This window comes from Mesorhizobium kowhaii (assembly GCF_042431665.1).
Classification (GTDB): domain Bacteria; phylum Pseudomonadota; class Alphaproteobacteria; order Rhizobiales; family Rhizobiaceae; genus Mesorhizobium; species Mesorhizobium kowhaii.
Genome location: NZ_JBHLYT010000005.1, coordinates 399,312 through 456,982 on the forward strand (window position 1 = coordinate 399,312; position 57,671 = coordinate 456,982).

Below are 57,671 nucleotides of genomic sequence, written 5' to 3' on the forward strand. Positions count from 1 at the left end.
GAGCAACTGGCCGGCGATGTGAGTGGATACGTGGGCGCCGGTCCATTCGAGCATGGCGAGCTTGATCGGCTCGTCCTTGGCGCCGAGTTCGGCGGTTCTCCCTTGCGTGTTGGCTGCAAGCAGAAGCGCCAGCCCGATGCCGGCGCCTTTCAAGACATTGGTCCTTTTCATATCAGTTCCCCTGTCGGTTGGACTTTTTCCTTACCTTATGCCGGCCTCCTCCCATGAAGGCCGCAACCATCCCGCAAGAACGCTACCACAGCGCTCCGCCGGTGATTTGTATGTTTTCCATGGTGATGCCCTTGGCCAGATCCGAGCACAGGAAAACGGCCAGTGCGGCGATCTCCTGCGGCTGCAGCATGCGCTGCTGCGGGTTGCCGCTGGCGATTTCGGCCATCGCTTCCTCTGCCGTGCGCCCCTTGCCTTCGCGCTCGACGACCTGCGCCACATTGCGGCGCATCAGTTCGGTCTCGACCCAGGTCGGGCTGATCATGACGCAGGTGACGCCATGCGCCGCGCCTTCCAGCGCCACGCAGCGGGTCAGGCCGAGAAGGCCAGCCTTGGACGCGCAGTAGGCCGGGTTGTCCTTCCAGCCGACGGAAGCCGCGGTCGAGCCGATGTTGACGATGCGGCCCCAGCCACGCCCGATCATGCCTGGCAGCACGGCGCGGGTGACGCGGAAGGCGCCGGTGAGATTGGTGTCGACGATCTTGTCCCACAGCGCGTCGGAGTGGCCGCAGACCGGCTGTTCGGCGGTGGTGCCGGCGGCGTTGACCAATATGTCGGCAGGGCCGATAGCCGCTTCGGCGTCCGCCGCGAAACGGTTGGTGACCTCGCTGTCGCGGACGTCGAGATGGGCGGCGTGGACCCGGGTGCCGTACGAGCCGAGGGCTGCGCGCACGCGCTCGATTTCGTCGGCACCGGGATAGTAGGCGGCATCGGATTTGTCAGCGCCAGCGGGCGCGATGTAGGAGCCGACAGCGACGTTGGCGCCGGCCTCGGCCAGCGCCGTGGCAATGGCAAAGCCCATACCGGAAAACCCGCCGGTGATGATCGCGCTGCGGCCGGAAAGGTTTGTCATCAGGCATTGTCTCCAGACAGTTCGGCGCGGGCGAACAGGCCCGAGACGATTTGAGATTCACACGGCAAGATAGCCTCCATCGACGACCATTTCGGAGCCGGTGACGAATTTGGATTCATCGGAAGCGAGGTAGAGGACCATGTAGGCGATGTCGTTGGGTTCGCCGAGGAAGCCTATGGGGTGACGGGCGAGCGCCTTGGCCTTTTCCTGGTCGAGCGTGCCGAGATCGCGCAGATAGTTTTCGGTCTGCGGCGTCCAGATGTAGCCAGGATGGATGGAGTTGCAGCGGATGCTGTAGCGCTTCTCGGCGCAGTGCACGGCAACCGCCTTGGTCAGCGTGCGCACGCCGCCCTTGGAGGCACAATAGGCGGCGAGATCGGCCTCGCCGATGATGCCGTCTATGGACGACAGGTTGATGATCGAGCCGCCGCCCGATTGCTTCATCAGGGCGATGGCTTGCTGGCAGCCGAAGAAGACGCCGTCGAGATTGACGGCCATGGTGCGCCGCCATTCCTGCAGCGAGGTGTCCTCGATGTTTTTCGCGATGGCGATGCCGGCATTGTTGACCAGCACGTCGAGCCGCCCAAATTTTTGCTCAATGGCCGCCATCACCGGCGGCCAGTCGTCGGGGTTCGAAACGTCGTGACGAAGCGAGAGGCTTTCGCCGCCGTTCTGGGCGATCAGATCGGCCGTCTCGGCGGCGGCTGCCTCATCGATGTCGGTGACGACGAGCCTGGCACCCTCCGCCGCAAGCAGCAACGCAGCCGCCCGCCCAAGGCCCATTCCGGCTCCGGTGACGAGTGCTACCTTGCCTGCGACGCGGTTCACAACATCAGCTTCCTTCGAGTGGTTTCCCCAGCCATTCGCGATAAAAACCTTCGAGGTCGGGTTCGAAATCATGCACGATCGGATAGCCGGGTGCCGCCGCCTCGACCTCGTGCAACGTGCCGCATTGCGGGCAGATGAATTCGCGGATTTCCATCCATTCGGGATCGGGGAGATCGCTGTTCGGATAGATCTCGCGCAGGGATTCCTCGGTGTTGCGGACGTTGATCACGGCCTTGAGCTTCCAGTTCTTGCGGTAGTCGCCGAAGCAGTGGCCGCATTCGCAGCGCGTGATCCGCTCGTCGCCGCTCTGGCAGATGAACAGGTGGTCGCTGACCGGCAGCAGGATCGGATCTTTCCAGGCGACGCGGTCCTGATAGACGGCGACCATCTTGAAGAAACGATCATCGTCCTTGTAGGCGCTCATGATGCGCCGGGTCTGCGGCCAGGGCAGCTGGCCGGCAGCCAGATCGCGAATGACTTCCTTGCTGTACGAGGTCATGGCTTTGCTCCCGGCGTGAAGATCGATCTGGCGTCGACGTTCCAGAAATCACTGAAATCCTTGGTGAAGCGCGACGACAGCTTGATCGCGCTGGCATACATTTTCTTCACCTCCGGCGCGAAGTCGGCCTTTTCGACCCTGCCGCGCTCGGCGGCGATCCAGTCCGACACCGGGATTGCTTTCGCCAAACGTTGCTTGCGCATGGCGGCGCGGCGTTCCACCGTGGCGTCGATATCGGCTAGGGGATAACCGTCTTCATCGTCCTTCAGCACGATGCCGAAAACCTGGTCGGCCGCTTCGCGGGTGAGAAAACCGTTCTCGACATCCCAGGCCGTCTTGATCGGATCGCGCTCCAGCACGTCGCCATAGCCGCCGCCGCCATTGTAGGAATGGCTGAAGATATCGCCGGACTTGTGCGGCGAGGTGATGTACGGGCCCTCGACCACGACATGGTCGCCATCGATGTTCTTCTCGTAGTCGGAGACGTGCGGGTCGATGCCCGGCGCATGCGCCAGCGGTTCGCCCCTGGCCGCCAGTTCGTGAATGTTGGAGTTGCGCACCGCGCGGTGCTTCTGGCAGGTCGGCGCCGGATAGCCACCGCACATGCCGCCATTGTCGAACACACGCGAGGAGTGCTCCGAGGTGTGGAGCCTGAGATGCGGGGTCTTGTTGATCAGCCAGGTCGAGACGAAGGAACAGCCGCCGCGATATTTGCCGGCGCCGCCGGAGTTGGGGACGATCGAGCGGCCGATATAGACCATCGGCATCGACTGTTCCCAGACCTCGATGTTGCCCATGTCGGATTCCGGATTCCAGCCGACATAGGCGGTGTCGAGGCCGTCCTTGATGGCGAGCGCGCCGGAACCGGCCGCGGCGCATTCGAAATGCGCCATGCCGAACGGCGTGCCGTACTGGCTTTCGCCGCCCATCTCGATCATCGGGCTGTTGACCTGGCCGACGAAGGCCTCCTCGACGAAACCACGCGCCACGAAGCTGCGCGACAGCAGCCGCTGGAACACGCCATAGGCCGGCAGCAGCAGCGCCCATGATGTGGCGGTGGCCACCATCTCATTGTCGGGGTTGGTCCAGGTGCCATGCGGCAATTTCAGCTCGGTCGCCATCCAGGCGCCGTCATTGACGAGGCCTTCGAAATTCATGTGCTGGGTCAGCGTGACGAACATGCCGCCATCCATGCCGGCCGGCGTGCAGTTCATCGAATGGTAGCCCCAGGGCTGGGTGCCCTCGAAGTCCATGGTGATCTTGCCGTCGGTGGTGATCTCCATCTCGATCGGGATGTTGTAGAGCCAGTCAGGATCGCCGAGCAGCTGGAAGCCGGGCTTGCCTGATGTGACGTGGCCATAGAAGGTATGACCGCGATAAATACCGGGCACGGTGAGCTGGCGGGTACGAGCAAGCTGGGCGCGGCGGCCTTCCTCGATGAACTCCTTCGACACCTTCATCCAGTAGTCGAGGCCGATCTCGGAGATCAGCTGCTTGACGCTTTCGCGCATGTCGATGCAGGAAGCGACCTTGGCCTTCTCGTCGAGCACCCAGTAGATCGGCATGCGCAGATTGCGCTCGCAGCGAATGACATAGTCGCGGCGGATCTCGTCGTTCTCGCCGATCTTTTCGGCGCAGACGAACAGGCCTTCGGTGAAGCGTTCCTGGGCAAGACACACGTCGCCGCCTGGGGTGATGCCGCCGGCTTCGAGCTCGTGACAGACCGCCCCGGCCCAGCCGACCAGCGTGCCGTCATGGAAGATCGGCACCACGTCCATTACGTCTGGCACCTGCACGGTGCCGATGAAGGCGTCGTTGTTGGCGAAGATATCGCCTTCGCGAATGCGCGGGTTTTCCTCGTAGTTGTTCTTGATCATCCATTTGATGAAGCGGCTCATCGTATGGACATGCACCATGATGCCGTTGGAAAGCGCGATGGCGTCGCCCTCGGGTGTGTAGATGGCGACCACCATTTCGCCGACTTCGCGCACGCCGGGCGAGGCCGAGATGCGGCGGGCCATTTCGCGCGCCGAGACGCAATAGGCGCGCAGCTTGGTGTGCAGCGTCTCGAATTTCAGCGGATCCTGGTTGCGGAGCGTGAGTTCCGTGATGCCGTCATAGCAGCCGGTCTCTTCCATCAGCCGCTCGGAATCGAGCAGTCTTTCGCGAAGGCGCAGGGCTGAGGCAGGTTTGTCCAACATGGCGGTCGCCCTCTCAAGCGTGGGTGTAGTGCAGCAGCGTCCATTCATCGACAAAGACACGGTCTTGCGGATGGACGACGAGCGTGGTGGCGGGATGTTCGATGATGGCCGGGCCGATCACTTCGTGGCCGGGCTGTAAGAGATCCATCTCGTAGAGGTTGGCCTTGTGCCAGCGTCCACCGATATAGGCCTCGCGCACACCCTTGTGGGCGGCAGCCGGATTGGAGGCGCCGAGCGGCCGCTTGAGCAGCACCGGCTTGACCTTGTCGGCGGTGGCGATCAGCCCGAGCTCGGTGATGGTGAAGCCGGCTTCACCATAGCGCGACACGCGGTGGTTGACCTTGGCATAGACCGCCTCGAACTCGTCGAGCACCTTGCGCATGTCGTCGGCCGAGTTGACCTCGGCAAGCGGCGCCATGACCTCGACGTCCTCGAGTTGGCCGGTGTAGCGCATCATCAGGAACGGCACAGTCCTGATCTTCTCGCGTGCATGGCCGTCGGTGATCATCTCGTCGACCGCCGCCTTGGTCAGATCGTTCCAGACCGTGGTGACCTTGGCGCCGAAAGCGGCCAGCGTCGCCTCGTCGGCCCGCGAGGCGATGTCGTGCTGCGTCGACACCGAATGGCGGCGCATGAAATCGGCCGTGGTGCAGCCGAAGGCGGAGAAGGCGGCGGCGAACTGGAAGGTGATGATGTCCTTGAAGCCGATGCCTCTGGAGCAGCCGGCCAGGTGCAGCGGACCAGAGCCGCCGTAGGACAGCAGCGTGAACTCCGACGGATGGATGCCCTGACCGGAGATGACGCGGCGCAGGGCGTTATTGGCGTCGGATTCCAGCATGTCGATCATGCCCTCGGCGGCTTCCTCCAGCCCGACGCCCAATATGTCGGAGCATTTCTCCTGGAAGGCGCGGCGGGCCTTTTCGACCTGCAGCACGACCTTGCCGCCAAGGAAGTAATACGGGTTGAGGCGACCAAGAACGGCATCGCAGTCGGCGATGGTCGGTTCGGTGCCGCCGCGATCGAAGCAGATCGGGCCAGGATCGGAGCCGGCGCTTTCCGGTCCGAGCGAGACCTTCTTGGTCAGTGGATCGACCTTGAGGATCATGCCGGCGCCGGCACCGATGGTGTCGAGATGCAGCGTCGGCACGTTGAGCTTGAAGCGGTCCATCAGCGGCTCGTTCTCGATCCGCGTCTGGCCGCGCGTGATGACCCCCATGTCGAAGGAGGTGCCGCCCATGTCCGAGCAGATCAGCGAGTCATTGCCGATCAGCTTGCCGACATACGCAGCACCGAGGATGCCGCCGATCGGCCCGGAGATCATGGTTTCATGCAGGCGCGGATGGTTGATCGAGGTCAGGCCGCCGAAGGAGAGCAGCGTCTGCACGCCATATTTGAAGCCGTATTTCTTCGAGACGTCCTCGATGCCCTTGAGCTGCTTACGCCCGCGCGACGTGGCGTAGGCCTCGATCAGCACCGAGTTCAGCCGCGACTGCTCGCGGATGACCGGACGGACCTCGTGGCTGGTGTAGACGGTGATTTCGGCGTCGGCCTTTTCGATTTCCGCGCGGCAGATTTCGGCGATGCGCTTCTCGTGTACCGGATTGACGTGCGAGAAGATGGTCATGATGCAGATCGCTTCGACCTTGTCGGCGATCAGTTTTTTCGCGGCAGCGGAAACCTCGTGCTCGTAGAGCGGCAGCACGATGTCGCCGAACTGGTCGATGCGTTCGGTGACGCCATGGGTGCGACGGCGCGGCACCAGCGGATCGGGATGATGATGGGTCACCGCATGCAGCCGGTCGGCATAGGAATAGTCGGCCCAGGCCTGCAGGCCACGGCCCATCAGGATCATATCCTCAAGACCCTTGGTGGTGATCAGGCCGAGCCGGCGCCCGGTGCGCGACAGCAGCGTGTTGAGCATGCCGGTGCCGGAATAGAGCACGACGTTGACGCCGGAAAACAGCGATTCCAGCGAAATGCCCCAGGCGTCCGCCGCGTCCTCGGCCGAAGCCAGAAAGCCCTCGGCCTCGTTCTTCGGTGTCGTCGCCGACTTGCCGATCTTGAAGTGGCCGTCCTGATCGACAAGGATCGTGTCGGTCATGGTGCCGCCGGCGTCGATGCCGATGACGATTGGATTGCCAATGATAGGGGCGGTGAGGTTGGGTTGGGTCACGGTCGCCTCGGGATCTGGTCTAGGTTGTCGCTAGGCTAGATTCGGCAGGTGGCCTCGCGCCATATGCCTAAAGACACAATGACGGGCTGACTGACATCGCCGAGAAAAGGGGCATGCGCATGGGGACCATCTGGGCGCCGCTCGCCAAAGCGATCGCCGCCACCGGCACGGACAGGCATGTCGACTGCCTGATCGATCTGATCGGCGCGGACATCGAGCACGACCTTGTCACCGTGACGCGCTATTCGACGACGCAGACGCCGGAATTCGTCAAGCATCGGCGCTTTTCGGACGAGATGGTGCAGCGCTATCTCGCCAGCTACTATGTCTTCGATCCGTTCTATGCCTCGTGGCGGCGCGAGCGAAGGCTCGGCATCATGCCGCTGAAGCGGCTTGCCGACGACGAAGCCAAGCGCGGCCAGTACATTGCCGGCTTCCTGGCACAGTCGGAAATCTGCGACGAGGTCGGCATCATGCTGGCCGATGGCGGCGACTGGTGCCTCGGCATCTTCCTCGACCGCTCGACCACCGCATTCAAGGACAGCGAGATCGCGCTTCTGGATGAACGGCTGCCGGTGTTCGAGGCGTTGCATGCGCTCGACATCAAGGCGCGCGGAACCGAGTTCTCCCGCACCTCGGCGCCGACCGGTCCCGGCGCCTCGCCCCGGCAGGAACCGATCATCCCGGCAAGCCTGTGGCCGGAGCTGTCGCTGCGCGAGCGGGAACTGGTCCAGCTGATCCTCGCCGGCCATCCGACGGCGAACATCGCCGAGCGTCTCGGCATCACCGTCGGCACGGTCAAGAACCATCGTCGGCGCATCTACGAGAAGCTCGACATCACCACCGAGCGGGAACTGTTTTTGCAGTTCTTCCAGCACCAGGCGGACCGATAGAAGCTGGACCTCTTGCCGATTTGGCGCGCCTCATCGGGCAAGACAGCCTTCGCCCAGACGCAGATACGCGTTCCAATTCCAGGGTTGGAATGGCCCTGCCGATCGTCTCAAGATTCCCTCTTGCGGAACGATGGTGACGATGCCGAGCACCAGAAACGGCATCGCGATAAGCCGGCGCAAAATATAGCGGGACACGTGGCTACCTTCATAGGGACGGGCTTCGTAGGATGGCACAAGGCGCTGGGACATGCCACCGATGCGAGCATATTGACAGTCTGGGAAAGCGCTTGTCAATATAAATGGAATTTAATTTCATTTTTCGACCACCGGGCCGGCGGCACCGGCCTGACAGGCGGACACCGTCGCCAGAAAGACCCGCAGCGTGCGCAAGCGAGCGACCAAGGACGAGACGGAGCTTGAAGGCGAAGGCGCGCAGCTTTCGTCGTCGCTGGTGCGCGGGCTCGGCATCTTGCGCGCCTTCCGGCCGGGCGATGCCTCGCTCGGCAACCAGGACATCATCGCCCGCACCGGCCTGCCGAAGGCGACGGTGTCGCGCATCACCTACACGCTGAGCGCGCTCGGCTATCTCTTGTACGACAAGGATCTCGGCCGCTACAGCCTGGGGCCGGCCACGGTGGCGCTGGGCTATTCGGCGCTCAGTTCCAGCGCCGTCGTCCACCTCGCCCGGCCGCTGATGCAGCCGCTGGCCGACCTGACCGGAGCGGCGGTGGCACTCGGCACGCGCGACAGCCTCAACATGGTCTATCTGGCCAATTGCCGGTCGGAGAGCCTTGTCACGCTGCGGCTCAATCCAGGCTCCTACCTGCCGATCTGGAAGACATCGATGGGGCTGGCCTATGTAGCGGCCCTTCCGCCCGAGCAGCGTGCCAGTCTTCTGAGTGCGCTGCAGGAAGCGGAGCCGGAGAGCGCCAAGAAGATCGAAGCCGCCTTCACCGACGCGATCGCCCAGTACGCACGGCTGGGCTATGTGACGTCGTTCGGTGCCTGGCACAGCTACATCCATGCGGTCGGCGTGCCTTTCCAGCCGCGCGACGGCTCGCCGCTGGTCGCCATCACCTGTGGCGGCATCGGCGAGATCATCACCGAGGACCGCGCGCATGGCGAAATCGGACCGGCGCTGGTGGCGATGGTGGAAGCATTGGGCAGAGAGCTCGAGGGAAATACTGCGTAGTCTCGGCCGGGGTGGTGAGGCGGCAGCGTCACCTGCAGAGCCAAGCCGGGACGTCCCTTGTGTCGGCGGCGGCAACTACAATTCTGCGTGACGGGGGCAACGAACGGAGCCCGACACGCGTATAGTTGCCAACGCTCGAATCGACGACGGGAAGAGTATGCGAAAAGCCATGACACGGAGTGACAGTTCGGCATGCGCGACAAGCCGCCGGCGGCTCGCCATCGCTGTACGACCGACGAAGGCTGCGGCCATCAGGCTGGAGTTTGCATCGTTTGCTTAGAGCCGAACCCGCCGCGCTGTCCGATGACGAGCTTCTGGACCGCTATCAGCGTGCGGCCTTCGACTATTTCCTGGAGAACGTAAACCCGGAAAACGGGCTGGTCGCCGATACGTCGAGGCCGAATTCGCCGGCCAGCATCGCCGTCGTCGGTTTCGCCCTGTCCTGCTATCCAATCGGCGTCGAGCGCGGCTGGATGACGCGCGAGGCGGCTGTGAAGCTGACGCTCGCGGCGCTGCGTTTCTTCTGGGCCAGCCCGCAAGGCAATGGCGACGACGTCACCGGCCACAAAGGCTTCTACTACCACTTCCTCGACATGCGAACCGGCCTTCGCGTCTGGCGCTGCGAGCTGTCGATGGTGGACACGGCACTGCTGATCGCCGGCATGCTGGTGGCGGGCGCCTATTTCTCCGGCGACGATGACGAGGAAGCCGAAATCCGCCAGCTGGCCGAGGCGCTCTACCGGCGCGTCGACTGGCGATGGGCGCAAGGCAGCAGTCCAACCTTGCGGCAGGGCTGGAAGCCGAAGAGCGGTTTTCTCCACTATGGCTGGGAAGGCTACAACGAAGCGACGATCCTCTATGTGCTGTCGATGGCCTCGCCCGACAGTCCGACCTCGGATGACAGCTACGAAGGTTGGACGGCGACCTACCAGTGGGAAAACATCTACGGCTACGACGTGCTCTATGGCGGACCGCTGTTCATGCACCAGTTCTCGCATGCCTGGATCGATTTCGCCGGCATCCGCGACGCTTTCATGCGCGAGAAGAATTCGGACTATTTCGAAAACAGCCGCCGCGCGACCTACCTTCACCGCGACTATGCGCGCCACAACCCTTACGGCTACTACGGCTATGACGAGAACCTGTGGGGACTTTCGGCAGGCGACGGGCCGGGCGGCTTTCGCACCAGCGTGGAGCGGCAGCGTCGCCGGTTTTCCGGTTATGCCGCGCGCGGCGCTCCGTTCGGGCCGGATGACGGGACGATCGCCCCATGGTCCTATCCGGCCTCGCTGCCTTTCGCGCCGGATATCTGCCTGGCGGCGTTGCGCCATCTCGGGGACCGCTATCCCGAAGTGATCGACAATTTCCGGCTGCCGAGCGGCTTCAATCCGACACTCGCGAACCGGCGAAAATTCGGCCGGCACGGCTGGGTGTCGGAAGGCCACTACGGCCTGGACCAGGGCATCGTGGTGATGATGATCGAGAACCACCGCTCGCGCCTGGTCTGGGAGCTGATGCGGTCCAACCAGCACATTCGTCGCGGCCTGGACAGAGCGGGCTTCACGGGTGGATGGCTGTCTAGGGATGACGGCGATGGCGCATGACCGGACCAGGGCTACCGCCTTCCCTGTCGACCGCAATGACATCGAGCTGATCAAGCACGCCCATCCATCGCACTGGCAGAACCCGGAGCCGGACGGTCCCTACAACCTCGTCGTCATCGGCGCCGGGCCGGCCGGGCTGACCGCAGCCCGCGACGCGGCCGGCCTCGGCGCAAAGGTCGCGCTCATCGAGCGCAACCTGATCGGCGGCGCTTGCGTCAATGTCGGCTGCATCCCGTCGAAGTCGATCATCCGCACGGCCAGGCTCTATGCCGATATGCGCGATGCCGAGAGTTTTGGCGGCGACACGCCGGACCGTCTTCACGTCGACTTTCAGCGGGCCATGACGCGGATGCGGCAAATCCGGCAGCGGATCAGCCGCGCCGATTCGGCCGCGACCATCGCGTCGGAAGGCATCGACCTCTATTTCGGCGAAGCGCGGTTTGCCGGACCGGACGCGGTCATGGTCGCCGGCAAGACGCTGCGTTTCAGGAAGGCGCTGGTCGCGACTGGTGCCCGTCCAAGCCTGCCGACGATTCCGGGGCTGGCCGAAGCCGGGTATCTCAACAACGAAACCGTGTTCAACCTCACAGCCTGCCCGCCACGGCTTCTGGTCATCGGCGGCGGACCGCTCGGTTGCGAGGCGGCGCAGGCCTTCTGCCTGCTGGGTGCGAAAGTCATCCTGGCGCAGCGGGACCCGATGTTCCTGCCCGGCGAGGAACGCGACGCCGCCCAGGTCCTTTCGGACGCGCTGGCGCGCGAAGGGGTCGAGGTTCGCCTCAACACCGAGGTTGTGGCGGTACGGACGGCGGGCGGGAAGAAGCTCGCCGACCTGCTGCGGGACGACGACACGACGACGATTTCCGTCGACGAGATCATCACCGGCGTCGGCCGTTCGCCCAATGTCGACGGTCTCGACCTGGAAAACGCCGGGGTGGCATACGATGCCGACGGTATCAAGGTGGACGATTATCTCCGAACCACAAATCCGCGCGTCTATGCGGCGGGCGATGTCTGTCTCGACTACAAATTCACCCATACTGCGGAGGCGACAGCCCGCATCGTCGTGCAGAACGCCCTGTTTCTCGGACGCAAAAAGCTGAGTGAGCTGGTCGTGCCGTGGTGCACCTATACCGATCCGGAAATCGCCCATGTCGGTCTCTACCCGGCGCAGGCGCGTCAGAATGATATCCCGGTCAAGACCTACACGGTGCTGATGCACGATGTCGCGCGCGCGGTCATGGACGGCGAGGAAGAGGGTTTTGTCAAAATCCACGTCAGGGAAGGGTCCGACCGCATCCTGGGTGCCACGGTCGTCGCCAGCCATGCCGGCGAGATGATCAATGCGGTATCGCTCGCCATCAAATCCGGTATGGGATTGCACGCACTGGCCGACGTCATCCATCCCTTCCCGACGCAGGCACAAGGCATAAAGATGGCCGGCGACGCCTACCGGCGAACCCGGTTCACCTCATTTTGGAGGCAGCTGTCGGCGCGCTGGCTGGCGTGGTCCAGGCGGTGACCTTGCGGCCCACCGGCATGCATGCTGCACCGGACATCCGAAGAGGATCCGGCGCTTGACGAAAGCGCCGTTCAGCTAAACAAGTCGAAACTGTTTTGTGATCGCGGAGCCGTCTGGAATGCCTTTTGGAGACGAGCCGCGGAGCGCAGAACGGCGTGTGCTGGTCGTGTCCCACGATCCGGCCTTTCCGCCGGCGTCCGGCGCGGATCTGCGGAACCATCGCAACGCCGTGTCGGCAGCGGCATTCGGACCGGTCTGCCTGGCGTCGGTGCGGCCGCAGGCCGTGGAAGCAGTCGATCCGCCGATCCGCATCGAGGCCCTGTCGATCGAAGGAGAAGCCCGTACCGGTTCGATCGGGTGGTGGCGCTTAAGGGCAGAGCATCGCGTTTCGCGCTCCGCCTTGATGCGGCTGGAGACTCTGGTTCGCGACTTCCGCCCGGACACAATTGTGGTCGAGGGCATTGGCCTGTTCAAGCTGCTGCAGCCTTTGAGACCGCTGACGAAACAGCTCATCCTCGACATGCACAATGTCGAGTCCGACCTGGCGGGGCAATTGCATCGCGCCGATAGAGCGCGATCTGCCGCGGCCAGGCTCGCCACGGCCCTTGCCATCAGGCGCCTCGAAAGAAAGGCGCTTGCCCTCGTCGACAGGGTCTGGGTCTGCTCGAACGAGGATCGCGAAAGGCTGATGACCCTTTTCCCGCTCAAGGTGCCGGTCGATGTCGTTCCGAACGGAATTCCCCACGCCGGCGATATCCCCGAAACACTGCCCGCCGAGGCTGCGGCCGACAAGACCTTTCCGGTGATCCTGTTCGTCGGCCATCTCGACTATCCGCCAAACGTCGATGCCGTCGAGCGGTTAGCCGGCACCATATTGCCCCGCATCCGGCAGGCTTTGCCGGCGGCGACATTGGCTATTGCCGGCCGCAGGCCGAAGCCTGCCGTGCGGGCGATGGCGCGATTGCCTGGTGTGGAGCTCGTCGAAGACCCCGAAACCATGGCGCCGCTCTTGTCCAGGGCGCATCTCACCATCATCCCGCTTGCGGCAGGCGGCGGAACGCGCATCAAGATCCTGGAGGCGATGGCCTGGGGCGTGCCGGTGATCGCCACGCCGCTGGCCGCCGAGGGGTTGGGCCTGGTCGAGACCGAAGAATTGCTGTTGTCAGATAGCGATGAGGAGCTTGCCGAGATGGCGGTCGGGCTTTGCCTGGACGCTGAACGCAGAGCAAAGCAGCGCATCCACGCGCATCAAGCGGTATGGGCCAGGTTCGGCCCGCGAGCCATCCGCGACGCCGTTCGCAACGGGCTGGGACTGGACAAGGCTGGTGCATGATTGAGGCGCAGAAGAGCCGACTTCAATCGTGCAGTTCCCGCGATATCGGCGGACCTACCGAAAAACCGGAGAATGTGACTTCAAAACCCTCGCGTTGCGGCGAACAGCACATCATGCCGACATCGACCACCTTCGAGATCGGAAAATAGGCGAGCCGCACAGGCTTCCAGTGGCCATCGGAAGCATCGAGATATTGGATGCGGATCGTCTCGGCATGACGGGTCAAGCGGATCCGCACACCGTGCGGGCTGGCCGCAATGGTGGCCAGCGACCAGTCCGAAGCATCGTTGGTGACGACGACGGAAAAGTACATCACGCCGTCGGTATATTCGATACCTGCCTTGATCCAATGGGTTTCGCTCAGCCGGACCATCAATCCGGCCTGGTCGTAGAGCACCTCGTAGCGCCCTTCGACCGTGACTTCGGCGGTGAAATCGCCTTCGACCGGCCGGTACAGGAAGTGGCCATTGTCGCGCCAGAAACCATAGAAGGTCTCACGCCAGAAATCGGTCTCCTTGCCGGTGCGCACACGAACGGTATCGCCGTCGATGGCATGGTGCGGCGGCGGATTGAGCCAGGTCAGGTCTTGCAATGGCATCGTTTCGCGCCGGTCCGGTATTGTCGATGTTGGCGTGTCGCAGGCATGATCGGCCGGCGGCCGATCAGCCCGGCATGATCGGCGGTGGCCGATCAGCCTGAGAACGTATAGGCGGTCTTCACCGTGGTGTAGAATTCCGCGGCATAGCGGCCCTGTTCGCGCGGGCCATAGCTCGATCCCTTGCGGCCGCCGAAGGGAACATGGAAGTCGACACCCGCCGTCGGCAGATTGACCATCACCATGCCGGCCTCCGAATTGCGCTTGAAGTGCGTGGCATGCTTGAGGCTCGAGGTGCAGATGCCCGAGGTCAATCCGAACGGCGTATCGTTGGCGACGACCAGCGCCTCGTCGTAGTCCTTGACGCGGATGACGCTGGCGACAGGCCCGAAGATCTCCTCGCGCGAACTGCGCATGGCGTTGGTGGCCTGCGTCAGCAGCGCCGGCTGCAGGTAGAAGCCCGGCGCCTTGCGGTCGAGCCGCTCGCCGCCGAAGGCAAGCTCGGCGCCTTCGGCGCGGCCGATGGCGATGTAGTCCTCGTCCTGCTTCAGCTGGGTCGCGTCGACGACCGGACCGATCTGGGTTTGCGCATCGAGCGCGTCGCCGATGACCAGTTTGCCCATGCGATCCTTGAGCGCGTCGACAAAACGGTCATGGATGGCGTCGGTCACGATCAACCTGGACGAGGCCGTGCAGCGCTGGCCGGTCGAGAAGAAGGCGCCGTTGAGCGCGCAATCGACAGCGACGGCAAGGTCGGCATCGTCAAGCACGACCAGCGGGTTCTTGCCGCCCATTTCAAGCTGGAACTTGCGCATGTGCTCGATGCTTGCGACAGCGACGCGCTTGCCGGTGCCGACCGAGCCGGTGAAGCTGATGGCGTTGACGTCGGGACTGTCGAGCATCGCCTGACCAACGACCGAGCCCTTGCCCATGACGAGATTGAGCACGCCCTTCGGAAGCCCGGCGCGATGCAGGATGTCGACGATGGACCAGGCGCTCTCGGGAACCAGCTCCGCCGGCTTGAAGACGACGGTGTTGCCATGCGCCAGCGCCGGAGCGATCTTCCAGGCCGGAATGGCGATCGGGAAATTCCACGGCGTGATGATGCCGACCACGCCGACCGCTTCCCGGGTGATCTCGACGCCGACGCCCGGCCGCACGCTTGGCACGACCTCGCCCGACAGGCGCAATGTTTCGCCGGCAAAGAAGTCGAATATCTGGGCGGCGCGAATGGTCTCGCCGATGCCTTCGGCCAGTGTCTTGCCTTCCTCACGCGCCAGGTTGCGGCCGATCTCGTCCTTGCGCGCCATAATCTCGTCCGAGGCTTTTTTCAGCACAGCGTGGCGCGCCAGCGGGCCGGACCGGGACCATGCCGGAAACGCCGCCTTGGCCGCGGCGATTGCCTGCCCCGCCTGCGCGGCTCCCGCCGAGGCATAGTCGCCAACGACATCGCCGGTATCCGAAGGGTTGATGTTGCGGGAACCGGCGTCGCCGACCCATTCGCCATCGATGAGGTTCTGTCTAAACGGGATCATGTCTTGTCTTCCTGCTGGTTGGCCGCGCGGCGGCATCTGTCTGAATTGGTATTTGCCAGACAATTGCCTTGCGGGAAAGCATGCAGTGGGCCAGCCGCCCGCGACAAAAATCCCTGGCCTGGCATCATGCCGATGGCGCGGCGGCGATAGCGCCATACGATCCCCACTCCGGCTAACATCCGTGAGGCATCATCCGAGCCCGGTCGAAATGACCTGGACAGCAGTGTCCATAGCCTTGATTTGCCTGATGCAGCGTGTCATGCGTCGTGCCGATGGAAGCCACCGATACGACGATCCAACGCGCCGGCGCCACCGGAAACATCAAGGCCACTCGCGAAGACTGGCTCAAGCTTGCGCTTGAAACGTTGATCTCGGATGGTGTCGAACGCGTCCGCGTACTGACGCTTGGCCAGAAGCTCGACGTGTCGCGCTCCAGCTTCTACTGGTATTTCAAGAGCCGTCAGGACCTGCTCGACCAGTTGCTGGACTACTGGCGGCAGACCAACACAAGGTTCATCGTCGAACGCGCCATGCGGCCCTCCGCGACCGTCATCCGCGGGGTGATGAGCATTTTCGAATGCTGGGTGGACGAAAGGCTGTTCGATCCGCAGCTCGATTTCGCGATCAGGGCCTGGGCCCGTCGCTCGCCTGCTATCCGGCGCGCGCTCGACGAGGCCGACGAGGAGCGCGTCGATGCCATTCGCGACATGTTCATGCGTCATGGCTATGAGGAAGAAGACGCGTTCGTGCGCGCCCGCGTGCTCTATTTCATGCAGATCGGCTATTACTCGCTCGAACTCAACGAGCCTATGAGCAGCCGCCTGGCTCAGGTCGCCTTGTATCTGCGCAGCTTCACCGGCCAGGAGCCTCCGGCGGAGGATGTCGAGGAGTTCTCGCGCTATGTCGAGGAGACGATTTCGCGCAAACGCTAGCACCATCCGCTGCGCGCAGGATCGACAGGCGTACTAGACATATATGTACAATACTACTAGGCTTTGCCGTGAGAAATCAGCCTTGCCCGGCACGCCATGACCAGAATTTATTCCGCTTTGTCGCTCTTCAAGGAGGGGCTGGCCGGCCAGACTGGCTGGCAGCCGGCCTGGCGCTCGCCCGAGCCGAAGCCATCCTACGACGCGATCGTCATCGGCGGCGGCGGCCATGGGCTGGCGACGGCCTATTACCTGGCCAAGAACCACAACATCGCTGGGGTGGCGGTGCTGGAAAAGGGCTGGATCGGCGGCGGCAACACCGGCCGCAACACCACCGTGGTGCGCTCCAACTACTACTATCCGGAAAGCGTCGAGCTCTATGGCCTGGCGCACCGGCTCTACGAAGGACTGTCCAGGGACCTGAACTACAATGTCATGCTGTCGCAGCGCGGCATGGTCAATCTTTGTCACAGCACCGCCGAAATGGAGGTCGGCGCGCGCACCGTCAACGCCATGCAGATCAACGGCATCGATGCGGAGCTTTTTTCTCCCGAGGATGTGCGCCGCGTGGCGCCGATCTACAATTTCTCAGCCGATGCGCGCTTCCCTGTGTTCGGTGGCATCTGGCAAGGCCGGGCCGGCACGGCGCGCCATGATGCGGTTGCCTGGGGTTACGCGCGGGCGGCGAGCCGGCTCGGCGTCGACATCATTCAGAACTGCGAGATCACCGATTTCATCATCGAGGGCGGCCGCTGCCGCGGTGTCCAGACCTCGCGTGGCGCGATCCGTGCCGACCGCATCGGCATGGCGGTGGCAGGGCATTCCTCGGTGCTGGCGGCCAAGGCCGGTTTTCGCTTGCCGATCAATTCCTACGCGCTGCAGGCCTGCGTTTCCGAGCCGGTCAAGCCGATCCTCGATACGGTGGTGCTGTCGCCAGGCACCGGCGTCTATGTCAGCCAGTCGGACAAGGGCGAAATCGTCATCGGCGGCGGGCTCGACCGCACCCCCTCCTATGCGCAGCGCGGCAATCTGCCGACCTTGGAGACGGTGATTGCCGGGCTGCTGGAGATGTTCCCGATCTTCGGCCAGCTGAAGCTGATGCGGCAATGGGCCGGCATCGTCGATGTCGTGCCGGACTCCTCGCCGATCATCGGCGAATCGCCGTTGCCCGGCCTGTTCCTCAATTGCGGCTGGGGCACGGGCGGCTTCAAGGCCATCCCCGCCGGCGGCACGCTGCTGGCGCAGCTGCTGGCCACCGGCAAGCACAATGACATCAGCCGTCCGTTCGACCTGGATCGCTTCGCCAGCGGGCGGCTGATCGACGAAGCGGCCGGCTCGGGCATCGCGCACTGATGCATGTCGCCCAAAAGTGTGCAGCGGTTTTGGGATAACGACATGCATGAAGACAAAGAGTCGAGGTTCTGATGCAGCTTTTCCCTTGCCCGTTCTGCGGCCCGCGCGACGAGACCGAATTCCACTATGGCGGCGATGCCGGCAATTTCAGGCCGGATGGCGGCGACGTACCGCTCGATCGCTGGGCTGATTACCTCTATCTGCGTGGCAATCCGAAGGGCACGGCGCGCGAAATCTGGGTGCACATGAACTGCGGCGAGTTCTTCGTCATGGAACGTGACACCGTCACCCACACAGTGCTGTCCTCAACCGCTCTCGGTGGGGAGCACGCGGCGTGACCGCCTCGCGTCTTGCCACCGGCGGCAGTGCCATCGACCGGTCGCGGCCGATCCGCTTCAGCTTCGACGGCGCCACCGTGCACGGCTTTGCCGGCGACACCATCGCCTCGGCGCTGCTGGCCGGCGATGTCGCGGTGGTCGGCCGCAGCTTCAAATATCACCGGCCGCGCGGCATCTGGGGCGCCGGCGTCGAGGAGCCTAACGCGCTGGTCGATATCGGCGGCAACGTGCCGGCGACGCCGAACACGCGGGCCACGACCGAGCCGGCGCGCGACGGGCTGGTGGCGAAAAGCGTCAACGCCACGCCCAGTGCGCTGGCCGATCGCAACGCCTTCCTCGATCGCTTCTCGCGCTTCATTCCAGCGGCGTTCTACTACAAGACCTTCATGTGGCCGGACTGGCACATGTTCGAGCCACGCATCCGCGCCATGGCGGGACTGGGCAAGGTCGATACGGACTGGACATCGCCCGGTACAGCGGACCAGATCAACCATCATTGCGACTTGCTGGTGGTGGGTGCGGGACCGGCTGGGCTGGCCGCCGCAAAGCTGGCGTCTGGTGCCGGTCTGTCCGTCACGCTGGTCGACGACCAACTAAGGCCAGGCGGATCGCTCGGCCACCGGACTAGTGAGATCGACGGCAGGCCGGCAGCCGTCTGGAGCGAGGAGACCGTTGCGGAGCTTGCCGCGGCCAGTCACCTGATCCTGCCTTCGACCACCGCCTTCGGCATTTACGACCACAATCTGGTCGGGCTGAACCAGCGCCATCGCGACGGCCGGCCGGACACGCTGTGGCGGGTCAGGCCACGCCAGATCGTGCTGGCGACCGGCGCCATCGAACGGCCGCTGCCTTTCGCCAACAATGACCTGCCGGGCATCATGTCGGCGGATGCGGCGCTCGCCTATCTCAGGCGGCATGCGGTGCTGGTTGGCCGCCGCATCGTCGTCGCCACGAACAATGACAGCGCCTATGAAGTGGCGGAGGCGCTCGCCGAGGCCGGTGCCGAAGTCACGCTTGTCGACCTGCGGCGGGACGGCACGCCCGCCACGCCGGCCATTGTCCGGCTGGTCAAAGGGCGCGCCCTGGCTTCCGCCAACGGCAAGCTGCGCGTCGAGGGCGTGACGCTCGATGACGGCACAAGGGTCGATGCCGATTGCGTGCTGGTTTCGGGTGGCTGGACGCCGACCATCCATCTCTTCGGCCAAGCCAAGGGCAAGCTTGCCTGGAGCGACGCGCGCGCCGCCTTTCTGCCGGGCGATCCGGTCGATGGTATCGCCGTGGCAGGCGCCGCAGCCGGTGCGGTTTCCTTGTCGGAGGTGTTTGCAGGCGCCGGCAAGGCGATTGCATCGCTTGGCCAAACGACAACAGCAGTGCCGCGCAGCACCGGAGCGGAGGCGACGGGCGGCATTCTCGCGGCATGGCCGATGCCCGGCTCGAAGGGGCGCATCTGGATCGACTACCAGAACGACGTGACGGTGAAGGATGTCGAACTGGCGGCACGCGAGAACTTCGTCTCGGTCGAACATTTGAAGCGTTACACCACGCTCGGCATGGCGACCGACCAGGGCAAGACCTCCAACCTGCCGGGTCTCGCGCTGATGGCCGGGATCACCGGCCGCACGGTGCCGGAGGTCGGCACCACCACCTATCGCCCGCCGTTCACGCCGGTGCCGCTGGCGAGCTTTGCCGGCGCGCGCGTCGGCGAACTGATGGCGCCGGTGCGCCGGCTTCCGCTCGAAAGTGTGCATCGTGCCAGCGGCGCCGTCTTCCAGGAATATGGCGGCTGGCTGCGCCCGGCCCATTATGGCGGCGGCGGCGGCGGCGACGCTGAGCGTTCGATCGAGGACGAGGCGCGGCGCGCGCGCCAGTCGGTCGCGCTGTTCGACGGTTCGACTCTCGGCAAGATCGAGGTGATCGGACCAAAGGCGGCCGAATTCGTCGATTTCATCTACTACAACACCATGTCGACGCTGAAGCCCGGCCGCTGCCGCTATGGTTTCATGCTGTCGGAAAATGGCGTGGTCTTCGACGACGGCGTGCTGGTGCGCCTGGACGAGCATCGCTTCGTCGTGTCGTGCTCGTCCTCGCATGTCACTGCCGTGCATGCGCGGCTGGAGGAATGGCGCCAGGACCGCTTCGGGCGTGGCGCCGTCTACATCCACAACGCCACCGCCGAAATGGCGACGCTGACCGTTTCGGGGCCGAACGCCCGGAAACTGCTCGAAACGCTGGATCTCGGCCTCTCGCTGGCCGATGCCGACTTGCCGCATATGGCGGTCGGCCATGGCACCTATGCCGGCGACGAGGTCCGCATCGCCCGCGTCAGCTTCACTGGCGACAGGAGCTACGAGATCTCGATCCGGGCTGATCGCGCCGAGCCGCTATGGGCGCATCTGCGCCAGGCCGGCCAGGCGTTCGACACCGTTGTCATTGGCCTCGAGGCGCTGATGATCCTGCGGGCCGAGAAGGGTTTTATCGTCATCGGCAAGGACACTGACGGCACCACGCTGCCGCATGATCTCGGTGTCGAGGGTCCGCGCGCCAAACGCCAGAGCGAATTTGTCGGCCGCCGCTCGCTATTTACGGAAGAGGCTTCGCGCGGCGACCGCATACAGCTTGTCGGACTGATCGTGCCGTTTGGCGAGGCGCCGCTGCCAACCGGCGCGCATGGCATCAGACGGAGCGGGGGCAGATTGCGCAGCCAGGGCTTTGTCACCTCGAGCTACCAGAGCCCAGCACTCGGTCGTCCGGTCGCGCTTGGCCTGATCGAACGCGGCGCGGCGCGCCACGGCGAGACGATCGAAATCCAGCATCTCGGCAAGGTCAGGACGGCGACGATTGCCGCCCCTTGCGCCTTCGACCCGGCAGGAGACCGGCTGCATGCGTGATCTCGCGGAAAAATGGTCCGTCGCGCCGGATTGGCAGTCGGCGGTCATCACGACGCCGGGCCTTGCGCTACGAATAGTCCTCGATCTCAACCAATTGATGGTCAGCGGCGACCTCGATGCGTGGGCGCGTGCTTCCGGTGTCGACGGGAATGGTGTGGGTGCCTTTGGCACCGCGCAGGGTGACCGCTATGCGGCGCGGCTGGCGCGCGACCGGCTGCTCGTCGTGTCGGATGCCCCTCTCGCCATCGCCACGGGCTGGCACACAGAAGGCTTCGCGGTGACAGCGATCAGTGCCGGGTTGCAGGTGTTCGAGGTCGAAGGCTCGGCGCTCGACGCTTTCATCGCGCGCGGGACGACACTCGATCCCAGGCAAGCGAGTGCCAGCGCAGCACTTTCCTTCGCCGGCATCAGCGCCGTCGTCTATCGCCATCAGGGCAGGCTGCGCATTCATGTCGATCGCGGTCTTGCCGCCTATCTCTGGACATGGATGGAAACGGCAGCCAGCAACATCATATAATTAGCCGGATATGATCTGGTCAGAGAGTGAACGACCAGAACAGGCAGGCCAGCGTCGCGGCGGCGAAAACCACGAAGAACAGGCTGCGCAGCAGCACATTGCGGCGCAGCTCGTTCATGACGAAGTGGCAACCGACGATCGCCGCGGCAAACAGGAACCGCCAGTTCAGCAGCGCCCACACAGCGCTACCCTGACCGAAGGCCCATCTGGCGGCGAGACAGCCGACGATGGCGGCAAACAGCGCGATCACCGTCCAGAAGATCGCATCGGCGGCATTGGTCAGGACAATGCTGGCCGCCCTGATCGGCAAGATCATCATCAACAACGCGCTGAAGAAATAGACTGCGGCAAGCGGAATGAACGTTCCGGCATCGGCAATGCCGTCAAGGCGTCTGACACCAATCGCGCCGTAGGGATAGCCGTGCCTGGCCACGGCCAGGCTCAACGCCATGAGCAAGGCGGTCAGCACGGCGACCAGTGCGAAGGATGTGAGGGCTTTGCTCATGATGTTCCCGTCCCAGACGAATCAGACAGGAACAGATGTAGCGGGCGGTCGTAAATTGCGCGTAAGCGAGATTACTCGCCACGCGGATTTCGATCGCGGCGCAATCCGCTGAAGCAGGCTACTCGGCGGCGATCCTGCCTGCCGAGCGGTTGGCCAGCACGAAGCCGACCTCGTCCACCGCCTGAGCCGCGCGCTTCAGGATCGCATCGGAGCGGAGCACGCCATCAATAAAATCCTTGTCGGTGGCGTAGACAGCGGTGGGCAGCGTGAAGGCCTCGAAGAAGCCGAACAGCGGCCGCAGCTGATGCTCGACGACCAAGGCGTGGCGCTCGCCGCCACCGGTCGCGGTCAACAGGATGGGCTTTCCCCGCAAGGCGGCCGGATCGATCAGGTCGAAGAAGTGCTTGAACAGGCCGGTGTAGCTGCCCTTGTAGGTCGGCGACCCGACGACGAGCACGTCGGCGGCGAGGACTTCCTCCAGGATTGCGCGCCCCTGGCCGTCGAGATCGCGGGCCCATCTTGTCGTGCCGAGCGACGGACCGAGATCCTCTACGTCATAGGTGCTCGCCGACAGTCCGTGGCGGGCGGCGATATCCCTGGTGACCAGATCGACGAAGGCGCGCGTCTTTGACGGCCGGGTGATGTTGCCGGAAAAGCCGACGACTGTTGGGTTTGACATGGCAGTGGGCCTCTTGGATGGTCGAAGTTTGATGTGGCGAGCCGCCCGCCCGCCGGTGGGAAATCAGCTCCAGGCGTGCAGCGGCGGGTTTTCGCCGTTGAGGAAATACTTGCCCAGGATGGAATATTTCCAGCGCACCGGATCGTGCAGCGTGTGCGTGCGGGCATTGCGCCAGTGTCGGTCGAGATTGTGCTCTGCCAGCGTCGAGCGGGTTCCCGCCAGTTCGAACAGCTTGTTGGTGGCGGCGATGGCGATCTCGGTCGACAGGATCTTCGCCTCGGCGGTAACGATCTGCGCATGCGCCACCGTCTCCGCGGTCGGCCCGACCACCGCCCGGTCTATTGCCAGGCCGGCCTTTTCCAGCAGCGCCTGCGCCGCATGCAGGCGCAGCGTCAGGTCGCCGACGGCCTGGATTGTGTAGGGATCGTCCCAGGCATTGTCGACGCCGCTGTCGATCCAGGCGCGGCTCTTGGTCCTGACGAAACTGAGTGTCTCGTCGATCGCCGCCTGGGCGATGCCGGTGTCCACCGCCACCTGGATGATCTGGAAGATGGCGCCGTCGGCGGTCGGCCTGTCATAGCCCTTGTAGCCGGGCACCAGATGCGTCTTCGGCACCTTGACGTTGTCGATGATGACGGTGCCGGACAGTGTCGTGCGCTGGCCGAAGCTTGACCAGTCGTCGATGACGGTCAGGCCAGGCGTGCCACGGTCGGCGATGGCATACCAGGCGCGACCCTCGTCATCGAGCGCCACGATCGGCACCAGATGAGCGAGCAGCGCGCCGGACGAATAGAATTTCCGGCCGTTGACGACCACATGATCGCCGGCATCGGTGAAGCGGGTCTCGAAATCGGCGGCACGCTTGGAGCCGAACTCGGAAAAGGCATTGCCGAACCGCGTGCCTTTCAACACTTCGGCGAACAGCAGCTTCTGCTGATCCGCATCCGACACGGTGCGGATGGCGGCGACGACGCCAAGATGGTTCTGCGCAATCTGGCCGATCGAGGAATCCGCCGCCGAAATGATCTCGATCACCCTGGCGAGCGTGGCGTAGGACAGTTCGGGACCACCAAATGCCTTCGGCACGTTGATCGACCACAGGCCGCTTTGCGAAAACGCATCGAGTTCGGCAACCGGCCAGATCCGCTCGCGGTCGCGCCGGGAGGAACCCTTGACGAATTCGACGGCGAGCGCGTGGGCGATGGCAATCGCCTCGGCGTCGTCCCTGATGATGTGCGCTGGTGCGGTTGGCCTTGCGACTGGCGGCACGGCAGCGGAGGCGTGGTCGGTCTTGACGGTAGAGACGGTCATTTCACTGCTCCTTCGGATTTTCGTTTCATGCAACGGCATGGAGATGAGCTGATTTGGCAGTCGGCGATGCCTGTTGCCCGAGATAGAAGGCCCGCACATCCTCGCGCCGGCGAAGATCGGAAGCCGCGCCAGAGAGAACGGAGACGCCGTTTTCGAGCACCGTGGCGTGGTCGGCATAGCCAAGGGCGACCGCCGAGTTCTGCTCGGCGACCAGGATCGACAGGCCGGTCTCGCGGTTCAGCTTTCTGAGCGTCTGGAAAATGTCCTGGACGATGAGCGGCGCGAGCCCCATCGACGGTTCGTCGAGAACCAGCAGACGCGGACGCGACATCAGCGCCCGGCCGATGGCGGTCATCTGCTGCTCGCCGCCGGAGGTGAGACCGGACAAGGTTCGGCGCTTCTCCTTGAGACGGGGAAAATAACCGTAGATCCGCTCGAGATCCCCGTTGATCTCGGCGCGGCGGCCGCTGCGGCCGATGCCGCCGGCGACCAGATTTTCCTCGACGCTCAGGCTCTTGAAGCAGTGCCGGCCTTCCAGCACCTGCACCAGCCCGGCGCGCACCAGATCGCCCGGCTGGCGGCGTGACACATCGCTGCCTTCGTAGCGGATGGTGCCGGCGTTGACCTGGCCGCGCTCGGCCGGCAGCAGGTTGGAGACGGCCTTCAGCGTGGTGGTCTTGCCGGCGCCATTGGCACCGAGCAGCGCCAGGATCGCGCCGCGCCTGATCTCGAAGCTGACGCCGTGAAGTGCGGTGATGGCGTGATTGTAGGTGGCATGGACGGCGTCCACGGCAAGAATAACGTCATCGTTCGGCATGGGCTCTTCTTCTGTGGTTCGATGAACCGAAAAAGGCCGGGCGCCGCGGAAACTGGTCCGTAGCGCCCGGCGTTGATTGATCAGTTGGTGGTCACGGCATCGGCATCGTCGGCGGTGCGCAGCTTGATGCCCTTCTCGGCGGCATAGGCCTCGGCCGACTTCTCGATGATCGGCCGCAGCAGCGCCCAGTCCGGCGCGATCCAGTCGGAGACCACGTTCCACTTCTTGCCGTCCCACTGCTGGAAGGTCACGTAGCCTTCGCCCTCGTGATTGTCCCAGCTGACGTTGATCGAGTGGAACAGGTCCTTGGCGCCGAGCGCCTCGACCTTGGCCGGATCGAGCTTGAGGTGTTCGAAGCCCCAGCGGACCTCGTCGCCGGTCAGCGTGCGATGGCCGAACTTTTCCTGCGCGACGCGGATAGCCTCGACATTGAGGATGCCGTTGACGATGCCGAGGTTATGGTAGACCGAGCCGATGCGCGACTTGTCTTCCAGATTGCCCTTGCCGGCGCCGTAGACCGTCTTCACGATCTCCTGCACCACCGGGTAGCTATTGCCGGAGGCCTGGGTGGTGATGGCGGTGTAGCCCTTGGCGGCATCGCCGGCCGGGATCACGTCCTCTTCGGAATTCGACCAAACATTGCCGACGATGTGGTCGACGGGAAAGCCGACCTTGACGGCCGTCTTCAGTGCCACCGGGTTCATCACGCCCCAGCCACGCAGGACGACGAAGTCCGGCTTGGCGCGGCGGATCGTCAGCCACTGCGACTGCTGCTCGTTGCCGGGATGCGGCACCTCGATCTGCTGCACGGTGAAGCCGTATTTTTGCGCCAGCAGCTCATAGATCGGGATGGTCTCCTTGCCGTAGGGCGAGCCGTGATAGAGCACGACGATCTTCTTGCCCTTGAGCTTGTCGATGCCCCCTTCCTTGGAAGCGATGTAGTTCACGATGCCGGACGTCTCGCTGTAGGGATTGAGCAGCAGCGGGAAGACGTAAGGGAAGACGCGTCCGTCGGTGGAATCGGTGCGGCCATGGTTGACGGTGATCAGCGGCACCTTGTCGGCGGTGATGCGGTCGATCATGGCATAGGCGATGCCGACCGAGAGCGGGTTCCAGGCGGCGGCACCAGCATGGCTCTTCTGCCGCTCGTAGCATTCGACACCGCGCTCGACCTCATACTGGGTCTCGCATTCGTCCCAGGTCAGCTTGACGCCGTTGACGCCGCCGTCGCGGATATTGATGAGGTTGAGATAGTCGATGAAGCCGCCGAAGAAGCCGGTGCCGCCGGCCGCATAAGGCCCGACGCGATAGCTTTGCAGCGGGAAATATTGTTCGTCGGCGTGGGCGGCGGGCAAGGCCACCGACACGATCATCGCCGCGGACAGCGCCGCCGCCTTGATGGTGCTCAGGAAGGTCATGGTTAGGGTACTCCCGGTATGGGCCGTCTTGGGTTCGGCCTCTGGTTCATTTTCGGATGCATTGGCTCAAGTCGACTGCCAGGCGAACAGGAGCCGTCTTCGGATCCTGTCCCACAGCGCCACCAGCCCGTCGGGTTCGAGGATCAGAAACAGGATGATGAGCGCGCCGAGCACAATGCGCTGGCTCATGTCGAGCACGCCCGAGTCGAAGAGATCGCCAAGCAGAAAGCCGCCGAGGCGAGACAAAGCGAGCGGAAAGACCACGATGAGGGCGGCGCCGAAAAAGGCGCCGCGGATCGAGGCCAGACCGCCGATGATGATGATGAACAGGATCTGGAACGACCGATCGAGATCGAAGCCGTCCGGCTCGACGGTCCGCAGATACGCGAAGGCCCAGATGACGCCGGCAACGCCGATGATGAAGGACGAGATGGCGAAGGCCAAAAGCTTGGTCTTGAGGACCGGGATGCCAATGATGCGGGCGGCGGTTTCATTGTCGCGGATGGCGATGAAGTTGCGCCCGGTCTGCGATGACACCAGCCGATAGGCAAGGAAGGTGAGGATGGCGACGATGGTCAGCGCAAAGAGATAACGGCCGATGGCGCTGTCGAGAGCAACGCCGGCTATCGACAGCCTCGGCGCATCGATGACGCCGGAAGCCGAGTCATTGGAGAACCAGCTGAATTTGGTCAGCGCCCATTGGACGAAGAATTGCGCCGCAAGCGTCGAGACCGCAAGGTAGAACCCCTTCAGCCGCAGGCTCGGCAGGCCGAAGACGATGCCGATCGCGGCGGCGACGATGCCGGCCAGAAAGATGCTGCCGATCAGCGGCAGGCCCTCGACACGCAGGTTGAAATTATACGCAGCGAAGGCGCCTGCCGCCATGAAGGCGGCACTGCCCAGCGAAACCTGGCCGGCATAGCCGGTCAGGATGTTCAAGCCCACGCCGGCGAGGCTGAGCGCCAGGAACGGCAGCAGGATGGCCTCGAACAGATAGCTCGAGCCGATCAGCGGCACGACGCCATAGGCGAAAGCGAGCAGCAGCACAGGCACGACCCATTTCGGCAGCACTGGCATGAAGGAGAAATCGCTGGTGATTGCAGCCATGGCTCAGATCCTCTCGACCAGCTTCTGGCCGAACAGGCCGGAAGGACGGATCAACAGGAAGACGAGCGCGACGACATAGGCGAACCAGCTCTCGATGCCGCCACCGAAATAGTCGCCGATATAGACCTCGGCGAGCTTCTCGCTGGCGCCGATCAGCAGTCCGCCGACGATGGCGCCGAGGATGGAATCGAAGCCGCCGAGCACCAGCACCGGCAGTGCTTTGAGCACCACCAGGGACAGCGAGAACTGTACGCCGAGACGCGCACCCCAGAGTAGGCCCGCCACCAGTGCGACGAGGCCGGCCGCCGCCCAGACGGTGGCCCAGATCAAGGGCAGGCGCAGGCCAACCGCAAGCGCTGCGAACTGGTCGTCGGCGACGGCGCGGAAGCTGAGGCCGATGCGCGTGTAGCGGAAGAACAGCGACAAAATTAGAACCATGCCGGCGGCAACCACCGCCGCGAAGATGTCGAACTGGCTGATCAGCACGCCGCCGATTTCCAGCGGCACGTCCTCAATGCCGAGATCGAGGCCGTGGACCTGCGTGCCCCAGATCAGCTGGGCAGCGCCCTCGATAATGTAGGAGAGGCCGAGCGTCGCCATGAACAGCGTGATCGGCGGCTTGTTGGTGAGAGGCCGCAGCACGGTGCGCTCGATGGCGATGCCGATCGCCACCATGATGGCGAAGGTGACCACCAATGCCAGCGCGAACGGAACGCCGCGTTCGACAAGGCTGACGAAGGTAAGCGCGGCGAACAGCAGCATCGCGCCTTGTGCGAAGTTGAGCACGCCTGATGTCTTGTAAATCAGCACGAAGCCGATCGCGACCAGCGAGTACATGACGCCGGAGAGCAGGCCGCCGACGAGCACCTCGATGAAGAATTGGTAGTCGAAGTCGGCGATCATATGCCCGCCCCGTCCTCATTGTCCGAGGCGACGCCGAGATAGGCATCGATGACGCGCTGATCGTTCCTGACTTCGTCGGGTGTGGCGTCGGCGACCTTGCGGCCGTAGTCGAGAACGGCGATGCGGTCGGACAGGCCCATGACGACGCCGACGTCATGCTCGATCAGCACGACGGTGGTGGCGAAGCGGTCGCGCGCGGCACGGACGAAGCCCGCCATCTCGTTCTTTTCGCTTGCGGTCATTCCGGCCATCGGTTCGTCGAGCAAAAGCAGGCGCGGTTCGGCGACCAGTGCACGGGCCAGTTCGACCCGCTTCTGCAGTCCGTAAGGCAAGGTGCCGACAAGGCGATCGCGAACGGCGCTGAGGTCGAGGAATTCGAGGATCTGGCCGGCGCGGCTCAGAGTGTCACGCTGCTCGCCGCGCGAGCGGCCTATGCCAAGCACCTGGCCGGCAAAGTTGGAGCGGACCTTGTAGGCGAGGCCGGAAGCGACATTGTCGAGGACGCTGAGGCCCTTGAACAAAGCAAGGTTCTGGAAGGTCCTGGCGACGCCGAGATGCGCCAACCGCTGCGTCGGCACCTGGGCATAGCCGACACCATCGAGCAGGACATGGCCGCGATCTGGCTGGTAGACGCCGCTGATGACGTTGATCAGCGAGCTCTTGCCGGCACCGTTGGGACCGATGATCGCGCGGATCTCGCCGGGGTGAACCGACAGGTCGATATCGGCCAGTGCGACGACGCCGCCAAATGACAGGCCGATGCCCTGAAGCGAAAGCAGCGGAGAGGCGGCGGCGGCAACCGATCCCGTCGGCTCGCCACGGGCTTCGGACTGCTGCTGCGGCCGCAGGCTTGACGGCAGGCCGCGCGCCAAGACCTCCGGCGCATAGGCCGAAGCCTCCATCACTCCTAAGGCAGAACTGGGCAACGGCATTCCAATCGTCCTCGATTGCATCGGCAGGCGCGCAAATCCGCATTGCTGCTCGAGGGATCGAGCGCGCCGGGGAACGTTCATTCGTGTGCTGGCCGGAAACCTGCCCGGCCAGCCAGTGGGTGACTACTCGGCTGCCAGCGACGCAGCCGCCTCGGCGCCTTCCAGTTCGCGAACGAGCGGAATGACATGCTTGCCGAAATACTCGACCTCTTCCTGGAAGTGCAGGAAGCCGAGCAGGATGAGATCGGCGCCGGCACGCTTCAGGCCGACGATGCGCTCGGCGACCTGCCTCGGCGTGCCGATCAGGTTCGAGCGGAAGCCGTCATTGTACTGGACCAGATCGTCGAAGGACGATTTCGCCCAATTGCCCTCGCCTTCCGGCGAGGCCTTGCCGGCGTTCTTGACCTCATGGCCAAAGGCATTGACCGCTTCGGGATTGGCTTTGGCGATGATTTCGGCGAGCACCGCCTTGGCCTCGTCCTCGGTCTCGCGGACGATGGCGAAGGCATTGACGCCGACCTTGACGGAATGGCTGTTGGCCTTTGCCTTGGCCTGGATGTCGTCGACCTGTTTGGCGATCTCGGCCGGCGTGTTGCCGTTGGTGAAGTACCAGTCCGAGACGCGCGATGCCATGTCGCGCGCGGCGCGCGACGACCCGCCCTGGAAGATCTCGGGCAGCGGATGCGGCGGCTTCGGCTTCAGGGAATATTCGTTGAAGCGGTAAAAATCGCCACGGAAGGTGAAGCTGTCCTGCGTCCATATTCCGCGCAGCGAACGGATGAATTCCTCCGAACGGCGATAGCGCTCATCATGGTCGAGCCAATGCTCGCCGATGGCGTGGAACTCGCCACGGAACCAGCCGGAAACGAGGTTGATCGCGACGCGGCCGTTGGTCAGGTAGCTGATGGTGGCGATCTGCTTGGCCGCCAGCGCCGGGTTCCACGGTCCGGGCAGGATCGCCGCAATGACCTTGAGCGTGGTGGTCGCGGCCAGCAGATCATGGCTGAACGCAACCGATTCATGCTGCTCGTCGGCGCCGTAGCCGGCGGTGAAGCGGATCTGGCTCAGCGCATAGTCGAAACCGGCCTTCTCGGCGATCTGCGCCAGCTTGCGATTGTACTCAGCCGAATGGTTGGTGCGCTGCTCGATGTTGGAGATCACCAGGCCGCCCGAAACATTGGGCACCCAGTAGGCGAATTTGATCGCGTCGGTCTCTGCGTATGCCATGAACTGTCTCCCATTCAGGCCGTGTCGTTGATCGGTCCGACCGCAGCCGGCTTTCGCCAATATTTATTATGTTTATAGAATATATATACAAAGAAGGATTTTCCGTTTTTGAGGCCCTGTCGGGACGGAAATACCAATTTTTGCCCGGCCGACCCGGCTTCCGGTTGTCAGCCCGCGACCGGAGCGTGCCCGGTATTGGCGCCGACGCCCTCGGCTGGCGTATCGAGCAGCTTTGCAATCTCGGCCGCGACCGCCTGGGCATGGCGGGCAACCTCCGGCAGGCCCATGAGTTCGCCGAAAGTCCCTCGCGCCAGCGGACCGGCGACAAAGAGTGTCGTGACCGCCCTGCCGTCCCGGCCGACGGCGCGGCTGTCGCGACTTGTCTCGATACCCAGCCCGTAGGGGTCCGCTCCGATCAGCCCGGCCTCGGTCAGCGAACGCAATGCCGGGTTGAGCTGTAGCGCCTGCCCATGCGCCGGGCCCGTGGTGTTGATGACAGCATCGAAGCGGGCCGTCTCGATCCGCGTTTGCCCGCGCCGTTGAAAGCTGACCGCCAGGCTGTCATGCTCATGGTTCGATGCGACAAGCCTGGCGGCAATGTTGTCGAATGTGCCGGCTGCATGGCGGCGGTCGAGCACGGCCGCGACCTGCGGTGCGATCCTGAAGCGATGCACGTCCCAGAACACGCGCAGTTGGCGGACCAGCCTTGCCCGCTCCGGCGGAGCAAGCCCGGCCCACAGCACAGGCCCCTGCAGGCGCAGCTGGTCGAAGACGGACTGCCAGTTGACGTTGGCCGCGTGTGCCGCGGCCAGCGTGGCGCGGATGGTCTTGAGCAGCCGCAGCGCCGTTGTGGCCGGCGCGGACGCAAAGTCGCCGAACGGCTCGCCCCTGATGTCCGGGTGGCCGCGCGAGCGCAGCCCGCGGCGAGACAGCGCCAGGATGCGGCCGCGATGGCCACGGCGATAGAGTTCGGCGGCCATGTCGGCCGAGGTCAGTCCGGAGCCGACGATCAGCACCGACGCATCCCGCCCGATCCCGGCAAGCGCGGCGGGGGCGTACGGATCGGCGATGAAACCCGGCGCTTCCGCGAGCGAGGCCAGCGCGGCGGGAATATTGGGCAGCGGATGCGTCGCCGCCAGGACGACAATGTCGGCGGCGACCGGTCCGCTGGTGGTGTGCACGGTCCAACCCCTGCCATCCGCTTCACGTGCGACATGTGTGGCGAGACCGCTGACGTGGCGCACCGCGCCCGAGCCGAGCCAGGGCGCCAGGTGCTCGGCGACGTAACGGCCGAACACGCGCCGGCGCGGATAGACGTCGCCATTCTTCCAGATGGCGTCCGTGTCGCGCTCGAGTTCGCCATCGCGGCTCAACCAGCGCGCAAAGTGCTGCGGGTCGTCAGGAGCCATGCTCATTCTTGTCGCCGGGACATTGACCCGGTGCGCCGGCTCCTCGCTGGAATAGGCAAGGCCGCCGCCGAGCCCCGGTCGCGGCTCGATCACGGAAATCGACAGGCGCTCCGGTCGAGATGCCTGCGCCAGGTGCCAGGCCACCGCGGCGCCGGAAAAGCCGCCGCCGATGATGGCGACGCGCAATCGGCGGACCGGAGGGAGCGCGTTCACGAGGCGCTGGCGAGCGACTTCGGCCGATGATCGCCGGCAATGGTCTCGCCGAACGGGCCGGTGTTGACCGACGAGCCGGCGGCCTTGACCGGATGATCGGTCGGCAGTTTCGGCAGCACCAGTTCGCCGAAACGGTAGGCCTCTTCCAGATGCGGGTAGCCGGACAGGATGAAGGTGTCGATGCCAAGGCGCCGGTATTCGTCGATGCGTTCGGCAATCGTGTCGGGGTCGCCGACAAGTGCCGTCCCGGCGCCGCCGCGCACCAGGCCGACGCCGGCCCACAAATTGGGCGCGATCTCGAGCTTGGCGCGGTTGCCGCCATGCAGCGCACTCATTCGCGCCTGGCCGACCGAATCCATACGGGCAAAGACCTTTTGCGCCGAGGCGATCGTCGCATCGTCGAGCCGGCTGATGAGGCTGTCCGCCGCGGCCCAGGCCTGTTCGGTGGTTTCGCGCGCGATGACATGCAGGCGAATGCCGAAGGAGAGCTTGCGGCCGGCCTTCTCGGCCAGTTCACGCACGCCGTCGAGCTTGCGCTCGACATCGGCGGGCGGCTCGCCCCAGGTCAGGTATTTGTCGATTTCCTGAGCCGCCACCACGGATCCGGCGTCGGACGAGCCGCCGAAATAGAGCGGCGGGTACGGCGTCTGCACCGGTGGAAACAGCAGCCGGCCGTCCTCGATGCGGAAATGCTTGCCCTCATGTGCGACCGTCTCGCCGCTCAGCACGCGCTTATAGATCTGCAGGAATTCCTGCGTCACCTCGTAGCGCTCGGCATGCGACAGGAAGATGCCGTCGCCCTTGTTCTCGAGCGGATCGCCGCCGGTGACGACATTGATCAGCAGGCGGCCATTGGAGATGCGGTCGAGCGTCGCGGTCATGCGGGCGGCGAGCGTTGGCGATTGCAGGCCGGGCCGCACGGCGACGAGGAAACGCAAGCGCTCGGTCAGCGGCACCAGCGCCGAGGCGATCACCCAGGAATCCTCGCAGGCCCGGCCGGTCGGCAACAGCACGCCGTAATAACCCAGCGTGTCGGCGGCCTTTGCCACCTGCGTCAGATAGGGCAGATCGACGGACCTGCCGCCTTCCGATGTGCCGAGATAGCGGCTGTCGCCATGCGTCGGCAGGAACCAGAGCACCTTGATGCGGTCTGGAATGTCCCAGGTCATGGCTTGCCTCCCGCGGTCTGGCGGCGACCGGCTATGGCAGATGGGGTTGAGAGCGGGCGCAAAGGGGTGGGCATGGCGTGGTCCTGTCCGGGTGGAAACCAGATCGCCAGTGCAGATTGCTTATTCTACAAATTCTGTAGAGTTAGTTTATTCTAAATCCGCGACGGTGATTAGAATTTCTCTCCTCAGGCGGTGGCGCCAACCCCGGTTCGTCCAGCGCACAAAGGCCTCGGGCGTTCGGCATCAGCCCGGCAATCGGCCGAGATGGGCAGCGAAGCGCGCCACCATCGCAAGGCCAGCATCGCTGGGCCGCATCGCTGGAGTCCGGTCGTGTATCGGGATGCCGGCACGGGCGCCAAACAGCCGCTTGCCGTAGCAGATCAGGTTCTCGATTCCCTGCATGACGAAGACCGCCGCCGGCAGCATTTTTGCATATTGGGTTTCGGCCGCTGCTTCGTCTCCGGTGCGGAATGCATTGTAGGCGCGCACGGCAAGGTCGATGCAATCCGGCGCCAGGATCATGCCGCGGCAACCGACACGGAAATTGTCGATCAGCTCCAAACCGCCGCGCCCGTTGAAGACCGGAATGCGGCCTTCGGTGCGTTCGATCAATCCGGCGATGTCGGTGACCGGGCCTTCGCCCTTGATCAGTCGGATGTTGGGATGAAGTGTCACCAGTTCGCGGATTTCGTCCGATGTCAGGCCGCGCCCGAAAAACGCCGGCGCATTCTGGATCGCCACCGGCAGGTCGGTCGCTTCGGCGACGCGGCCGAAGAACTTGATGTATTCCGATGCGCCATAGGACCCGACGGGTGGCGGCTGCAGGATCACCCAGTCGGCTCCGACGCTTTCGGCGTGGCGAACCTGGGATACCTGCTCGGCAACAGAAGAGCCGAAAATGGCGAAGGCGAGCGGCACTTTCCCGGCGGTATCTTGCGCCGTCCAGTCCATGATCGTCCGGCGCTCGGCTTCGGTCAGCTTGGCGACTTCCGTCGCCAGGCCGAGCGCCGCCATGCCATGCACGCCGGTCGCCAGGCAGATCTCGACCTGCTTGCGCATTGCCGCGCGGTCGAGTTTTTCATGCGCATCGAACAGCGCGTAGAGGATGGCGTGGATGCCATGGAAATCATCGGGCCGGAAGTTTGCCATTGCGTTCGACCTCAATGGCTCTCGCGCGGGATGGCGTGGCCACGGCTGCCGACGAGAAAATCGAGGTCGGCGCCACGATCCGCTTGCAGCACACGGTCGACGTAGAGGCCCTGATAGCCGCCGCGCATCGCCAGTACGGGCGGCAGCCAGGACTCGCGCCGTCTCGCGAGTTCCTGCTCGGACACGTCGAGATGCAGCTTGCGCGCTTCGAGATCGAGCTCGATGATGTCGCCGCTCCTGACCAACGCCAGCGGGCCGCCGATAGCGGCTTCGGGTGCCGCGTGCAGCACGACGGTGCCGAAGGCGGTGCCCGACATGCGGGCATCGGAGATGCGGATCATGTCGCGGATGCCTTGCTTGAGCAGCTTCTGCGGCAGCGCCATGTTGCCGACCTCGGCCATCCCCGGATAGCCCTTGGGGCCGCAATTCTTCAGCACCATGATCGAGCTCTCGTCGATGTCGAGCAAGGGATCGTCGACGCGCGCCTTGTAGTCGTCGATATCCTCGAAAACGACGGCGCGGCCGCGATGCTTCATCAACCCCGGCGAGGCGGCCGACGGTTTGATGATGGCGCCGTCAGGCGCCAGATTGCCGCGCAGCACAGCGATCCCGCCCTGGGCGGTAAGCGCCTTGTCGCGCGGGCGGATCACCTGCGGATTGTCATTCCTGGCGTCGGCGATGTTGTCGCCCACGCTCTTGCCGGTGACCGTCAGCGCATCGAGATCGAGCAGGTCGGCGATCTCCTTCATGACAGCCGGAATGCCGCCGGCGTAGCAGAAATCTTCCATCAGGAAGCGGCCGGACGGCATCAGGTCGAGGATGGTCGGCACGTCGCGGCCATAGTGGTCCCAATCGTCCAGCGTAAGCTCGGTGCCGACCCGGCCGGCGATGGCGAGCAGGTGCACGACCGCGTTGGTCGAGCCGCCGATGGCGCCATTGACGCGGATGGCGTTGGCAAAGGCCTCCTTCTTGAGGATCGCCGATGGGCGCAAATCCTCATTGACCATCTCGACGATGCGCCGCCCCGTCATGCGGGCGATGCGGCTGCGGCGCGCGTCGACGGCGGGATAGGCGGCGTTGCCGGGCAGCGCCAGGCCCAGCGCCTCGACCATCGAGGCCATGGTCGAGGCTGTGCCCATGGTCATGCAGTGACCGGGCGAGCGCGACATGGCGCTCTCGACATTGGCGAAATCCTGTTCGCTCATCACGCCGGCGCGCACATCCTCGGAGAATTTCCACACATCGGTACCGGAACCGATCTCGCGGCCCTGGAAGCGGCCATTGAGCATCGGCCCGCCGGAGATGACGATCGACGGCAGGTCGCAGGAAGCTGCGCCCATCACCAGCGACGGTGTGGTCTTGTCGCAGCCGGCCATCAGCACGACGCCGTCCATCGGATTGCCACGGATCGCCTCCTCGACGTCCATCGAGGCGAGGTTGCGGAACAGCATCGCCGTCGGCCGTAGATTGGATTCGCCGCAGGAGAAGACCGGGAATTCGAGCGGCAGGCCGCCGACCTCCAGCACACCGGCCTTGATGTGCTCGATCAGGCCACGAAAGTGCACATGGCAAGGGGTGAATTCGGAGAATGTGTTGCAGATGCCGATCACCGGGCGGCCATCGAAAGCATCGTCGGGCAGGCCGTTGTTCTTCATCCAGCTGCGGTGGATGAAGGCGTCCTTGCCCAAACCGCCGAACCAGTGCTGCGATCGTCTCTTGGTCATGGCTTTGCCCAGCGTTCAGGCGGGATGCTGCAGCTGGCTCAGCCCGCCATCGACGACGAGGCTGGCCGCGTTCATGAACGGACACTCGTCGGAAATCATGAACACCGCGGCAAGCGCGATCTCGCGCGCAGAAGCGATGCGGCCGCCGGGATGCAGCGCCATGGTGTTGGCGCGCGCTGCCGCCGGATCGGCAAAACTGTTCCAGTAGTCGATCGCCTTCTGCGTCTCGACATAGCCCGGCGCCAGCGCGTTCACCCGCACGCCCTGCCCCGCATATTCGAGCGCCAGCGATTTGGTGAGGCCGAGCAGCGCGTGCTTGGCGACGGGATAGGGGAAGGTGTGCGGAATGATGGTGAAGCTATGCGTCGAGGCGATGTTGAGGATGGCGCCGCCGCCGCTTGCGATCATACCCGGCAAGACTGCCTTGCTGCAGTTCCAGGCGCCCTTGACGTTGACATCGAAATTGCGGTTCCACTCTTCCTCGGTCGCCTCGAGCGGCGTCGAGAATACATTGACCCCGGCATTGTTGATCAGAGCATTTATCGGGCCGATTTCATCGTTTGCCCGGCTGACAGCCACAGCAATCGCCGCCCAATCGCTGATGTCGGCTGCGGTATGCCCGACATCGCCTTTTGGTGCGGCGAGGCCCGCGACGGCCTTATCCAGCAACGCGTCGTCGCGATCGATCAGAAACAGCCTTGCCCCTTCAGCAAGACAGGCCTCGGCGATGGCCAACCCGATGCCTTGTGCGGCGCCCGTCAGGAAGATGCGTTTGCCGGACAGGCGCTCAGCCATTTTGGTCACTCCAGTCGAAGACGGTCATTGCAAATCCCGCGCCGGCCCTCGCTCAACGCCGCCCTAGTGCCGAGGAACGCAGATTGTCGAGCAGCACCGCGAGGAGCAAAATAACGCCACGCACGATGTACTGGTAGAAGGCCGGGATGTTGAGCAGGTTCATGGCGTTTTCGGCGATGCCCATGATCAGCACGCCGACGATGACGCCCGACATGGTGGCGCGGCCCCCGGCAAGCGAGACGCCGCCGAGCACGCAGGCCGAGATGACCGAAAGCTCCAGCCCGACCGCCGCGTTGGGCTGACCCGAGGTGATGCGCGATGCCAGCAGGATGCCGGCGATGCCGCAGACGACGCCCTGGAGCGTAAATATCCAGATGCGCGTCCTGTCGACATTGACGCCGGCAAGCCGCGAAGCCTCCGGATTGCCGCCGATGGCGAGCGTGTTCTTGCCGAAGACGGTGCGGTTCAACACAAAGCCGAAAATGCCGAAGAGAACGGCCAGCACCCAGATCGGCGTCGGTATGCCCAACAATTTCGACAGCGCGAGCTGGTAGAAATCCGGGCTGTTGATGCCGACGGCGCGGCCGTCGGACGCGATCAGGGCGAAACCGCGCACGATCTGCATGGTGGCAAGCGTGGTGATCAGCGCGTTGATGCGAAATTTGGCGATGACGACGCCGTTGATGAAGCCGACGAAGGCGCCGCAGGCGATTGCTGAGAGAAGTCCGAGCAGGATCGAACCGGTGGCGTTCGACGCCATCACCGCGACCATGCCGGCAAAGGCGACGATGGAGCCGACCGACAGGTCGAAGTCACGCGCTGCAAGGCAGAACATCATGGTGCAGCCGACGATGCCGACGGTGACCACAGACTGCAGCAGGCCGAGCATGTTGCGGTCGGTGAGGAAGTTCGGCACCAGAGCCGACACCAGCGCGAAGGCAACGAGGAAGATGACGACGAGCCCCTGTTCGCCGAGCAGGATCTTCTTCAACTGATCGGTCATGGCAGAGGTCCTCAGGATGCGATCGCGTCGGGGGTTTTCTTGTCGGGAAGGGCGGCGGCCAAGATCGCCTTCTCGGCGAACTGGTGGCGGGTGAGTTCGGCGCTGATGCGCCCGCCGCACATCACCAGGATGCGGTCGCAGATGCCCATCACCTCCGGCAGTTCGGACGAGACCACGACGATCGCCATGCCGGTCTCGGCAAGCTGGTAGAGCAGTTCGTAGATTTCCGATTTGGCGCCGACGTCGATGCCGCGCGTCGGCTCATCGACGATGAGAACCCGCACGCCCTGCTCGGACAGCCAGCGGCCAAGGATGACCTTCTGCTGGTTGCCGCCGGAGAGGTTGATGATGTCCTGATTGCGCGAGGGCGTGCGCACCTTGAGCTTCTTGATGAAGGTTTCGGCGGTCGCGATCTCGCTGGCGCGGTTCAAGACGCCAAAGCGCGTGTGATGGCGCCGCGACGAGATGTTGATGTTTTCCTCGATCGAGCGGCCCTGGATGATGCCGTCATGCTTGCGATCTTCCGAGCACAGCACGATGCCGGCCCGGATTGCGCCATGCGGATCGGTGGCGTGGATCCCCTTGCCGTCGACAGTGATGGCGCCGCCCGTTCGCGGATCGGCGCCGAAGACCAGCCGCATCAGTTCCGAGCGGCCGGCACCGATCAGGCCGAAGAAGCCAACGATCTCGCCGGCGCGGGCCTCGAAGCTGGCCGGCGTCCTCAGCTTTGCCCCTGACAGGGCCTCGACCTTCAGCCGGATATCGCCTGCCTTGCGCGGGCGAAAACCCCAAATGTCCGAGATTTCGCGGCCGACCATTTCGGCGACGACCTGATCGCGGGTGACATCTTTCAGCGATGCATGGTTCGCCGCGAGCTTGCCGTCGCGCAGCACCGTCAGGCTGTCGCAGAGCCGGAACACCTCGTCGAGCCGGTGTGACACGTAGATGATGACCTTGCCCTCGCCGCGCAGGCGATCGATCAGGGCAAACAGAATTTCGCTTTCGCGCGAGGACAGCGATGAAGTCGGCTCGTCCAGCGCGATGACGCGCGCGTCGAGCATGATCGCCTTGGCGATCTCGACCATCTGGCGCTCGCCGATGGACAGCGTCTTGACCTTGCGGCGCATGTCGATGTCGATGCCGGCCGATTTCAGCTTGGCGCCGACGTCTTCCAGCATCCGGCGGCCTGCGATGATGCCGGCGCTGGTGGGAAAGCGGCCGAGGCTGAGGTTTTCGGCAACGGTGAGTTCGGGAACGAGCTGCAGTTCCTGGTGAATGACGATGACGCCATTGTCGAAGGCATCCCGGGTCGAGGCATAGGCCTGGACCTTGCCGTCGATGCTTATCTCGCCCTCATCGGCATGCTGGTCGCCGGACAGGATCTTGATCAGGGTGGATTTGCCCGCCCCGTTTTCGCCCATCAGCCCATGCACGGCGCCCTTGTCGACGCCGAACGAGACGTCCGACAACGCTTTGACGCCCGGATAGGTCTTGGTGATGTGGGAGAAGTCGAGAAAGGACACGCACCGATCCTTCTGTGCCATGGGAAACAGGCGGCGGGATGAGCCGCCGCCTGTTTGTACAGGGAGGATTATTCGATGCCGAGGCCCTGGCGTACCTTCTGATAGTCGTCGCGCTTGGCCAACGCACCGGAAGTCAGGATCAGCTTCTCCGGCTCCTTGTTGTTGGCAACCCAGTCATACATGTTGAGCGCCGTCTCGTAGCCATGGCGCTTCGGCGAGATGATCACGGTGCCGACAAAGCCCGTGGCGGTAGGCTTCTTGAACTCGTTGATCGCCGAATCCGCGCCGCCGATGCCGACGCCGATCATGCCGTCCGCCGGAATGCCGACGCTTTCGGAGGCGCGCACAGCGCCCAGAACGGCTTCGTCATTGAGGCCGAAGGAAACCCACTTCTTGATGTCGGCATGGGCGTTGAGCACGACCGTCGCGGCATTGAGTGCGGCTTCCGTGTCGGTCTTGGCCTGCGGCGCGTCGAAGATGTTCTCGGCCTTGAAGCCATTCGCCTTCAGCACCGAGATGGCGCCTTCGACACGATCGACCGCCGTCGGCAGCTGATCATAGGAGACGCGGATGGCGCCGACCTCGTCGGCCTTCCAGCCGCGCGCCTTCATTTCATCGACGATCGCCTGGCCGACGGCCTCGCCGATCTTGGTGGCCGAGATGCCCATATGCGGCACGTCTTCCAGCGCCTTGCCGTCGGCACCGACCAGACGGTCGTCGACGGTCATCAGCTTGAGATTGTTGGCGGCGGCCTTGGCGACGATGCCGGGTCCGAGCTTCACATCCGGCGTGCAGACGATGAAACCCTGCGCCCCTTGCGCGCCGAGATTGTCGATCGCCGACATCAGCTTCTCACCGTCCTCGGCGCCGATCTTGACGAGGGTGAACCCCTTTTCCTTGGCGGCCTGGTCAGCGAACTTCCATTCGTCCTGGAACCAGGGTTCCTCGGGCTGTTTAACGATAAAGCCGATCTTGGTGTCCTGAGCATATGCAGCGATGGTCGTGACGGACAGCACGGCAAGCGCGCCCGCGACGAGCGCGGTCTTCAAAAGTCGCATGATTTCCTCCCAGCGATAGGCCGGGCGCTCAGCCCGGATACCGGAGTCTCTAGTCGCTTTTATCATACTCGTCAATTGATCTGGTATGATAATTAATGTACATGCTCTGACCAGCGATCGCTGGCGCAACGCATCGGCATCGGCTAATGCCGGGCCAGTTGTGCGAACTGGCAGGTTCGCCGCCTTGGAGGAGGGCTGAGGTGACCGAGATTTCGAAGAAGACACCGGGCGACACGACGACCCGTCGCCCGCGCGTCATGCCTGACGTGACCAAGGCGATGGCCTCGGACATCTTTTCCGGACGCTATCCGGCCGGATCCTCCTTGCCGACCGAAAACGAACTTGGCGTCGAGTATGGCGTCAGCCGCACCGTCATCCGCGAGGCCCTGAAGGTGCTAGCCGCCAAGGGGCTGGTGTTGTCGCGGCCGCGCGTCGGCACCATCGTCTGCAACGAGGACGACTGGAACATCATCGACCCTCAGGTGCTGGCCTGGCATGCACCGCACGCGCTGGACGACAAGCTCTTCGACGCCATCCTGGAAACACGCCGGGCCATCGAACCGCTGGTCGCCGAGCTTGCCGCGACGCGCGCGACACTGCAGGAGATCGCCGATCTCGAAGCGGCCTGGCGCGGCATGGCCGGCGCCGGCGAGGACCTCGTGATGTTCTCGCGCTCCGACATCGCCTTCCACCAGATCGTCTATGCCGCGAGCCACAATCCGATCTTTCGCCAGATCGGCAATTTGATCGACACCGGCCTCAAATTCTCGCTGGAAGCGACGGCGACGATTTCGCTCGACCGGCGCATGGAAGCGGTGGCGGCGCATCGCGAGGTGGTCGAGGCGCTGCGCATGCGCGACGCCGAGGCGGCGCGCGGCGCGGCGAACAGAATCCTCGACCTTGCGGCGCGCGACCTCGTCAGCGCCAAGAAACTCAAGAAGAACTGAGACAGCGCATGAAAATCATCTCGCTCACCACCTACATCGTTCCGCCGCGCTGGCTGTTCCTGAAGATCGAGACCGATGCCGGCGTCACCGGCTGGGGCGAGCCGGTCGTCGAAGGCCGGGCGCTGACCGTCGAGGCGGCGGTCAAGGAGCTGGGTGATTATCTCATCGGCAAGGACCCGCGGCTGATCGAGGACCACTGGACGGTGATGCATCGCGGCGGCTTCTACCGTGGCGGGCCGATCCTGATGAGCGCGATTGCCGGCATCGACCAGGCGCTGTGGGATATCAAGGGCAAGGCGCTCGGTGTGCCTGTGCATGAACTGCTCGGCGGCAAGCTGCGTGACAGCATCAAGGTCTATTCCTGGATCGGCGGTGACCGGCCGGCCGAAGTCGCCGCCGGCGCCAGGGAAGTGGTGGCGCGCGGCTTCCTGGCGCTCAAGATGAACGGCACCGAGGAACTGCAGATCGTCGACAGCCACGACAGAATCGATGCCGCTGTGGAGCGCGTCGCCATGGTGCGCGAGGCCGTCGGCCCCAACATCGGCATTGCCGTTGATTTCCACGGCCGCGTGCACCGGCCGATGGCGCGCATCCTGGTCAAGGAGCTCGAGCCCTACAGGCTGATGTTCATCGAGGAGCCGGTGCTGAGCGAAAACCGCGAAGCCTTGAAAGAGATCGCCGCGCTTGGCTCGACGCCGATTGCGCTCGGCGAGCGGCTCTACAGCCGCTGGGACTTCAAGTCGGTGTTCGAGGAAGGCGTTGTCGACATCATCCAGCCCGACCTGTCGCATGCCGGCGGCATCACCGAATGCCGCAAGATCGCGGCGATGGCCGAAGCCTATGACGTGGCCGTGGCGCCGCACTGCCCGCTCGGGCCGATCGCGCTTGCCGCCTGCCTGCAACTCGATGCAGTGAGCTACAACTGCTTCATCCAGGAGCAGAGCCTCGGCATCCACTACAACGCCGCCAACGACCTGCTCGACTACGCCGCCAACAAGGATGTCTTCCGCTACGAGGATGGTTATGTCGCCATTCCCGATGGCCCGGGCCTCGGCGTCGAGATCGACGAGGACTACGTCAAGGAGCGCGCCAAGGAAGGTCACCGCTGGCGCAACCCGATCTGGCGCCACAAGGACGGTTCCTTCGCCGAGTGGTGATGGGAGCGGCCTTCAGACGCGCAGGCGCGCCTGGACAAGGAGGCTCGCGAGGTTCGAATACTATACTCTCACCTGCGCCACTTCGGGAGACTTCAGTCCATCAACTAGATGATGAAGATCCGCCTCGTTCTCGTAGTGCAGGGTAGAGACGAAAGCATCAATCGTAAATTCCGGATCGACCTTGTCTATTTGAGCGAGGTGAGCGGACGCAGCGGTCCGATCGCCCAGCCAGTGATAGGCCGCCGCGACAAAGGCGTGTTGGTTGGCATCCATCTTCGACAGATGCATGAAGGCCTCGATTGCTTCGGAATATTCGTGGGCTGTAAAGTGAGCTTTCCCAAGATGGCTCCAGAAGCGTTCCGGGTGGTGAGGGTTCAACTGCATCGCCTTGCGAATCCAGTGGGCTCCTTCCTTGGGGCGACCGAGCCAAGTCAAAAGCTCGCCGTGCTGGACCACGACGAGATCGTAGTTTGGATTGAGTGCGAGAGCCCGCTCCTGGTGGTGCCGAGCCTTCGTCAGATCGTTGCGGCTGATGCTAATGGCTGCCAATATCCGTTGGACGTCCGCATCGTTGCTGTCCAGTGCTTGCGCCAACTCAAGCTCACGGACGACTTCGTCGAAAGCGGCGTCCTTATCAGCGCACCAGCCGTAGCCCCAAGCTTGCCCTAGGATGCAGCCCCGCCAGGCATGGGCATGCGCGTATTCGGGGTCGAGTTCTAGCGCTCGTGTCACCAGCTTCAGCGCCTCCTCATTCTCGGCTCGATTGCTGCGATGGTGGCGGACCTTGGCCGCGAGCACGCATTCGTATGCTGCCATGTTGGCAGGTGTTTTGCGCGCCACGAGATCCTGCTGCGCGGCTTCGACGCGGCCTGGCAGCGTGGCCACGATCGCTGCGGTTAGTTCGTCCTGAATGGCGAAAACATCGTCGAGCTTGCGGTCGTATCGCTCGGCCCAGATGTGTGTATCGGTGGCAGCTGCGCTGTCACCCTGAGCTGATCGCCCGATTTGCGGACGCTGCCCTCCACCAGGTATTGCGCGCCCAGCTTCCGGGCGATTTCACGGAGGTTTACCGACTGCCCTTTGTAGACGAAGGTGGAGTTGCGCGAGATGACGAACAGCTCGTGCCGGCGCGAAAGTTCCGTGATGATATCCTCGGTCAGACCATCAACGAAAAATTCCTGTTCGGATTCGCCGCTCATATTAGCGAATGGCAGGACCGCAATCGACGGCTTCACCACGCTGCGCCGGGCCGAGCCGTCCCCCGCTCGCGGATCGGCTGCATCGTCCAGCACCGCGCGCCAGACCCGTATCGGGCGAGAGATGTTCTTCAGGGCCTTCTCGCCAAGGTCCTCGAACGTGATTTCGAGCCGGTCGAAGACCTGTTCGTACACGGCCTGGGTGACGCACACCCCGCCCACTTCGGCCATTTGCTCCAGCCGGGCGGCGACATTCACGCCGTCGCCATAAATGTCGCCCTCATCGAAGATGATGTCGCCGAGATTGATGCCGATCCGGAACTGAATACGTCCGGCATCCGGCACGTCGGCGTTGCGACGGCGCATGCGGATCTGCACCTCCGCGGCGCAGCGCACGGCATCTGCCACGCTCTGGAACTCGACCAGCATGCCGTCACCGGTGGTTTTGATGATGCGGCCCTGGTTCTTGGCGATTGCCGGATCGATGAGTTCGATCCGGTGCGTTTTGAGCCGCGCAAGGGTGCCCCTCTCGTCGGCTTCCATGAGCCGAGAGTATCCAGCCATGTCGGCTGCCAGCACCGCCGCGAGCCTGTGTTCCATGTTCCAGCCTCGAAGCACGCAATCTTAGATGGCAAACGCTGCAATCAAAGCCGATCAGGGTCTCGCCGCCACCTAACAGCGCCGTCCCCGCGCGATCGGAAGGCGCCCAGTCATAGCTTTACTCGAAATGAGCGCGTGCGGGAAGGAAATCGAACGCTCCCCATACCCGCTCTCTCGGCTGCTCGATTGGTCTGCCTGCTCGACGGGGCAAGGTTTCATCCCAAATCCATCGCATTCAGTAGCCAGTTGAACGGCTTCGAAGATGATGGCTTCAGGAAAGTGCTTCGTCGCATTGCCTGGCAGCTTTTGAAGGGGTTCGACCAACTCCCGAACGCAAGGCGCCAGCCTATCTGGCTAAGCTTGGTGTCAGCGCCGGGACGCGCAACCGAAACCAGTAGACATTCCTGCGAAGTAGGAGAGGTGACGCCCGACAAGGCACTGACTTTCCTGCGTGTGTACCACCAATGTGGACCACGTTCGTAGAATAGAGTCTTGAAATCAAAGGGCTTCTAGGAAAATCAACGACCTAGAGAGAACTTGGTGGAGCCAATCGGAATCGAACCGACGACCTCTTGAATGCCATTCAAGCGCTCTCCCAACTGAGCTATGGCCCCACTTCCGGCAGTCAACCGGCGCCGTTTCCGGCGAAGAGATCCGGCGCGGGTTGGAGACCGCGCCGTTAGTGCAGGCGGCTTCTAACCCCGCCTTTCGTCAATATCAAGCCTTCAAGAGCCGCTTTTTCTTCACAGGCCACGAAAGCCTGCAAACGCCTGGTTTGAAGGTCGATCAGACCTCGTCGTCGTCGTCACCAACGCCGATCATGTCGGCGACGTCGTCATCTTCTTCCTCTTCGTCGGCAAGGAAGGTGTCATCCTCGTCGTCGCCGAGGTCGACGTCGTCCTCGTCGTCGCCAAGATCCGGCAGGTCGTCGGCCTTGACGTCCTCGTCGGCCTCTTCGAGCGAGACGACCTCAACGCCCTCTTCTTCCTCGGCGTCCACTTCCTTCTCGGCCACTTCCTCTTCCTCCTCGAGGGCGGCGATCTTGCCTTCCTCGAAATAGGAACGCGGATAGGTCTTGCCCGTGTAGGGCGAGACGATCGGGTCCTTGTTCAGGTCGTAGAATTTTCGGCCCGTCTCCGGGTCGATGCGTTTTGTGCCAAGTTCGGTTTTTGCCACGGCAAGCCTCGTCAATAAAAGAGTGGTCCCCTTAACCACAGTTTGCAGCGCTGTCAAAGCGAAAAGCCGGCGTCACAAAACCATGCAATGAAAGGCCTCGCGTCGATGACGACCATGGGGGATGACCATTTCGGCCCGCCGTGATACGAGACCGCCGCAACAAATGAAAAGCGCCGGCCCGCCGGCATTCCGTCCAGGGAAATTCCATGTCTCACGCCGCCGCCCCAAAGTCGGCCACCGCCCGCAAATCATCAGCCCTTGCCGGCACCGCCCGCGTGCCGGGCGACAAATCGATCTCGCACCGCTCCTTCATGTTCGGCGGCCTCGCCTCCGGCGAGACCCGCATCACCGGCCTGCTTGAGGGCGAGGACGTGATGCGCACCGGTGCGGCCATGAAGGCGATGGGCGCGCATATCGAGAAGCGCGGCGCCGAATGGGTGATCCGCGGCACCGGCAACGGCGCGCTGCTGCAGCCGGAAGGCCCGCTCGATTTCGGCAATGCCGGCACCGGCTCGCGGCTGACCATGGGCCTGGTCGGCACCTATGACATGGAAACGACGTTCATCGGCGACGCCTCGCTGTCGGGCCGGCCGATGGGCCGCGTGCTCGAACCCTTGCGCCAGATGGGCGTGCAGGTGCTGAAGGCGACGCCGGGCGACCGCATGCCGATCACGCTGCATGGGCCCAAGCATGCCGCACCGATCACCTACCGCGTGCCGATGGCCTCGGCGCAGGTGAAGTCGGCGGTGCTGCTGGCCGGCTTGAACACGCCGGGCATCACCACCGTCATCGAGCCTGTCATGACGCGCGACCACACCGAAAAGATGCTGAAAGGCTTTGGCGCCAATCTGTCGGTCGAGACCGATGAACGCGGCGTGCGCCATATTTTCATCGAAGGCCAGGGCAAGCTGACTGGCCAGACGATCGCGGTGCCTGGCGACCCGTCCTCGGCCGGCTTCCCGCTGGTGGCCGCACTGATCGTGCCGGGTTCCGACATCGTCATCGAAAACGTGCTGATGAACCCGACCCGCACCGGCCTGCTTTTGACGCTGCAGGAAATGGGCGGCAAGATCGACATCCTCAACCCGCGCAATGCCGGCGGCGAGGATGTCGCCGATCTGCGCGTGCGCTACTCCGAGTTGAAGGGGGTCACCGTGCCGCCCGAACGGGCGCCGTCGATGATCGACGAATATCCCGTGCTCGCCGTCGCTGCCAGCTTCGCCGAGGGCGAAACGCTGATGCAGGGGCTGGAAGAGCTGCGGGTGAAGGAATCCGACCGGCTGTCGGCGGTCGCCAATGGGCTGAAGCTCAACGGCGTCGACTGCACCGAGGGCGAAGCATCGCTTGCGGTGCGCGGCAGACCGGGCGGCAAAGGCCTCGGCGGTCATCCCAACGGCCAGGACACGACCGTGCAGACCCATCTCGACCACCGCATCGCCATGAGCTTTCTGGTCATGGGGCTGGCGACAGAAAAGCCGGTCACCATCGACGATCAGGCGATGATCGCGACCAGTTTTCCGGAATTCATGGGGCTGATGAAGGGGCTGGGCGCGGAGATTGGGTAACGGTTGATGGCAATCGCAACCCTGGGAGATTGGGGCCAAACTAGAACGTCGGAGGGACAGCGCCCCCCTCTGTCCGGATCGTTGCCCTTTTCGGGTTCGGACATGGTGGGCCACCGATGACACACGTCTTCACCATCGCCATCGACGGCCCCGCCGGCGCCGGAAAAGGCACGCTGGCCCGCCGGCTCGCCGACCACTACCGGCTGAACCTGCTCGACACCGGCCTCACCTATCGTGCGGTGGCCTACGCGCTGATCCAGCACGCACTGCCGCTCGAGAATGTCTCGGCGGCCGAAACCGCAGCGCGCCAGGTCGATCTGGCGAAGCTCGACCGGGCGGTGCTATCAGCGCATGCGGTCGGCGAGGCGGCCTCGAAGGTCGCGGTGTTTCCTTCCGTGCGGCGCATCCTGGTGGAAAAGCAGCGCGAATTCGCCAAGACGCCGCCAGGCGCGGTGCTCGACGGCCGCGACATCGGCACCGTCGTCTGCCCCGACGCCGACATAAAACTCTATGTGACGGCGAGCGCCGAGGTGCGGGCACGACGCCGGCTGGCCGAGATCGAGAGCATCGGCGGCACCGCTGATTTCACCGAAATCCTCGCCGATATCGTGCGCCGCGACGAGCGCGACATGGGCCGCGCCGACTCTCCGCTGAAGCCGGCCGTAGACGCGCACTTGCTTGATACCAGCGAAATGGCTATAGAAGCCGCGTTTCTTGCGGCCATGGCGATCATCGACGACGTCTTAGCCAAGAGAAACAAGGCCTGAGTCGGGTTTTTCCCTCGTGTTTCCGTTGTCGGAGGCGAAGAAAATACCCATATCGGGCACGAACCAGCCTGCCAGCATTCTTCATGCGCCGGAATTGCCGCTTAAAGAGCGGCCCAGGGCTTTTGTAGCCCGGAACGTCGGCAGGCCAACGCAACGCTAACCCACGGCGCCCGTCCCGCGACAGAAGCGGGGCATTCCAGGAGAAACAATGTCAGCTGCAAATCCCACTCGCGACGATTTCGCGAGCCTGCTCGAAGAATCATTTACCGCCGGCCATTCCGGCGAAGGCCAGGTCGTCAAGGGCACGATCACCGCGATCGAAAAAGACATGGCCATCATCGACGTCGGCCTCAAGGTCGAAGGCCGCGTGCCGCTGAAGGAATTCGGCGTCAAGGGCAAGGACACCACCCTCAAGGTCGGTGACACCGTCGAAGTCTATGTCGAGCGCATCGAGAACGCGCTTGGCGAAGCGATGCTTTCCCGTGAGAAGGCCCGCCGCGAAGAGAGTTGGGTCCGCCTCGAAGAGAAGTTCACCAAGGGTGAGCGCGTCGAAGGCGTCATCTTCAACCAGGTCAAGGGCGGCTTCACCGTCGACCTCGACGGCGCCGTGGCCTTCCTGCCGCGCAGTCAGGTCGATATCCGCCCGATCCGCGACGTCTCCCCGCTGATGCACAACCCGCAGCCCTTCGAGATCCTCAAGATGGATCGCCGCCGCGGCAACATCGTGGTGTCGCGCCGCACCGTGCTCGAGGAGAGCCGCGCCGAACAGCGTTCGGAAATCGTGCAGAACCTCGAAGAAGGCCAGGTTGTCGAAGGCGTCGTCAAGAACATCACCGACTACGGTGCGTTCGTCGACCTCGGCGGCATCGACGGCCTGCTGCATGTCACCGACATGGCATGGCGCCGCGTCAACCATCCGACCGAAATCCTCAACATCGGTCAGACGGTCAAGGTGCAGATCATCCGCATCAACCAGGAAACCCACCGCATCTCGCTCGGCATGAAGCAGCTCGAGAGCGATCCGTGGTCCGAGATCGGCACCAAATTCCCGATCGGCAAGAAGATCAAGGGTACCGTCACCAACATCACCGACTACGGCGCGTTCGTTGAGCTGGAGCCGGGCATCGAAGGCCTCATCCACGTTTCGGAAATGTCGTGGACCAAAAAGAACGTGCATCCCGGCAAGATCCTGTCGACGACCCAGGAAGTCGACGTGGTGGTGCTCGAGGTCGATCCGGCCAAGCGCCGCATCTCGCTCGGCCTCAAGCAGACGCTCGAGAACCCGTGGCAGGCTTTTGCCAGTAGCCATCCGGTCGGCAGCCAGGTCGAGGGCGAGGTCAAGAACAAGACCGAGTTCGGCCTGTTCATCGGCCTCGAAGGCGACGTGGACGGCATGGTCCACCTCTCCGACCTCGACTGGACCCGTCCGGGCGAGCAGGTCATCGAAGAGTACAATCGCGGCGACATGGTCAAGGCGCAGGTGCTCGACGTCGACATCGACAAGGAGCGCATCTCGCTCGGCATCAAGCAGCTGGCCAAGGATACGGTCGGCGAAGCGGCGACTTCGGGCGAACTGCGCAAGAACGCGGTCGTCACCTGTGAAGTCATCGGCGTCAAGGATGGCGGTCTGGAAGTGCGGCTGGTCGACAGCGGCATCGAGACCTTCATCAAGCGTTCCGATCTGAGCCGTGACCGCGACGAGCAGCGCCCCGAGCGCTTCACCGTCGGCCAGAAGGTCGACGCCCGCGTCATCGCCTTCGACAAGAAGACCCGCAAGCTGCAGGTCTCGATCAAGGCGCTGGAAATCGCCGAAGAGAAGGAAGCGGTCGCCCAGTACGGCTCGACCGACTCCGGCGCTTCGCTGGGCGACATCCTGGGTGCCGCGCTGAAGAAGCAGGGCAGCTAAGCATCTGCCCCCACCGCCTTGCGCGGTGGTCAGTTCAAACCCCGCCGGAGCGATCCGGCGGGGTTTTTCTTTACGGTAAGATAAACTTCCTCGCGTATTTGCCAGTGGTCCGAGGGGAGGCTTTCCATGCGCAATGGCGACGATTGTCCCGCTACGGGCTCTTCGTGGTTGCAACGACTTTACACCAGGTCACCGGCCTTGTTCTGCTTTTGCGGAATGGCGATCTTGATGACGGTGCTCTGGTCCCTGGGCTTCCAGCTCAACGGCGACGTGGACGACCTCGTCAAACTGCATGAAGTCCGTACCTTGCTTGAAACGGGCAACATCTTCGACCGGACGCTGCCCGGTGTTGCCCAGCCAGAGCCCTATGTCTCGCATTGGCCATGGATCGTGGACCTGCCCTATGCCGCCTTCGCGCGCCTGCTGATGCCGCTTGCCGGCTTCGAGCCGGCGCTGATGCTGGCAAGCTTTGCCGTCCCGCTGCTGCTGCTTGCGCCCGCGCTCTATTTCTACAATCGGCTGGTAATCGCTATGGGCTTTGCCAACCCGGCCGTTGCATTGCCGCTGGCTCTGATCTTTGCCGCGCGCAGCATTTTCGAATACGCTCCGGGACGGATCGACTACCACAATCTGCAAATACTGCTTCTGCTCGCGGCCCTGGTTTTGATGTTGTCGCAGAACCGCTTCGCTGCCTTCATCAACGGGCTGCTGGCGGCCTTGGCTCTTGCCATCAGCGCCGAGTTCGCGCCGTTCTATGCGCTGGTGATGGCGGTCTATGCCGTTGACTGGATCTTCGGCCGCGAACAGGGTGCAGACAGGATCGTAGGCTTTGGGCTGGCATTGGCCCTAGGTGGGGTCGGCCTGTTTGCCACGATCGTGCCGCCTTCAGCCTATTTCGCCGTCAAATGCGACACCTATTCGGCGCCGCATGTGACGGCACTGGTCGCGGCCGGGCTTTCATTTGCCGTGGTGCCTTTGCTTGTCGGCCGGCGCGGCGGATGGGCGACGCGGGCGGCAATTTTGCTGGTGTTCGCGGCCGCCAGCGCGGTGGCGCTGGTGTTGTTGTTCCCGCACTGCGTGGCCGGCCCTTATGCTTCGCTCGACGCCTATGTACGCGACAACATGCTCAACAGGATCCCTCAGGAACTGAGCCTGTTTCGACGCCCTGATTTCGTTCTGTCAGGCAGCTTTCCCAGCATGGCGTTGCTGTTCGTCGGCGCGCTCGCCCCGGCGGTCATCTGCCTCAATCCGCAGAGCCGAAGCCGGCCGCTCGTCATCCTGGCGCTGTTCTCGCTGCTCGCGCTGGCGCTGGCGATCGGCTACTTCCGCTACTTTCGCTATCTTCCGGTTTTTTCCGGCATCGGTCTGACCTTCGTATTGGCGAGTTTCCTGCCACCAGATGCGGGACAGGGGCGCTATTTGAAATCGCACGTGCCAACGGCATCGCCAAGATACGCGTTGATCCTGCCCGGTCTCGTCTTGTCCGTGGCGATGGCGCTATACCAGCTGTCGGCAAGGCCATCCCATGCAGCCATTCCAGCCGCCGAGTTTGCCGACAGTTGCGATCTCAGGCATTTTGAGCAGCGACAGGGTTGGCCGGCAGGCGCCGTCGTTCTTACGCCACCGTTGATCGGAGCGCATTTTCTCGCTCTTGCCGAAGGTCCCAAGGTGGTGACAATCCCCAACCACCCGTCGGCTCAAGGTATCGAACGGAGCTATCGCTTCCTTGATCCCTCGACCGCCGATCCGCGCGCGTTTCTCGATGCGTCCAAGGCGACGCATGTTGCGCTTTGCGGGTGGAGAGGCCCACCGTCGCCACATCTCGAAACCGCCTATCCATTCGCGGCGGCGCTGATGGAGGGGCACCCGCCGTCATGGCTCAGGGAGTGTCCGACGGATGCTTCCTCGCCGCTGCGGCTCTACAGCTACCGCAATGCCGATGGATCGGACGCCACCTGCCCTGTTTCGACGGCTTCTGCTCAGGCCCTGCCGTAAAGCGGCACCAGCGTTCCGCTCATCGCCTGATTGGCTGGCGAGGCGAGATAGGCGATGGCTTCGGCGGCTGCTTCGAGACTGACCCATTTGGTGACATCGGCATCCGGCATATCGGCGCGGTTTGCCGGCGTATCAAGCGTCGATGGCGCAACGGCATTGACCAGGATGCCCTTGCCTTTCAACTCCTCGGCCATCGCCACCGTCATCGCCGCCACCGCGGCCTTGCTGGCGGCATAGGCGACCATGCCGGCGCCGCGCCGTGGGTCGAGCCCGGCGCGCGCAGTGACATTGACGATGCGGCCCGCGACGTCCGACGCCAGCATCGAGCGCACCGCCGCGCGGCAGCACAGGAAGGTGGTGCTTGCATTGGTGTCCATCATCTCGGCAAAGGACGCCGACTCGATCTTTTCCACCGGCGCCGCTGTGAAGCCGCCGGCCAAGTGGATCGAACCCCACAGACCTGGAACCTGGCTGTAGAACGCCTCGACCTTGGCGGAGTCCGAGAGATCGACATTGTGCACCAGCTTGACACGGTCATGCTCGGTAAAGGGGAAATGCCCGGGCGCCGCTGCATGGGCATTGGGCACATGGCAGATCGCGCCTTCACTCAGCAGTTTGCCGACGACTGCACCACCGAGCGCCCCGGTGCCTCCGGTCACGACAATATGCCTGCCTTCAAGTGTTTCCGTCATCCTGGACCGCTCCTGTCATATTTTTATGATTATGTCGCTTGTTAGCCGCCCGACGCAGAGCGTCGCGCCTTTCGCACGATCACTCAACTGATATCTCGACATGGCAGTTGTTGCGTCTTTGCATGTGTAGGCCGCCAGCCAGCCGGGTCCATGCCAGGCTGAGACGTGAAGCACGTTGCGCCGCCACTCTTCAGTCGACTGTGATTTCGATGACGCGCGGCAGACCGGTTGCCCGGGCGCGTTTCAACGCGTCCGCCAGAGCGTCGATATCGGCAAGCCGTTCGGCGCCAAGGCCATAGGCTTCGGCCAGCTTGCAGAAATCCGGCGGCGCCGGCGACACGCCGACCGGCTCGACGCCAACATCGAGCATCGAGGTTTCGATCTCGCGGTAGCCACGATTGTTCCAGACGACGAAGATGACCGGCGCCTGGGCATCAAGTGCGGCGCCCAGTTCCGGCAGCGTGAACTGGAAGCCGCCGTCACCCGTGAGACAGACCACCGGCGCATCGGGCACTGCAAGGGCGGCGCCGATCGCCGCCGGCGGGCCGTAGCCGAGCGCGCCGAAGCCGGTGGCGGCATTGAACCAGCCGCCGGGACGGTCATGATCGTAGTAGAGGTTGGCGGCATAGATCGGCTGTGTCGAATCGCCGACGATGAGCGCGCCCGGCAATGCGTCGCGGATCACCTCCACGGCGCGCACCTGCGCCTGCAGCGTCGGACTGATCTCGGCAAAAGCCGCTTCCCGTGCAGCGGCGGCGCGCGACGGGCCGCCCTCGCTTGCCGGGACATGGCTGGTTTCCAGGAGCAGCGCTTCGAGCGCCTCGGCGCAATCGGCCCGAATCGAAACCGTCGCCGGGCGGCGGGCAAGCTGGTCTGCGCCGATATCGATGCGGATCAGATTGGCGGGCAGGACGAAACCGCCATCGCTGTAGCCATCATAGTCGGTCGGGCCGAATTCGGTGCCGGCGGCAATGACCAGATCCGCCTCAGTCATCAACGCCCGCACTGTCTTCAGGCTGGGGCTGGCCGGCACGCAAAGCGGATGGGCATGCAGGAGGCCGCGCGCATTGGCGGTCTCGACGACCGGCGCTCCCAGTCGTTCGGCCAGACGCCGCAATGGCGCTTCGGCGCGTTTGGCGCCGCCGCCGGCCAGGATCAGCGGACGGCGCGCGGCGGCGATGAGTTTGGCCGCGCTGGCAATTGCCGCGCCGTCCGGCGCGGGTGGCGCTGCATTGCTCAGCATGGCAGCGATGCCATCCGCCGGCTTGACCATGACGTCGGTCGGGATTTCGATATGCACCGGACCGGGCCGGGCCGATGAAAACAGCGCGAAGGCCTGTGCCAGCGCGCCGGGCAATTCACCAGCCTCGGTGACCCGCTGCGAAGACAGCGCCACCTTCTCCATCATGCCGCGCTGGTCGGGCAGTTCATGCAGATGGCCGAGGCCCTTGCCCAGCGTCGGGGTGGCGTTGACGCCTGAGATCACCAGCATCGGCACCGAATCGGCGCGCGCCTGTCCCATGGCGGTGATGGTGTTGGTCAGCCCCGGTCCGGTGATGACGAAGGCGACGCCCGGCCTGCCGCTGGCGCGCGCATAGCCGTCGGCCATGAAGCCGGCGCCCTGCTCATGGCGCGGCGTGACATGGCGGATCTTCGAGCGCGCCAGCCCCCGGTAGAGTTCGACCGTGTGCACGCCGGGAATGCCGAAGACCGTGTCGACGCCATGGGCTTCGAGCAGCGAAATGAGCGCCTCGCCGACGGTCGTCCCAATGGTGGTCCCAACGGTGGTCATTGGCGCAGCACCGGGCGTGTCAGGCAGGTCGGGCCACCCTCGCAAGCGATGCAGAGCGCATCCGCCTCGAAGGTGGAAACCGTGCAGCCGGCCGCCTGCATGGCAGCCGCCGTCCTGGGAAAGCCGGCGACGGCGATCACCTGGCGCGGCGCCGTCGGCAGCACATTGAGGCTGAGCCCGCTGGAAGCATGGAACTCATCGGCATCGCCCTCGACCAGCGTGATGCCGCGCCCCTTCAGCATCTGGTAGAAGGCGGCCGGCAGCAGCGGCGCGTAGACCAGCGCCAGATCGTCGGCAAGCGGACTGATCACCGACATCAGGTGCAGGCAGGCTTCCTCGCCGTGCCAGAGCGGCAGATCGAAGCCAAAAACCGAAATGCCTTTCGGCGAAAGCAGATTTGAAAGCTGCTGGATGCCATCCTGGTTGGTGCGCACGCCACGGCCGACGGCCAGCGTGTTTGCATCCACCCAGACGCAGTCGCCGCCTTCCACCTGGCCCGGATCATCGATGCGGCCGAGGATGGGAATGCCCAGGCGTTTGTAAGCTGCTTCGTGCAGGCCCGGTTCAGCCCGGCGCAGCGCTTTGCCCATTGCAAGAATGATCGCGCCGTGATCGGTCATCAGCGACGGATCATGGGTGAAGACCGAATCGGCCAGCCCGTCATCGGCATCCGTCAGCCATTCGACCTCGGCGCCGGAGGCCGAAACCAGCTGCGTCAATCGCTCATGCTGGGCAGTGGCCTTTCCCGGCTCAAAGCCCGGGCCGTAGTGCCATTCCTGCGCCCTGGCATCACGCATGGCGCCGGCGGCGGACCGCATAAGCACGCGTTTCAGCGGTCCGGCCATGGATTGCGACCCGTATGATTTGCCCACTAAATTCTCCCGAGACGTCCGTTGCCGCCACTAACCACTACAGCAAGCTGTGATCAATAGTCCAAAAACCATGGTTGACGGAGGCAAGCGGAACGGTCCATCTTGAGAACGGGAACTCTGTCCAGTGACGGGTAAATGGGTAAAAGATACCAGCAGCGACGAGCTCGACCACTCCGCGGAGCGTCGAAGGGATGATGGCGCAAGGCGCCGCGTCCGTACTGAAACACACGGCGCAAGACGGCGCCGCCGAAGCCATCCATGTCGAGAACCTGCACAAGAGGTTCGGTGAGCTGCATGTGCTGAAGGGCGTCTCGCTGTCGGCGCGCGACGGCGAGGTCATCGCCATCATCGGCGGCTCAGGCTCGGGCAAATCGACACTGCTGCGCTGCATCAACTGCCTGGAGAACCCGACCAGCGGCATCATCCGCGTCAATGGCGAGGAGATCAAGCTGAAGGCGGACAGCCACGGCCACACAGTTCCGGCCGACCGCAAGCAGATCGAGCGCATCCGCTCCAAGCTCGGCATGGTGTTCCAGAACTTCAACCTGTGGAGCCACATGACGCTGATCGAGAACGTCATCGAGGTTCCCGTGCATGTGCTTGGCGTCAAGCGCGACGTGGCGATCAGCGAGGCCGAGAAGCTGCTCGCCCGCGTCGGCCTCGCCGAAAAGCGCGACGTCTATCCGGCCTATCTGTCGGGCGGCCAGCAGCAGCGCGCCGCGATCGCGCGGGCGCTGGCCATCAATCCGCGCGTCATGCTGTTCGACGAGCCGACCTCGGCGCTCGACCCCGAGCTGGTCGGCGAGGTGCTGAAGGTGATCGGCGACCTGGCGCGCGAAGGCCGCACCATGGTGCTGGTCACCCACGAGATGAAGTTCGCCCGCGAGGTCGCGACGCATGTCGTCTATCTCTACAATGGATTGGTCGAGGAAGAAGGACCGCCGGAGCAGATCTTCGGCGCGCCCAGATCCGAAAGGCTCAAGCAGTTCATCCGCAACATCGGCTAGGACAGGCCGAGACGGAAGAAAACCGGGAACCAACAACAAACTGGGAGTCGTGAAAATGAAGACTGTTCTGAAGACATTTGCCGCAGCGCTGCTGCTGGGCGTCGCTGCCATGGGAGTGGCCAAGGCCGATCCGGTCAAGATCGGCGTCGCCGCCGAACCCTATCCGCCCTTCACCTCGCCGGATGCTTCGGGCAAGTGGGTTGGCTGGGAGATCGATTTCATCGACGCCGTCTGCGCCGAAGAGAAGCTCGACTGCGTCATCACCCCGGTTGCCTGGGACGGCATCATTCCGGCGCTGACGACAAAGAAGATCGACGTCATCGCCAGCTCGATGTCGATCACCGCCGAGCGCAAGAAGACGATCGACTTCTCCGACAAATATTACAACACGCCAACCGCGATCATCGGCCCCAAGGACCAGAAATTCGGCCCGGCGCCCGCGGACCTCAAGGGCAAGGTCGTCGGGGTTCAGGTGTCGACCGTGCATGCCGTCTACGCCAAGAAGCACTTCACCGAGGCATCCGAGATCAAGGAGTACCAGACCCAGGACGAAGCCAACCAGGATCTTGCCGCCGGCCGTCTCGACGCGGTGCAGGCCGATTCGATCGCGCTTGGCGAATTCCTCAAGTCGGACCAGGGCAAGGCGTGCTGCGATCTCAAGGGCATGGTGGCTCCGGACGATGACGTGCTCGGACCGGGCGTCGGTGCCGGCGTGCGCAAGGAGGACACCGACCTGAAGGATAAGATCAACGCCGGCATCAAGGCCATCCGCGCCAACGGCAAGTATGACGAGATCTCGAAGAAGTACTTCGATTTCGATATTTACGGCGGCCCGACGCAGTCGAACTGACATCGTCCACGCATAAGCCAAAACCGCACGGCATCTCGTCGTGCGGTTTCGCCGAAACCGCTGACGAGAATTGACAGCGGCTGACGCCAGCAATCCGGGGGCGACGCTGATCGACGCATTTCTTTCGGCCTCCGCGGCCGGCATCATCGAGCTTCTCTCGCCCAACCCGCCGGGCTGGGGCCGGGCTCTTTTGGTTGGACTGCTCCATTCGATCGAGATCGCGCTGGGCGCCACGTGCCTCGGTCTTCTGATCGGCACCGGTGGCGCCTACGGCAAGCTCTATGGTGGCCCGGTGGTGCGCGATCTGCTGGCGGTCTACACCACCATCGTGCGCGCCGTGCCCGAACTGGTGCTGATCCTGCTGCTCTATTATGCCGGAACCGACCTGATCAACCAGGCGCTGACGGCAATGGGCTATCAGCGCGTCGACATCAGCGGCCTTGCCGCCGGCATCGCCGTGCTCGGCTTTGTCCAGGGCGCCTATTCGACCGAGGTGATACGCGGTGCGATCCTGGCCATTCCCCAGGGGCAAGTTGAAGCTGCCCGCGCGTATGGCATGTCTCCCGGCCTGCTGTTGCGGCGCATCACCTTGCCGGCCATGCTGCCCTTCGCCATACCGGGCCTCGCCAATCTCTGGCTGATTGCCACCAAGGACACCGCGCTGCTGGCGGTCGTCGGCTTCTATGAACTGGCGCTGGCAACACGGCAGGCTGCTGGCGTCACCAAAGC

Annotated in this window: 48 protein-coding genes, 1 tRNA gene and 1 pseudogene (2 of these 50 cut by a window edge); 19 read left to right on the forward strand and 31 right to left on the reverse strand. The window is 63.9% G+C overall.

Features of this window, described 5'->3' with window-relative positions; all coding sequences use genetic code 11:
* The 6 genes from ACFFNA_RS05400 to ACFFNA_RS05425 all read right to left on the reverse strand — a co-directional run.
* A protein-coding gene (locus tag ACFFNA_RS05400; RefSeq protein ID WP_378916253.1) for an ABC transporter substrate-binding protein crosses the window boundary here: on the reverse strand, positions 1–171 show its 5' portion. The gene continues 768 nt to the left of window position 1, outside the view; the window shows 171 of its 939 coding nt (coding positions 1–171); the start codon lies at positions 169–171; the stop codon falls past the left edge of the window.
* Between the two features lie 82 nt (positions 172–253).
* Positions 254–1,081, reverse strand: a complete 828-nt coding sequence (locus ACFFNA_RS05405; protein WP_378916256.1) for an SDR family NAD(P)-dependent oxidoreductase — start codon at positions 1,079–1,081, stop codon at positions 254–256.
* Positions 1,082–1,138: 57 nt separating this feature from the next.
* Complete coding sequence (locus tag ACFFNA_RS05410; protein WP_378916259.1) at positions 1,139–1,909, reverse strand: glucose 1-dehydrogenase; 771 nt, start codon at positions 1,907–1,909, stop codon at positions 1,139–1,141.
* A 4-nt stretch (positions 1,910–1,913) separates the two neighbouring features.
* The gene (locus ACFFNA_RS05415) at positions 1,914–2,408 is read right to left on the reverse strand and encodes an acetone carboxylase subunit gamma (protein WP_378916262.1); all 495 of its coding nucleotides are present in this window, start codon (positions 2,406–2,408) and stop codon (positions 1,914–1,916) included.
* Complete coding sequence (locus ACFFNA_RS05420; protein WP_378916265.1) at positions 2,405–4,609, reverse strand: hydantoinase B/oxoprolinase family protein; 2,205 nt, start codon at positions 4,607–4,609, stop codon at positions 2,405–2,407. Before ACFFNA_RS05420 ends, ACFFNA_RS05415 begins: the two co-directional genes overlap by 4 nt.
* 13 nt (positions 4,610–4,622) lie before the next feature.
* A complete protein-coding gene (locus ACFFNA_RS05425) occupies positions 4,623–6,752 on the reverse strand; it encodes a hydantoinase/oxoprolinase family protein (protein ID WP_378916405.1) in 2,130 nt (709 codons plus the stop codon).
* A 143-nt stretch (positions 6,753–6,895) separates the two neighbouring features.
* Here ACFFNA_RS05425 and ACFFNA_RS05430 point away from each other — a divergent pair, with 143 nt between their 5' ends.
* The 5 genes from ACFFNA_RS05430 to ACFFNA_RS05450 all read left to right on the forward strand — a co-directional run bounded on the left by ACFFNA_RS05430 (position 6,896) and on the right by ACFFNA_RS05450 (position 13,323).
* Positions 6,896–7,675 carry a helix-turn-helix transcriptional regulator gene (locus ACFFNA_RS05430; protein ID WP_378916268.1) on the forward strand — a complete coding sequence of 260 codons (780 nt, stop codon included), beginning with the start codon at positions 6,896–6,898 and terminating at the stop codon, positions 7,673–7,675.
* 382 nt (positions 7,676–8,057) lie between these two features.
* A complete protein-coding gene (locus tag ACFFNA_RS05435) occupies positions 8,058–8,867 on the forward strand; it encodes an IclR family transcriptional regulator (RefSeq protein ID WP_378916271.1) in 810 nt (269 codons plus the stop codon).
* A gap of 272 nt (positions 8,868–9,139) precedes the next feature.
* Complete coding sequence (locus ACFFNA_RS05440; RefSeq protein WP_378916274.1) at positions 9,140–10,471, forward strand: glucoamylase family protein; 1,332 nt, start codon at positions 9,140–9,142, stop codon at positions 10,469–10,471.
* Positions 10,461–11,990, forward strand: a complete 1,530-nt coding sequence (locus ACFFNA_RS05445; RefSeq protein ID WP_378916276.1) for a mercuric reductase — start codon at positions 10,461–10,463, stop codon at positions 11,988–11,990. Before ACFFNA_RS05440 ends, ACFFNA_RS05445 begins: the two co-directional genes overlap by 11 nt.
* 118 nt (positions 11,991–12,108) lie before the next feature.
* Complete coding sequence (locus ACFFNA_RS05450) at positions 12,109–13,323, forward strand: glycosyltransferase family 4 protein (RefSeq protein WP_378916279.1); 1,215 nt, start codon at positions 12,109–12,111, stop codon at positions 13,321–13,323.
* A gap of 22 nt (positions 13,324–13,345) precedes the next feature.
* Here ACFFNA_RS05450 and ACFFNA_RS05455 read toward each other — a convergent pair whose 3' ends face one another.
* Together ACFFNA_RS05455 and ACFFNA_RS05460 are read right to left on the reverse strand one after the other, a co-directional pair.
* Positions 13,346–13,921: a DUF1349 domain-containing protein gene (locus ACFFNA_RS05455; RefSeq protein WP_378916282.1), complete on the reverse strand. Its 576-nt coding sequence runs from the start codon at positions 13,919–13,921 to the stop codon at positions 13,346–13,348.
* Between the two features lie 92 nt (positions 13,922–14,013).
* Complete coding sequence (locus ACFFNA_RS05460) at positions 14,014–15,450, reverse strand: aldehyde dehydrogenase family protein (RefSeq protein WP_378916407.1); 1,437 nt, start codon at positions 15,448–15,450, stop codon at positions 14,014–14,016.
* A gap of 275 nt (positions 15,451–15,725) precedes the next feature.
* Here ACFFNA_RS05460 and ACFFNA_RS05465 point away from each other — a divergent pair, with 275 nt between their 5' ends.
* The 5 genes from ACFFNA_RS05465 to ACFFNA_RS05485 all read left to right on the forward strand — a co-directional run bounded on the left by ACFFNA_RS05465 (position 15,726) and on the right by ACFFNA_RS05485 (position 21,478).
* Entirely contained in the window at positions 15,726–16,385 is a 660-nt protein-coding gene (locus tag ACFFNA_RS05465) for a TetR/AcrR family transcriptional regulator (protein ID WP_378916285.1), read from the forward strand.
* A 96-nt stretch (positions 16,386–16,481) separates the two neighbouring features.
* Positions 16,482–17,735, forward strand: coding sequence for a sarcosine oxidase subunit beta family protein (locus ACFFNA_RS05470; protein WP_378916288.1), 1,254 nt, complete (start codon positions 16,482–16,484; stop codon positions 17,733–17,735).
* A gap of 71 nt (positions 17,736–17,806) precedes the next feature.
* Positions 17,807–18,073, forward strand: a complete 267-nt coding sequence (locus ACFFNA_RS05475; RefSeq protein ID WP_378916291.1) for a sarcosine oxidase subunit delta — start codon at positions 17,807–17,809, stop codon at positions 18,071–18,073.
* The gene (locus ACFFNA_RS05480) at positions 18,070–20,961 is read left to right on the forward strand and encodes a sarcosine oxidase subunit alpha family protein (RefSeq protein ID WP_378916294.1); all 2,892 of its coding nucleotides are present in this window, start codon (positions 18,070–18,072) and stop codon (positions 20,959–20,961) included. Before ACFFNA_RS05475 ends, ACFFNA_RS05480 begins: the two co-directional genes overlap by 4 nt.
* Positions 20,954–21,478, forward strand: a complete 525-nt coding sequence (locus ACFFNA_RS05485) for a hypothetical protein (protein ID WP_378916296.1) — start codon at positions 20,954–20,956, stop codon at positions 21,476–21,478. The genes ACFFNA_RS05480 and ACFFNA_RS05485 overlap by 8 nt, the downstream gene beginning before the upstream one ends.
* Before the next feature lie 19 nt (positions 21,479–21,497).
* Here the strand turns inward: ACFFNA_RS05485 and ACFFNA_RS05490 are convergent, their stop codons facing one another.
* The 17 genes from ACFFNA_RS05490 to ACFFNA_RS05570 all read right to left on the reverse strand — a co-directional run bounded on the left by ACFFNA_RS05490 (position 21,498) and on the right by ACFFNA_RS05570 (position 40,420).
* Positions 21,498–21,983 carry a hypothetical protein gene (locus ACFFNA_RS05490; protein WP_378916298.1) on the reverse strand — a complete coding sequence of 162 codons (486 nt, stop codon included), beginning with the start codon at positions 21,981–21,983 and terminating at the stop codon, positions 21,498–21,500.
* 118 nt (positions 21,984–22,101) lie between these two features.
* Positions 22,102–22,662: an FMN reductase gene (msuE, locus tag ACFFNA_RS05495; protein ID WP_378916301.1), complete on the reverse strand. Its 561-nt coding sequence runs from the start codon at positions 22,660–22,662 to the stop codon at positions 22,102–22,104.
* Between the two features lie 63 nt (positions 22,663–22,725).
* A complete protein-coding gene (locus tag ACFFNA_RS05500) occupies positions 22,726–23,973 on the reverse strand; it encodes an SfnB family sulfur acquisition oxidoreductase (protein WP_378916303.1) in 1,248 nt (415 codons plus the stop codon).
* A gap of 25 nt (positions 23,974–23,998) precedes the next feature.
* Entirely contained in the window at positions 23,999–24,790 is a 792-nt protein-coding gene (locus ACFFNA_RS05505) for an ABC transporter ATP-binding protein (protein WP_378916306.1), read from the reverse strand.
* 80 nt (positions 24,791–24,870) lie between these two features.
* Positions 24,871–26,208: an ABC transporter substrate-binding protein gene (locus tag ACFFNA_RS05510; RefSeq protein WP_111544900.1), complete on the reverse strand. Its 1,338-nt coding sequence runs from the start codon at positions 26,206–26,208 to the stop codon at positions 24,871–24,873.
* 66 nt (positions 26,209–26,274) lie between these two features.
* Positions 26,275–27,315 carry a branched-chain amino acid ABC transporter permease gene (locus ACFFNA_RS05515; protein WP_111544901.1) on the reverse strand — a complete coding sequence of 347 codons (1,041 nt, stop codon included), beginning with the start codon at positions 27,313–27,315 and terminating at the stop codon, positions 26,275–26,277.
* A 3-nt stretch (positions 27,316–27,318) separates the two neighbouring features.
* Positions 27,319–28,218, reverse strand: coding sequence for a branched-chain amino acid ABC transporter permease (locus ACFFNA_RS05520; RefSeq protein ID WP_378916309.1), 900 nt, complete (start codon positions 28,216–28,218; stop codon positions 27,319–27,321).
* Positions 28,215–29,150: an ABC transporter ATP-binding protein gene (locus ACFFNA_RS05525; protein ID WP_378916312.1), complete on the reverse strand. Its 936-nt coding sequence runs from the start codon at positions 29,148–29,150 to the stop codon at positions 28,215–28,217. Before ACFFNA_RS05525 ends, ACFFNA_RS05520 begins: the two co-directional genes overlap by 4 nt.
* Positions 29,151–29,273: 123 nt before the next feature.
* On the reverse strand, positions 29,274–30,377 hold the full coding sequence (sfnG, locus tag ACFFNA_RS05530; RefSeq protein ID WP_378916315.1) for a dimethylsulfone monooxygenase SfnG: 1,104 nt from the start codon (positions 30,375–30,377) through the stop codon (positions 29,274–29,276).
* Between the two features lie 167 nt (positions 30,378–30,544).
* Entirely contained in the window at positions 30,545–31,999 is a 1,455-nt protein-coding gene (locus ACFFNA_RS05535) for an FAD/NAD(P)-binding protein (protein ID WP_378916317.1), read from the reverse strand.
* A complete protein-coding gene (gene ssuD, locus ACFFNA_RS05540) occupies positions 31,996–33,168 on the reverse strand; it encodes an FMNH2-dependent alkanesulfonate monooxygenase (protein WP_378916319.1) in 1,173 nt (390 codons plus the stop codon). The genes ACFFNA_RS05535 and ssuD overlap by 4 nt, the downstream gene beginning before the upstream one ends.
* A 243-nt stretch (positions 33,169–33,411) precedes the next feature.
* Positions 33,412–34,317 (reverse strand): dihydrodipicolinate synthase family protein, encoded by a 906-nt coding sequence (locus ACFFNA_RS05545; protein ID WP_378916321.1) that lies wholly within the window; start codon positions 34,315–34,317, stop codon positions 33,412–33,414.
* Positions 34,318–34,328: 11 nt separating this feature from the next.
* Positions 34,329–36,041 (reverse strand): IlvD/Edd family dehydratase, encoded by a 1,713-nt coding sequence (locus ACFFNA_RS05550; RefSeq protein WP_378916324.1) that lies wholly within the window; start codon positions 36,039–36,041, stop codon positions 34,329–34,331.
* Positions 36,042–36,056: 15 nt separating this feature from the next.
* On the reverse strand, positions 36,057–36,836 hold the full coding sequence (locus ACFFNA_RS05555) for an SDR family oxidoreductase (RefSeq protein ID WP_111544909.1): 780 nt from the start codon (positions 36,834–36,836) through the stop codon (positions 36,057–36,059).
* Between the two features lie 52 nt (positions 36,837–36,888).
* Entirely contained in the window at positions 36,889–37,839 is a 951-nt protein-coding gene (gene araH / locus ACFFNA_RS05560) for an L-arabinose ABC transporter permease AraH (protein WP_378916327.1), read from the reverse strand.
* 11 nt (positions 37,840–37,850) lie between these two features.
* Complete coding sequence (gene araG / locus ACFFNA_RS05565; protein WP_378916329.1) at positions 37,851–39,362, reverse strand: L-arabinose ABC transporter ATP-binding protein AraG; 1,512 nt, start codon at positions 39,360–39,362, stop codon at positions 37,851–37,853.
* A gap of 68 nt (positions 39,363–39,430) precedes the next feature.
* Positions 39,431–40,420: an arabinose ABC transporter substrate-binding protein gene (locus ACFFNA_RS05570; protein ID WP_013891527.1), complete on the reverse strand. Its 990-nt coding sequence runs from the start codon at positions 40,418–40,420 to the stop codon at positions 39,431–39,433.
* A 257-nt stretch (positions 40,421–40,677) separates the two neighbouring features.
* Between ACFFNA_RS05570 and ACFFNA_RS05575 the strand changes: the two genes are divergently transcribed.
* Together ACFFNA_RS05575 and dgoD are read left to right on the forward strand one after the other, a co-directional pair.
* Positions 40,678–41,367, forward strand: coding sequence for a FadR/GntR family transcriptional regulator (locus ACFFNA_RS05575; RefSeq protein ID WP_378916409.1), 690 nt, complete (start codon positions 40,678–40,680; stop codon positions 41,365–41,367).
* Positions 41,368–41,375: 8 nt separating this feature from the next.
* Positions 41,376–42,524 (forward strand): galactonate dehydratase, encoded by a 1,149-nt coding sequence (gene dgoD, locus ACFFNA_RS05580; RefSeq protein WP_111544911.1) that lies wholly within the window; start codon positions 41,376–41,378, stop codon positions 42,522–42,524.
* Positions 42,525–42,584: 60 nt separating this feature from the next.
* On the opposite strand, the pseudogene ACFFNA_RS05585 reads toward dgoD, so the two are convergent.
* The 3 genes and pseudogenes from ACFFNA_RS05585 to ACFFNA_RS05595 form a co-directional block, all read right to left on the reverse strand.
* Positions 42,585–44,320, reverse strand: a pseudogene (locus ACFFNA_RS05585) (adenylate/guanylate cyclase domain-containing protein).
* Positions 44,321–44,858: 538 nt separating this feature from the next.
* Positions 44,859–44,934: transfer RNA gene (locus ACFFNA_RS05590), tRNA-Ala, on the reverse strand.
* Between the two features lie 172 nt (positions 44,935–45,106).
* Entirely contained in the window at positions 45,107–45,496 is a 390-nt protein-coding gene (locus tag ACFFNA_RS05595; protein ID WP_109665797.1) for a TIGR02300 family protein, read from the reverse strand.
* 206 nt (positions 45,497–45,702) lie between these two features.
* Between ACFFNA_RS05595 and aroA the strand changes: the two genes are divergently transcribed.
* The 4 genes from aroA to ACFFNA_RS05615 all read left to right on the forward strand — a co-directional run bounded on the left by aroA (position 45,703) and on the right by ACFFNA_RS05615 (position 51,729).
* On the forward strand, positions 45,703–47,061 hold the full coding sequence (gene aroA, locus ACFFNA_RS05600; RefSeq protein WP_378916333.1) for a 3-phosphoshikimate 1-carboxyvinyltransferase: 1,359 nt from the start codon (positions 45,703–45,705) through the stop codon (positions 47,059–47,061).
* Between the two features lie 116 nt (positions 47,062–47,177).
* Positions 47,178–47,828: a (d)CMP kinase gene (gene cmk / locus ACFFNA_RS05605; RefSeq protein ID WP_111544914.1), complete on the forward strand. Its 651-nt coding sequence runs from the start codon at positions 47,178–47,180 to the stop codon at positions 47,826–47,828.
* 208 nt (positions 47,829–48,036) lie between these two features.
* Entirely contained in the window at positions 48,037–49,734 is a 1,698-nt protein-coding gene (rpsA, locus tag ACFFNA_RS05610; RefSeq protein ID WP_008872513.1) for a 30S ribosomal protein S1, read from the forward strand.
* A 228-nt stretch (positions 49,735–49,962) separates the two neighbouring features.
* Positions 49,963–51,729: a hypothetical protein gene (locus ACFFNA_RS05615; protein ID WP_378916337.1), complete on the forward strand. Its 1,767-nt coding sequence runs from the start codon at positions 49,963–49,965 to the stop codon at positions 51,727–51,729.
* Here ACFFNA_RS05615 and ACFFNA_RS05620 read toward each other — a convergent pair.
* From ACFFNA_RS05620 to ACFFNA_RS05630, 3 genes are all read right to left on the reverse strand, one after another.
* On the reverse strand, positions 51,714–52,421 hold the full coding sequence (locus ACFFNA_RS05620) for an SDR family NAD(P)-dependent oxidoreductase (RefSeq protein ID WP_111544916.1): 708 nt from the start codon (positions 52,419–52,421) through the stop codon (positions 51,714–51,716). The genes ACFFNA_RS05615 and ACFFNA_RS05620 overlap by 16 nt on opposite strands.
* A 190-nt stretch (positions 52,422–52,611) precedes the next feature.
* Positions 52,612–54,213, reverse strand: a complete 1,602-nt coding sequence (locus tag ACFFNA_RS05625; protein WP_378916339.1) for a 5-guanidino-2-oxopentanoate decarboxylase — start codon at positions 54,211–54,213, stop codon at positions 52,612–52,614.
* The gene (locus tag ACFFNA_RS05630) at positions 54,210–55,058 is read right to left on the reverse strand and encodes a dimethylarginine dimethylaminohydrolase family protein (RefSeq protein ID WP_111544918.1); all 849 of its coding nucleotides are present in this window, start codon (positions 55,056–55,058) and stop codon (positions 54,210–54,212) included. The genes ACFFNA_RS05625 and ACFFNA_RS05630 overlap by 4 nt, the downstream gene beginning before the upstream one ends.
* Positions 55,059–55,276: 218 nt before the next feature.
* Between ACFFNA_RS05630 and ACFFNA_RS05635 the strand changes: the two genes are divergently transcribed.
* The 3 genes from ACFFNA_RS05635 to ACFFNA_RS05645 all read left to right on the forward strand — a co-directional run.
* A complete protein-coding gene (locus ACFFNA_RS05635) occupies positions 55,277–56,092 on the forward strand; it encodes an ABC transporter ATP-binding protein (protein WP_378916342.1) in 816 nt (271 codons plus the stop codon).
* A gap of 55 nt (positions 56,093–56,147) precedes the next feature.
* A complete protein-coding gene (locus ACFFNA_RS05640; RefSeq protein WP_378916344.1) occupies positions 56,148–56,942 on the forward strand; it encodes a transporter substrate-binding domain-containing protein in 795 nt (264 codons plus the stop codon).
* Positions 56,943–57,084: 142 nt separating this feature from the next.
* Positions 57,085–57,671: the 5' portion of an ABC transporter permease gene (locus tag ACFFNA_RS05645; RefSeq protein ID WP_378916412.1), read on the forward strand. It continues 127 nt past the right edge of the window; the window shows 587 of its 714 coding nt (coding positions 1–587); its start codon is at positions 57,085–57,087; its stop codon lies beyond the right edge, outside the window.

Coding starts and splice junctions, on each gene's coding strand:
- ACFFNA_RS05490 (WP_378916298.1), bottom strand. CDS start 21,983: ATGAGCAAAGCCCTCACATCCTTCGCACTGGTCGCCGTGCTGACCGCC.
- ACFFNA_RS05415 (WP_378916262.1), bottom strand. CDS start 2,408: ATGACCTCGTACAGCAAGGAAGTCATTCGCGATCTGGCTGCCGGCCAG.
- ACFFNA_RS05575 (WP_378916409.1), top strand. CDS start 40,678: ATGCCTGACGTGACCAAGGCGATGGCCTCGGACATCTTTTCCGGACGC.
- ACFFNA_RS05625 (WP_378916339.1), bottom strand. CDS start 54,213: ATGACCACCGTTGGGACCACCATTGGGACGACCGTCGGCGAGGCGCTC.
- ACFFNA_RS05550 (WP_378916324.1), bottom strand. CDS start 36,041: ATGACCAAGAGACGATCGCAGCACTGGTTCGGCGGTTTGGGCAAGGAC.
- ACFFNA_RS05500 (WP_378916303.1), bottom strand. CDS start 23,973: ATGACCGTCTCTACCGTCAAGACCGACCACGCCTCCGCTGCCGTGCCG.
- ACFFNA_RS05465 (WP_378916285.1), top strand. CDS start 15,726: ATGGAAGCCACCGATACGACGATCCAACGCGCCGGCGCCACCGGAAAC.
- ACFFNA_RS05430 (WP_378916268.1), top strand. CDS start 6,896: ATGCGCATGGGGACCATCTGGGCGCCGCTCGCCAAAGCGATCGCCGCC.
- ACFFNA_RS05620 (WP_111544916.1), bottom strand. CDS start 52,421: ATGACGGAAACACTTGAAGGCAGGCATATTGTCGTGACCGGAGGCACC.
- ACFFNA_RS05545 (WP_378916321.1), bottom strand. CDS start 34,317: ATGGCAAACTTCCGGCCCGATGATTTCCATGGCATCCACGCCATCCTC.
- dgoD (WP_111544911.1), top strand. CDS start 41,376: ATGAAAATCATCTCGCTCACCACCTACATCGTTCCGCCGCGCTGGCTG.
- cmk (WP_111544914.1), top strand. CDS start 47,178: ATGACACACGTCTTCACCATCGCCATCGACGGCCCCGCCGGCGCCGGA.
- ACFFNA_RS05570 (WP_013891527.1), bottom strand. CDS start 40,420: ATGCGACTTTTGAAGACCGCGCTCGTCGCGGGCGCGCTTGCCGTGCTG.
- sfnG (WP_378916315.1), bottom strand. CDS start 30,377: ATGGCATACGCAGAGACCGACGCGATCAAATTCGCCTACTGGGTGCCC.
- ACFFNA_RS05520 (WP_378916309.1), bottom strand. CDS start 28,218: ATGATCGCCGACTTCGACTACCAATTCTTCATCGAGGTGCTCGTCGGC.
- araH (WP_378916327.1), bottom strand. CDS start 37,839: ATGACCGATCAGTTGAAGAAGATCCTGCTCGGCGAACAGGGGCTCGTC.
- ssuD (WP_378916319.1), bottom strand. CDS start 33,168: ATGACCTGGGACATTCCAGACCGCATCAAGGTGCTCTGGTTCCTGCCG.
- ACFFNA_RS05405 (WP_378916256.1), bottom strand. CDS start 1,081: ATGACAAACCTTTCCGGCCGCAGCGCGATCATCACCGGCGGGTTTTCC.
- ACFFNA_RS05505 (WP_378916306.1), bottom strand. CDS start 24,790: ATGCCGAACGATGACGTTATTCTTGCCGTGGACGCCGTCCATGCCACC.
- ACFFNA_RS05615 (WP_378916337.1), top strand. CDS start 49,963: ATGACGGTGCTCTGGTCCCTGGGCTTCCAGCTCAACGGCGACGTGGAC.
- ACFFNA_RS05635 (WP_378916342.1), top strand. CDS start 55,277: ATGATGGCGCAAGGCGCCGCGTCCGTACTGAAACACACGGCGCAAGAC.
- ACFFNA_RS05485 (WP_378916296.1), top strand. CDS start 20,954: ATGCGTGATCTCGCGGAAAAATGGTCCGTCGCGCCGGATTGGCAGTCG.
- ACFFNA_RS05450 (WP_378916279.1), top strand. CDS start 12,109: ATGCCTTTTGGAGACGAGCCGCGGAGCGCAGAACGGCGTGTGCTGGTC.
- ACFFNA_RS05445 (WP_378916276.1), top strand. CDS start 10,461: ATGGCGCATGACCGGACCAGGGCTACCGCCTTCCCTGTCGACCGCAAT.
- ACFFNA_RS05525 (WP_378916312.1), bottom strand. CDS start 29,150: ATGCCGTTGCCCAGTTCTGCCTTAGGAGTGATGGAGGCTTCGGCCTAT.
- ACFFNA_RS05420 (WP_378916265.1), bottom strand. CDS start 4,609: ATGTTGGACAAACCTGCCTCAGCCCTGCGCCTTCGCGAAAGACTGCTC.
- ACFFNA_RS05455 (WP_378916282.1), bottom strand. CDS start 13,921: ATGCCATTGCAAGACCTGACCTGGCTCAATCCGCCGCCGCACCATGCC.
- rpsA (WP_008872513.1), top strand. CDS start 48,037: ATGTCAGCTGCAAATCCCACTCGCGACGATTTCGCGAGCCTGCTCGAA.
- ACFFNA_RS05630 (WP_111544918.1), bottom strand. CDS start 55,058: ATGGCCGGACCGCTGAAACGCGTGCTTATGCGGTCCGCCGCCGGCGCC.
- ACFFNA_RS05470 (WP_378916288.1), top strand. CDS start 16,482: ATGACCAGAATTTATTCCGCTTTGTCGCTCTTCAAGGAGGGGCTGGCC.
- ACFFNA_RS05515 (WP_111544901.1), bottom strand. CDS start 27,315: ATGGCTGCAATCACCAGCGATTTCTCCTTCATGCCAGTGCTGCCGAAA.
- aroA (WP_378916333.1), top strand. CDS start 45,703: ATGTCTCACGCCGCCGCCCCAAAGTCGGCCACCGCCCGCAAATCATCA.
- ACFFNA_RS05475 (WP_378916291.1), top strand. CDS start 17,807: ATGCAGCTTTTCCCTTGCCCGTTCTGCGGCCCGCGCGACGAGACCGAA.
- ACFFNA_RS05555 (WP_111544909.1), bottom strand. CDS start 36,836: ATGGCTGAGCGCCTGTCCGGCAAACGCATCTTCCTGACGGGCGCCGCA.
- ACFFNA_RS05640 (WP_378916344.1), top strand. CDS start 56,148: ATGAAGACTGTTCTGAAGACATTTGCCGCAGCGCTGCTGCTGGGCGTC.
- ACFFNA_RS05510 (WP_111544900.1), bottom strand. CDS start 26,208: ATGACCTTCCTGAGCACCATCAAGGCGGCGGCGCTGTCCGCGGCGATG.
- msuE (WP_378916301.1), bottom strand. CDS start 22,662: ATGTCAAACCCAACAGTCGTCGGCTTTTCCGGCAACATCACCCGGCCG.